51 protein-coding genes and 3 pseudogenes (2 of these 54 cut by a window edge) are annotated in these 56,794 nt (G+C 72.1%); 23 read left to right on the top strand and 31 right to left on the bottom strand.

Annotation, left to right across the window (positions count from 1 at the left end; genetic code table 11):
• Positions 1 to 635 carry the end of a sodium:solute symporter family protein gene (locus tag D458_RS0110885; protein WP_017586778.1) on the top strand. The gene continues 775 nt to the left of window position 1, outside the view, so 635 of the gene's 1,410 nt are visible here — the last part of the coding sequence; its start codon lies beyond the left edge, outside the window; the stop codon is at positions 633 to 635.
• 196 nt (positions 636 to 831) lie between these two features.
• Positions 832 to 1,410 carry a dihydrofolate reductase family protein gene (locus D458_RS0110880; protein WP_017586777.1) on the top strand — a complete coding sequence of 193 codons (579 nt, stop codon included), beginning with the start codon at positions 832 to 834 and terminating at the stop codon, positions 1,408 to 1,410.
• 110 nt (positions 1,411 to 1,520) lie between these two features.
• Here the strand turns inward: D458_RS0110880 and D458_RS0110875 are convergent, their stop codons facing one another.
• The 4 genes from D458_RS0110875 to D458_RS0110860 form a co-directional block, all read right to left on the bottom strand.
• Entirely contained in the window at positions 1,521 to 3,245 is a 1,725-nt protein-coding gene (locus tag D458_RS0110875) for an amidase (protein WP_017586776.1), read from the bottom strand.
• Entirely contained in the window at positions 3,242 to 4,318 is a 1,077-nt protein-coding gene (locus D458_RS0110870; protein WP_017586775.1) for an agmatine deiminase family protein, read from the bottom strand. Before D458_RS0110870 ends, D458_RS0110875 begins: the two co-directional genes overlap by 4 nt.
• 69 nt (positions 4,319 to 4,387) lie before the next feature.
• Positions 4,388 to 5,920 carry an APC family permease gene (locus tag D458_RS0110865; RefSeq protein WP_017586774.1) on the bottom strand — a complete coding sequence of 511 codons (1,533 nt, stop codon included), beginning with the start codon at positions 5,918 to 5,920 and terminating at the stop codon, positions 4,388 to 4,390.
• A 201-nt stretch (positions 5,921 to 6,121) separates the two neighbouring features.
• Positions 6,122 to 7,510, bottom strand: a complete 1,389-nt coding sequence (locus tag D458_RS0110860; RefSeq protein WP_017586773.1) for an FAD-dependent oxidoreductase — start codon at positions 7,508 to 7,510, stop codon at positions 6,122 to 6,124.
• Between the two features lie 217 nt (positions 7,511 to 7,727).
• On the opposite strand from D458_RS0110860, the gene D458_RS0110855 reads away from it, so the two are divergent.
• The gene (locus tag D458_RS0110855) at positions 7,728 to 8,384 is read left to right on the top strand and encodes a TetR/AcrR family transcriptional regulator (RefSeq protein WP_017586772.1); all 657 of its coding nucleotides are present in this window, start codon (positions 7,728 to 7,730) and stop codon (positions 8,382 to 8,384) included.
• Between the two features lie 13 nt (positions 8,385 to 8,397).
• On the opposite strand, the gene D458_RS0110850 is transcribed toward D458_RS0110855, so the two are convergent.
• A complete protein-coding gene (locus D458_RS0110850) occupies positions 8,398 to 9,831 on the bottom strand; it encodes a gamma-aminobutyraldehyde dehydrogenase (RefSeq protein ID WP_017586771.1) in 1,434 nt (477 codons plus the stop codon).
• Between the two features lie 121 nt (positions 9,832 to 9,952).
• Positions 9,953 to 10,414 (bottom strand): Lrp/AsnC family transcriptional regulator, encoded by a 462-nt coding sequence (locus tag D458_RS0110845; protein WP_017586770.1) that lies wholly within the window; start codon positions 10,412 to 10,414, stop codon positions 9,953 to 9,955.
• A gap of 126 nt (positions 10,415 to 10,540) precedes the next feature.
• Between D458_RS0110845 and D458_RS0110840 the strand changes: the two genes are divergently transcribed.
• Positions 10,541 to 11,434: a PhzF family phenazine biosynthesis protein gene (locus tag D458_RS0110840; protein ID WP_017586769.1), complete on the top strand. Its 894-nt coding sequence runs from the start codon at positions 10,541 to 10,543 to the stop codon at positions 11,432 to 11,434.
• A 129-nt stretch (positions 11,435 to 11,563) separates the two neighbouring features.
• Positions 11,564 to 13,393 (top strand): immunity 49 family protein, encoded by a 1,830-nt coding sequence (locus D458_RS0110835; RefSeq protein WP_017586768.1) that lies wholly within the window; start codon positions 11,564 to 11,566, stop codon positions 13,391 to 13,393.
• Between the two features lie 97 nt (positions 13,394 to 13,490).
• Here the strand turns inward: D458_RS0110835 and D458_RS0110830 are convergent, their stop codons facing one another.
• The 4 genes from D458_RS0110830 to D458_RS0110815 form a co-directional block, all read right to left on the bottom strand.
• Positions 13,491 to 14,990 carry an MDR family MFS transporter gene (locus tag D458_RS0110830; RefSeq protein WP_026119186.1) on the bottom strand — a complete coding sequence of 500 codons (1,500 nt, stop codon included), beginning with the start codon at positions 14,988 to 14,990 and terminating at the stop codon, positions 13,491 to 13,493.
• A 313-nt stretch (positions 14,991 to 15,303) separates the two neighbouring features.
• Positions 15,304 to 16,548, bottom strand: a complete 1,245-nt coding sequence (locus D458_RS0110825) for an MFS transporter (protein ID WP_017586766.1) — start codon at positions 16,546 to 16,548, stop codon at positions 15,304 to 15,306.
• A gap of 193 nt (positions 16,549 to 16,741) precedes the next feature.
• Positions 16,742 to 17,392: a maleylpyruvate isomerase family mycothiol-dependent enzyme gene (locus D458_RS0110820; RefSeq protein ID WP_017586765.1), complete on the bottom strand. Its 651-nt coding sequence runs from the start codon at positions 17,390 to 17,392 to the stop codon at positions 16,742 to 16,744.
• Positions 17,393 to 17,502: 110 nt separating this feature from the next.
• Positions 17,503 to 17,847: a cupin gene (locus D458_RS0110815; protein ID WP_017586764.1), complete on the bottom strand. Its 345-nt coding sequence runs from the start codon at positions 17,845 to 17,847 to the stop codon at positions 17,503 to 17,505.
• A 125-nt stretch (positions 17,848 to 17,972) separates the two neighbouring features.
• Between D458_RS0110815 and D458_RS35440 the strand changes: the two genes are divergently transcribed.
• Positions 17,973 to 18,752: a creatininase family protein gene (locus D458_RS35440; protein ID WP_083936280.1), complete on the top strand. Its 780-nt coding sequence runs from the start codon at positions 17,973 to 17,975 to the stop codon at positions 18,750 to 18,752.
• 15 nt (positions 18,753 to 18,767) lie between these two features.
• Here D458_RS35440 and D458_RS0110805 read toward each other — a convergent pair.
• The 10 genes and pseudogenes from D458_RS0110805 to D458_RS0110760 form a co-directional block, all read right to left on the bottom strand.
• Positions 18,768 to 19,628: pseudogene (locus tag D458_RS0110805) on the bottom strand (lysylphosphatidylglycerol synthase transmembrane domain-containing protein); the annotation flags it as partial.
• Positions 19,625 to 20,470 carry a class I SAM-dependent methyltransferase gene (locus D458_RS0110800; RefSeq protein WP_017586761.1) on the bottom strand — a complete coding sequence of 282 codons (846 nt, stop codon included), beginning with the start codon at positions 20,468 to 20,470 and terminating at the stop codon, positions 19,625 to 19,627. The gene D458_RS0110800 and the pseudogene D458_RS0110805, both read right to left, overlap by 4 nt.
• 163 nt (positions 20,471 to 20,633) lie before the next feature.
• Positions 20,634 to 21,428 carry an SAM-dependent methyltransferase gene (locus D458_RS0110795; RefSeq protein ID WP_017586760.1) on the bottom strand — a complete coding sequence of 265 codons (795 nt, stop codon included), beginning with the start codon at positions 21,426 to 21,428 and terminating at the stop codon, positions 20,634 to 20,636.
• A gap of 153 nt (positions 21,429 to 21,581) precedes the next feature.
• On the bottom strand, positions 21,582 to 23,195 hold the full coding sequence (locus D458_RS33340) for an MDR family MFS transporter (protein WP_017586759.1): 1,614 nt from the start codon (positions 23,193 to 23,195) through the stop codon (positions 21,582 to 21,584).
• A 219-nt stretch (positions 23,196 to 23,414) separates the two neighbouring features.
• Positions 23,415 to 24,596: a glycosyltransferase family 4 protein gene (locus D458_RS0110785; RefSeq protein ID WP_017586758.1), complete on the bottom strand. Its 1,182-nt coding sequence runs from the start codon at positions 24,594 to 24,596 to the stop codon at positions 23,415 to 23,417.
• Between the two features lie 19 nt (positions 24,597 to 24,615).
• Positions 24,616 to 25,014, bottom strand: coding sequence for a 6-pyruvoyl trahydropterin synthase family protein (locus D458_RS0110780; RefSeq protein ID WP_017586757.1), 399 nt, complete (start codon positions 25,012 to 25,014; stop codon positions 24,616 to 24,618).
• 34 nt (positions 25,015 to 25,048) lie between these two features.
• Complete coding sequence (locus D458_RS0110775; protein ID WP_017586756.1) at positions 25,049 to 26,026, bottom strand: zinc-dependent alcohol dehydrogenase; 978 nt, start codon at positions 26,024 to 26,026, stop codon at positions 25,049 to 25,051.
• A gap of 3 nt (positions 26,027 to 26,029) precedes the next feature.
• Positions 26,030 to 26,701: a CDP-alcohol phosphatidyltransferase family protein gene (locus D458_RS0110770; protein ID WP_051049645.1), complete on the bottom strand. Its 672-nt coding sequence runs from the start codon at positions 26,699 to 26,701 to the stop codon at positions 26,030 to 26,032.
• A gap of 208 nt (positions 26,702 to 26,909) precedes the next feature.
• Positions 26,910 to 27,533 (bottom strand): annotated as a pseudogene (locus D458_RS33335) (GTP cyclohydrolase II); the annotation flags it as partial.
• An 83-nt stretch (positions 27,534 to 27,616) separates the two neighbouring features.
• Positions 27,617 to 28,234, bottom strand: coding sequence for a hypothetical protein (locus D458_RS0110760; protein ID WP_026119183.1), 618 nt, complete (start codon positions 28,232 to 28,234; stop codon positions 27,617 to 27,619).
• Between the two features lie 57 nt (positions 28,235 to 28,291).
• Between D458_RS0110760 and D458_RS0110755 the strand changes: the two genes are divergently transcribed.
• Positions 28,292 to 28,597: a hypothetical protein gene (locus tag D458_RS0110755; RefSeq protein WP_017586752.1), complete on the top strand. Its 306-nt coding sequence runs from the start codon at positions 28,292 to 28,294 to the stop codon at positions 28,595 to 28,597.
• A 54-nt stretch (positions 28,598 to 28,651) separates the two neighbouring features.
• Positions 28,652 to 30,292 (top strand): DUF2207 domain-containing protein, encoded by a 1,641-nt coding sequence (locus D458_RS0110750; protein ID WP_017586751.1) that lies wholly within the window; start codon positions 28,652 to 28,654, stop codon positions 30,290 to 30,292.
• A gap of 57 nt (positions 30,293 to 30,349) precedes the next feature.
• Here the strand turns inward: D458_RS0110750 and D458_RS0110745 are convergent, their stop codons facing one another.
• A complete protein-coding gene (locus D458_RS0110745) occupies positions 30,350 to 31,315 on the bottom strand; it encodes an NAD-dependent epimerase/dehydratase family protein (protein WP_026119182.1) in 966 nt (321 codons plus the stop codon).
• A 69-nt stretch (positions 31,316 to 31,384) separates the two neighbouring features.
• Positions 31,385 to 32,794 (bottom strand): hypothetical protein, encoded by a 1,410-nt coding sequence (locus tag D458_RS0110740; protein WP_017586749.1) that lies wholly within the window; start codon positions 32,792 to 32,794, stop codon positions 31,385 to 31,387.
• A 136-nt stretch (positions 32,795 to 32,930) separates the two neighbouring features.
• Between D458_RS0110740 and D458_RS0110735 the strand changes: the two genes are divergently transcribed.
• From D458_RS0110735 to D458_RS38070, 9 genes and pseudogenes are all read left to right on the top strand, one after another.
• Complete coding sequence (locus tag D458_RS0110735) at positions 32,931 to 33,518, top strand: hypothetical protein (protein ID WP_017586748.1); 588 nt, start codon at positions 32,931 to 32,933, stop codon at positions 33,516 to 33,518.
• Positions 33,519 to 33,808: 290 nt separating this feature from the next.
• Positions 33,809 to 34,387: an RNA polymerase sigma factor gene (locus D458_RS0110730; RefSeq protein WP_017586747.1), complete on the top strand. Its 579-nt coding sequence runs from the start codon at positions 33,809 to 33,811 to the stop codon at positions 34,385 to 34,387.
• Between the two features lie 59 nt (positions 34,388 to 34,446).
• Positions 34,447 to 35,079 (top strand): SCO family protein, encoded by a 633-nt coding sequence (locus D458_RS0110725; RefSeq protein WP_017586746.1) that lies wholly within the window; start codon positions 34,447 to 34,449, stop codon positions 35,077 to 35,079.
• Entirely contained in the window at positions 35,076 to 36,326 is a 1,251-nt protein-coding gene (locus D458_RS0110720; RefSeq protein ID WP_040702306.1) for a Dyp-type peroxidase, read from the top strand. Before D458_RS0110725 ends, D458_RS0110720 begins: the two co-directional genes overlap by 4 nt.
• Positions 36,327 to 36,346: 20 nt before the next feature.
• Positions 36,347 to 36,949 carry a copper chaperone PCu(A)C gene (locus tag D458_RS0110715; protein ID WP_017586744.1) on the top strand — a complete coding sequence of 201 codons (603 nt, stop codon included), beginning with the start codon at positions 36,347 to 36,349 and terminating at the stop codon, positions 36,947 to 36,949.
• A gap of 251 nt (positions 36,950 to 37,200) precedes the next feature.
• Entirely contained in the window at positions 37,201 to 38,859 is a 1,659-nt protein-coding gene (locus D458_RS0110710; RefSeq protein ID WP_239647930.1) for a transposase, read from the top strand.
• A 6-nt stretch (positions 38,860 to 38,865) separates the two neighbouring features.
• Positions 38,866 to 39,057 (top strand): annotated as a pseudogene (locus D458_RS35435) (Dyp-type peroxidase); the annotation flags it as partial.
• A gap of 89 nt (positions 39,058 to 39,146) precedes the next feature.
• A complete protein-coding gene (locus D458_RS33330) occupies positions 39,147 to 39,524 on the top strand; it encodes a hypothetical protein (RefSeq protein WP_338036985.1) in 378 nt (125 codons plus the stop codon).
• Positions 39,467 to 39,625, top strand: coding sequence for a copper chaperone PCu(A)C (locus D458_RS38070; protein ID WP_017586742.1), 159 nt, complete (start codon positions 39,467 to 39,469; stop codon positions 39,623 to 39,625). Before D458_RS33330 ends, D458_RS38070 begins: the two co-directional genes overlap by 58 nt.
• Positions 39,626 to 39,717: 92 nt before the next feature.
• Here the strand turns inward: D458_RS38070 and D458_RS0110700 are convergent, their stop codons facing one another.
• From D458_RS0110700 to D458_RS0110685, 4 genes are all read right to left on the bottom strand, one after another.
• The gene (locus D458_RS0110700; RefSeq protein ID WP_017586741.1) at positions 39,718 to 41,082 is read right to left on the bottom strand and encodes a PepSY-associated TM helix domain-containing protein; all 1,365 of its coding nucleotides are present in this window, start codon (positions 41,080 to 41,082) and stop codon (positions 39,718 to 39,720) included.
• A 200-nt stretch (positions 41,083 to 41,282) separates the two neighbouring features.
• On the bottom strand, positions 41,283 to 41,459 hold the full coding sequence (locus D458_RS36335) for a hypothetical protein (protein ID WP_193374606.1): 177 nt from the start codon (positions 41,457 to 41,459) through the stop codon (positions 41,283 to 41,285).
• A gap of 164 nt (positions 41,460 to 41,623) precedes the next feature.
• Entirely contained in the window at positions 41,624 to 41,839 is a 216-nt protein-coding gene (locus D458_RS0110690; protein WP_017586739.1) for a helix-turn-helix domain-containing protein, read from the bottom strand.
• The gene (locus tag D458_RS0110685; protein ID WP_017586738.1) at positions 41,839 to 42,129 is read right to left on the bottom strand and encodes a hypothetical protein; all 291 of its coding nucleotides are present in this window, start codon (positions 42,127 to 42,129) and stop codon (positions 41,839 to 41,841) included. Before D458_RS0110685 ends, D458_RS0110690 begins: the two co-directional genes overlap by 1 nt.
• A gap of 100 nt (positions 42,130 to 42,229) precedes the next feature.
• Here D458_RS0110685 and D458_RS35430 point away from each other — a divergent pair, with 100 nt between their 5' ends.
• Together D458_RS35430 and D458_RS0110675 are read left to right on the top strand one after the other, a co-directional pair.
• On the top strand, positions 42,230 to 42,997 hold the full coding sequence (locus D458_RS35430; RefSeq protein ID WP_193374605.1) for a Scr1 family TA system antitoxin-like transcriptional regulator: 768 nt from the start codon (positions 42,230 to 42,232) through the stop codon (positions 42,995 to 42,997).
• Positions 42,990 to 43,169, top strand: a complete 180-nt coding sequence (locus tag D458_RS0110675) for a DUF397 domain-containing protein (protein ID WP_017586736.1) — start codon at positions 42,990 to 42,992, stop codon at positions 43,167 to 43,169. The genes D458_RS35430 and D458_RS0110675 overlap by 8 nt, the downstream gene beginning before the upstream one ends.
• 129 nt (positions 43,170 to 43,298) lie before the next feature.
• Here D458_RS0110675 and D458_RS0110670 read toward each other — a convergent pair whose 3' ends face one another.
• Positions 43,299 to 45,611, bottom strand: coding sequence for an ATP-binding cassette domain-containing protein (locus D458_RS0110670; protein WP_017586735.1), 2,313 nt, complete (start codon positions 45,609 to 45,611; stop codon positions 43,299 to 43,301).
• Positions 45,612 to 45,682: 71 nt separating this feature from the next.
• Between D458_RS0110670 and D458_RS0110665 the strand changes: the two genes are divergently transcribed.
• Positions 45,683 to 46,681: a helix-turn-helix transcriptional regulator gene (locus D458_RS0110665; RefSeq protein ID WP_017586734.1), complete on the top strand. Its 999-nt coding sequence runs from the start codon at positions 45,683 to 45,685 to the stop codon at positions 46,679 to 46,681.
• Between the two features lie 25 nt (positions 46,682 to 46,706).
• On the opposite strand, the gene D458_RS0110660 is transcribed toward D458_RS0110665, so the two are convergent.
• Positions 46,707 to 49,106: a penicillin acylase family protein gene (locus tag D458_RS0110660; protein WP_017586733.1), complete on the bottom strand. Its 2,400-nt coding sequence runs from the start codon at positions 49,104 to 49,106 to the stop codon at positions 46,707 to 46,709.
• A 418-nt stretch (positions 49,107 to 49,524) separates the two neighbouring features.
• On the opposite strand from D458_RS0110660, the gene D458_RS0110655 reads away from it, so the two are divergent.
• A complete protein-coding gene (locus tag D458_RS0110655; protein ID WP_017586732.1) occupies positions 49,525 to 50,271 on the top strand; it encodes a thioesterase II family protein in 747 nt (248 codons plus the stop codon).
• A 180-nt stretch (positions 50,272 to 50,451) separates the two neighbouring features.
• Here D458_RS0110655 and D458_RS0110650 read toward each other — a convergent pair whose 3' ends face one another.
• Both D458_RS0110650 and D458_RS0110640 read right to left on the bottom strand, forming a co-directional pair.
• Positions 50,452 to 52,281 (bottom strand): glycoside hydrolase family 13 protein, encoded by a 1,830-nt coding sequence (locus D458_RS0110650; protein ID WP_017586731.1) that lies wholly within the window; start codon positions 52,279 to 52,281, stop codon positions 50,452 to 50,454.
• Positions 52,282 to 53,182: 901 nt separating this feature from the next.
• Positions 53,183 to 54,169 carry a glycoside hydrolase family 6 protein gene (locus D458_RS0110640; protein WP_017586729.1) on the bottom strand — a complete coding sequence of 329 codons (987 nt, stop codon included), beginning with the start codon at positions 54,167 to 54,169 and terminating at the stop codon, positions 53,183 to 53,185.
• Positions 54,170 to 54,420: 251 nt separating this feature from the next.
• Here D458_RS0110640 and D458_RS0110635 point away from each other — a divergent pair, with 251 nt between their 5' ends.
• Positions 54,421 to 54,942 (top strand): GNAT family N-acetyltransferase, encoded by a 522-nt coding sequence (locus D458_RS0110635; RefSeq protein ID WP_017586728.1) that lies wholly within the window; start codon positions 54,421 to 54,423, stop codon positions 54,940 to 54,942.
• A 136-nt stretch (positions 54,943 to 55,078) separates the two neighbouring features.
• On the opposite strand, the gene D458_RS0110630 is transcribed toward D458_RS0110635, so the two are convergent.
• A complete protein-coding gene (locus tag D458_RS0110630) occupies positions 55,079 to 56,116 on the bottom strand; it encodes an aldo/keto reductase (protein WP_026119180.1) in 1,038 nt (345 codons plus the stop codon).
• Positions 56,117 to 56,204: 88 nt separating this feature from the next.
• On the opposite strand from D458_RS0110630, the gene D458_RS0110625 reads away from it, so the two are divergent.
• Positions 56,205 to 56,794: the 5' portion of a TetR/AcrR family transcriptional regulator gene (locus tag D458_RS0110625; RefSeq protein WP_017586726.1), read on the top strand. Its footprint extends 19 nt past the window's final position; only the first 590 of its 609 coding nucleotides appear in the window; it begins with the start codon at positions 56,205 to 56,207; its stop codon lies beyond the right edge, outside the window.

Raw genomic sequence — 56,794 nt, 5'->3', positions numbered from 1 at the left:
GCTCCACGCTGGGCATGCTCGTCGCCAGCTTCTTCGTGTTCGTCCCCGTGATCGTGCTGGCCACCTCGGCGTCCGTGCTCATGCCCGGCATCAACGGCGACGAGTCCGTCCTGCGCCTGGCCTCCGACGGCCACCTGCCCACGGTCATCGGCGGCCTGCTGCTGGCCGGGGCGGTCGCCTTCGTCATCACCACCGGCTCGTCCTTCATGCTCTCGGCCGCCTCCAACATCGCCTTCGACCTGTTCGCCAGGTTCGGCAAGGCCAGGGCGGGGGAGCGGGGCACCCTGGTGGTGCAGCGCCTGTCCGTCGTGGCCATCGCCCTCGTCGCGATCGCCCTGGGGCTGTACTTCCCGACCGTCCTCGACCTCCAGATGTACTCGTACACGATCTACGGCGCCGCCATCACCCCCGCCGTGCTGGCGGTCCTGTTCTGGAAGCGCGCCACCACGGCCGGGGCCGTCGCGGCCCTGGTCACCGGTACCGCGGTCACCATCGGCTGGGAGGTGGCCGGAGCGCCCGGCGGCTTCAACGGCGTGATCATGGCGCTGCCCGCGGCCGTGCTCGCGCTGGTCGTCGCCAGCCTGCTCACCAAGGCCCCGGACGCCCGCACCCTGGAGGCCGCGGGCGTGGACTGACCCGAGGCGCAGCGTCTCGGGGCACCGGCACCACACGTGCGGTCGCCGGTCCAGGCGCCGGCGTTCCCACCCCCGGGCCGTCTCGGCCCGGGGGCGGTGTTCGCAGGGCACGCCCCGCCGCCCGGCGGCGATGAGTTTCGCGGCGGTCCCGGGTCTGTGTCTTCACAGGGCATCGAGCCGACTCGAGGAGAGCACCATGACCGCCACGTACACCTACGACGTCTTCTCCAGCCTCGACGGTTACGGCACCAACAGCGGCAGCTGGGGCGGGTACTGGGGCAAGCAGGGGCCGCAGCTGCTCGACCACCGCCTCGCCGTGTACGGCGAGGAACAGCGGATGGTCTTCGGAGCCGACACGTACCGGGCGTTCGCGCGGATGCTGGCGTCGAGCACCGAGGGATCCGACGTGCGCGACCCGTGGGTCACCCGGATGCGGAGCCTGTCGGCGACCGTGGTGTCGACCACGCTGGAAGGGCCCCTGGACTGGCCGGACGCGACCCTCGAGAGCGGTGACGCCGTCGACGTCGTCGCCCGGCTCAAGGAGGAGTCCCGGGTGCCGCTGCGCTCGCACGGCAGTCTGTCGATGAACCGGGCCCTGATGGCCGCCGGCCTGGTCGACCGCGTCCAGGTGACGCTCTTCCCTGTCATCACAGGCCAGACCGGTCAGGACCCCGTCTTCCGGGGCGCGGCCGACTTCGACCTCGAGCTGCTCGAGAGCCGCACGCTCGACGGCGACATCCAGGAACTCACCTACCGGCCCACCCCGCACGTCTGAGGCCCCGGCCCCGCCTCCGGGCGCGACGAAGCCGCGCCGGGGGCTGGGCCCTCGGCGCGGCCGGTCCTCGTACCTGCGGCTTTCCGCCTGCTCCGGTTTCCCCGGTGCCCTCAGGCCAGGCGCGGGGTCCGGGGCGGTTCCTGGCGGCGGTCGCCGGTCGCCTCGAAGGCCGCGGCGATCCTCAGCAGGCGGGCGTCGTCGTAGGCGCGCCCGGCGAAGGTCAGGCCCACCGGCATGCCGGTGTCGGACATCGTGCCCATCGGCACCGTCACCGTGGGGATGCCCAGGTGGCGCCAGACCAGGTTGCCGTTGGCCACCCACACCCCGTTGCGCCAGGCGATGTCGGCGGACTCGGGGTTCACGTCGGCGTCGGCCGGGGCGACGTCGGCCACCGCGGGGAAGGCGATCGCGTCCAGACCTTGCTCGTCCAGCCAGTCCTCGAAGTCGGTCCGCCGGGTGCGCTCCAGGCCGCGGAGGCCCTCCTCCAGGTGCGGGATGTCGGTGAGGGACGAGATCCGCGTGCGGCGCACGAACTCCGGGTAGGCGGCGATGTCGTCGTCGAACCCGACGTAGCGGTCCGGCAGGGCCCGGGGATCGTGCGGGAAGATGCGGGCGCCGTCGACCTGCCCGAGGTCGTTCAGCCGGGGGTCGCCGTTGGCCCGCAGGAAGTCCTGCCAGGCCCAGGCGGACAGGTCCAGCAGTTCGCGGTCGAGGTACTCCTGGCTGACCAGTCCGCGGCTCTTGACGGTGGGGGCGCCGGGACGGTCGCCCTCGTAGTTGGTCACCACGGGCAGGTCGGTGTCCCGAACGCGGACGCCCGCGGCCTCCAGGTCGGCCCGGGCCGCGTCCCACAGCCGGAGCACGCTGGGCCGTGTGACCACCGGTTGCCCGGTGGGGCCGCCGATGCCGGGATTCCGGGAGGTCCCCGCCTCGGGGTCCTGCCCGGTGTAGAGGCGCGGGGCGCCGATCCTGAGCCCGTCCAGCGCCCGCCCTCCGGCGTCCGCGTCGGCCGCGCCCAGGTCGGTGAAGGACTCGGGGCGCACCTCGGAGGCGGCCGGGACCTCGATCCAGGGCTGGCAGCGCCAGAAGTCCCCGCGGGGTTCGGGGTCGTCGACGGCGATGACCTCCAGCAGCTCCAGCATGTCGGCCATGGTGCGGGTGTGCGGCACCACCACGTCCATGGTGGGCACCAGCGGCCAGTTGCCCCGGATGGAGATCGCACCCCAGGAGGGGGTGTAGGCGCACAGCGCGTTGTTGGAGGCGGGCGCGCGCCCGGAGGACCAGGTCTCCTCGGCCAGCCCGAAGGCGGCGAAGCTGGCGGCGGTGGCCGTCCCCGAGCCGTTGGAGGAGCCCGAGGCGAAGGCGGAGGTCAGGTAGTCCCCGTTGTAGGGGCTCTCGGCGCGCCCGTACACGCCGCGCTGCATGCCGCCGTTGGCCATGGGCGGCATGTTGGTCAGCCCGAGCAGCACCGCCCCGTTCTCCCGCAGCCGCTGCACCGTGAACGAGTCGCGCTGGGCGACCAGGTCCTCGAAGGCGGGCGAACCGGCGGCGACGGTCAGCCCGCGGGCCTGGTAGCTGTTCTTGGCTGTGTAGGGGATCCCGTCGAGCGGGCCCAGCAGCCGGCCGCGCGCCCGGCGCTCGTCGGAGGCACGGGCCTCCGCGAGGGCGTCGGGGTTGGCGACCACCAGGGCGTTCAGGGTGATCCCGGTGCGGTCGTAGGCCTCGATGCGTGCCGTGTAGCTGCGCACCAGGGCCTCGCTGGTCACACGCCCCTGCTCCAGGTCGGCGCGCAGCTGGGCGATCGGGGTCTCGACGACGTCGTAGGACTCGGTCACAGCGCTCCTCCTCGGACCCGCGGGGCGGGCTGTTGCTGGGTGATGCAGTGGATGCCGCCGCCGAACCGGAAGATGTCGCGGGCGTCGACCAGCTCGATCCGGCGGCCCGGGTAGGCCTCGGCCAGGATGCGCGCGGCGACCTCGTCCCGCGGGTCGTCGAAGGCGCACAGCACCACGACCCCGTTGGCGACGTAGTGGTTGATGTAGGACCAGTCGACGAACTCGCCGTCCTCGTCGGTGATCCCCTCGGGGGCCGGGACGTCGACGATGCGCAGCGGTGCGCCGTTCGCGTCCGTGGCGCCCTCCAGGACCCGGCGCAGGTCCCGGGTGATCTCGTGGTCCGGGTGACGGGGGTCGTCCTGGCGGTGCAGCAGCACGGTGCCCGCCTCGGTGAAGCTCGCCACGATGTCCACGTGCCCGCGGGTGCCGAACTCGTCGTAGTCGCGCCAGAGCCCCCGGGGCAGCCAGACGGCGTGGCGCGTGCCCAGCCTCGCGTGGATCTGCGCCTCGACGTCCTCCCTGCCCAGCTCCGGGTTGCGCCCCGGGTCCAGCTGGACGGTCTCGGTCAGCAGGACCGTGCCCGAGGCGTCGACGTGGAAGCCGCCGCCCTCGTTGACCAGGCTGCTCGGGATCCGGGTGACCCCGGCGAGCTCGGCCATCCGCTCGCCCACGAGCCGGTCGGAGTCCCAGGCGGCCCACTCCTGTGCGCCCCAGCCGTTGAAGACCCAGTCCACGCCCTGGACCCGGCCCTGGGGATCGTGGACGAAGGTCAGCCCGAAGTCGCGCATCCAGGCGTCGTCCAGGGGCACCACCGCGGTCTCCACCTGGGAGCCGAGCAGTGCCGAGGCCGCCTCGGCGTCCTCGGGCGCGACCGCGACGGTCACGGGTTCGTGGCGCGCGATCGTGTGCGCCACCGCCGTCCAGGCAGCGCGGGCACGGCCCAGGGACTCGCTTCCGGGCGGGCCGAAGGTGTCGTTGGCCGGGGGGAAGGCCATCCAGGTGCGTTCGTGCGGCGCCCACTCCGGCGGCATCACCGTGGTGGACAGCCCGTCGGCGGAACTGTGAGCGAACAATGTCAGTCCTTGTCGTGGAACGGGGGCGCTGGGGCCGGGGGCCCGGGCCGGAGCCCGGGCCGCGGCACGTCAGCTCTCCGTGGGGTACTCCGTGGTCTCGAACCGGCGCCGGAAGAACTCGGGGCCGCGCAGGTACTGCACGACCATGGCCGCGCCCCCGATGGCGAAGATGGCGACGCCCAGGAGGAAGACCAGACCGACCCCGCCGATCTGTGAACCGGAGCCGTAGGCCGGGTCCATGGAGTCCCAGGCGGTCTGGAAGAAGAAGACGAGCAGCAGGAGTCCACCGACCAAGGGTGCCACCAGTTTGGTGAACAGGCCGCGCGGGGACGTGGTGGCCTCGCGGCGGAAGTACCAGACACACGCGAGGGCGGTCACGCCGTAGTAGAAGCAGACCATCATGCCCAGCGTGGTGATGGTGTCCCACAGGACGTTCTCGGAGACCACCCGCATGACCGCGTAGAAGACCGAGGCGATGACCACCGCCACGACGGTGGCGTAACCGGGGGTCTTGTGCACCGGGCTGATCCGGGCGTACTTCGGGGAGAGCGCGCCGTAGTGGCCCATCGCGAGCATCGTGCGGGCGGGCGAGATCATCGTGGACTGCAGCGAGGAGGCCGAGGAGGACAGCACGGCCAGGGACATCAGGACCGCGAAGGGACCCATGACCGGCCCGGCGAGCGCCGCGAAGATGTTCTCCTGGATGGCGGTGTTGCCCAGTCCGAACTCACCGTCGGAGGCGCCGGCGAAGGAGAGCGTGGCCACCGACACGGCGAGGTAGAGCGCGACGACCACCAGGATGGTGGCGATGGCGGCCTTGCCGGGGGTGGTCGTGGTGCCGCGGCTCTCCTCGTTCATCGTCACGACCACGTCCCAGCCCCAGTAGATGAAGACCGACAGGGCCACACCGGCGGCGAAGGCGGAGAAGGACTCGACGCCGAACGGGTTGAACCACTCCAGCCGCACGGGGGTGGCGTCGAAGGCCGAACCGGAGCTGACGTGGACGAACGCGGCGATCGAGAACCACGCCAGGACCACGATCTGGAAGGTGACCAGGATGTACTGGAAGGTCTTGGTGGCCTCCAGGCCCCGGTAGGAGATCCAGGCCGCGGCGGCCATGAAGGCCAGGCAGGTCAGGATGTTGAGCGGGACGTTGCGGGTCAGGGCGGCGATCTGCTCCTGCCCGGTGAGCTGCGCGATCGCCAGGTAGAAGAAGTCGACGGCGATCCCCGCGAGGTTGGACAGCACCAGGATGGTCGCGGCCAGCAGGCACCAGCTGGCCATCCAGCCGATCCAGGGGCCGAACGCGCGGGAGGCCCAGGTGAAGGTGGTCCCGGAGTCGGGCATCGCCTTGTTGAGCTGGCGGTAGCCGATCGCCACCAGCAGCATCGGGACGAAGCCGACCAGCAGGATCGCGGGCAGGTGCTCGCCGACCGCGGAGGCCGTCGGGCCCAGGGCACCCGAGAGGGTGTAGGCCGGGGCGATGGTGGAGACGCCGATGACCAGGCCTCCCAGGAGCCCGATGGCTCCCTTGCTGAGGCCCTTCCAGTTGTCGGGGGTGTCGGTGCCGGCCGCTGGTGGCCGTCCGGTGGTGTGGGTCATGGGTAGTCCCTGTGGTCGCCGGGGGTGGGTGTCGGCGCCGGGGGACCGGCGCCGCGGGAACCGGTGAGCGCGGAGCACACGCTCACCAGGGGCGGGGTTCGTGCGTCGGGGCACGGACCCCTGGGGGGAGTCCGTGCCCCGCGGCACGGCCCCCGAGGGGCGGTGGGTGTTCGCCGGACGTGCGCCGAACACCCACCCGGGTCACGCGGAGGGCGCCGCGAGGATCTCCTCGGCCGCGCGCCGCCCCTGGCGCAGGGCGCCGTCCACGTGCTGGTAGCCCTCGGCCGCCAGGTCGGAGCAGGCCCAGCCGATGGGTCCCACCGGTGTGCGCTGGTCGGCGCCGTAGCGGTGCAGGCCGCCGAGGTCGTAGCTGGCCGCGTAGGCGCCGCGGGTCCACTCCTCGGAGGCGAAGTCCGACTCGAAGTACACGGCGGGTTCCAGGGCCTCGTCGCCGAGGTAGTTCGCCAGGGAGCGCAGGATCGCGCCGCGGCGTTCCCCGGCCGGCCTGCGCAGGAGGTCGTCGGCGATCTCGTCGGAGACGAAGGCGACCAGGGTTCCGCGCGTGTCCCCGTGGTTGGTGTTGTCGTAGACCTCCTGGCACAGCTCCTTGGAGCCGAAGCCGGTGCCGGACAGGCCCTTGTCCCGCCAGAACGGGCGGTCGTAGACCGCGTGGACCTTGATGACCAGGCCCATCGAGGTGTGCTGGTGCATCTGCTGCTGCAGCCACGGCAGCGAGGGCTCGAAGGAGATGCGCGAGTAGAGCGTGGGCGGCACGGCCACGATCACCTTGGCGGCCCGCACGGTCACGCGCTCGGAGAGGACGAGGACCTCGTCGTCGTCCCAGCGGACGCTCCGGACCGGGCTCTCGAGGAAGACCGTGCCCTCGGTCAGGGCGGCGGCCATGGTCTGCGAGACCGACTGCATGCCGCCGACCACGCGGCGGTCGAGGATGAAGTTCTCGTCCACGAGGTTGGAGAAGGACCCGGCCGAGGCGGCCATGAGTACGGCCTGCAGCACCGAGAACGCGTGGGAGGGCTTGGTCAGCATGCCTCCGGCCATGAAGATGGCGATGTTCTCGCGGGCGGCCTCGTCGTCGGTCTCGCGGCGCAGCCACTCGGTGAACGGGAGGGTGTCCAGCTCACGGGCGCGCGGGTGGTCCCAGGGGCGCTCGACACCGATCTCGGCGACGAGCTTGTCCAGAGCCGTGATCACGCGCTCCATCTCGGCCTCGGTCCGCTCCCCGGCGGGGAACATGTCCCCGGTGTACTCGTGTCGGGTGCCGTCCGCCGCGAGGTAGACGTTGGCGCCGTCGCGGTGGCGCGGGAAGGTGCTCATGCCCAGTTCGTCGAGGAGGCCGAGCAGCTCGGTCTGGTCGGGCGAGACCCACTGGCCGCCGACCTCCAGGAAGGCGCCGTCGATCTCGCGGGACCAGGTGCGGCCGCCCACGCGGTCGCGGGCCTCCAGGACCGCGACGGTCCGGCCCGCGGCCTGGAGGGTGCGGGCGGCCATCAGGCCGGCCGGGCCGGCGCCCACGATCACGACATCGCGGTCGATGACCTCGTCGCTGCCGATGACGTGTGTGCCACTCATGGGTGTGCTCCTTCGAACATCAAAATGAACTTCATTCATTAACGGGTACGGCGCCCCCGATGTCAAGTAGCTCACTTTTTCCCGGGGTGACGGACGGGCTGGTCAGCGGGCTCCAAGGCCCACCACCGCGCCGATCCGGCGTGTGCGCGCCGCTTCTAGACTGGAGGGGAGATCGCGTCGATGCCCCCACCACGTGAACAACAGGAAGTAGGCGTCAGTGAGCCAGCAAGCCCGTAGCGGACGAGGCCGGGGCCGCCCCTCCTCACCGGTCCTGTCCCGCGAACGCGTCAGCCAGGCCGCGATCCGGATCGTGACGGTGCAGGGCTACCGCCACCTGACCATGGCCTCACTGGCGCGCGAGCTCGGTGTGGCCGCCTCGGCGCTGTACAACCACGTCTCCTCCAAACGCGACGTGCTGGTACTGATCCAGGACCGCATCAACGAACAGATCGACTGCTCCGCGTTCGGCACCGAGCCCTGGGACCGGGCGCTGCGGCAGTGGGCGGGCTCCTACCGCCAGTGCTTCATGGAGCACACCGCGCTCATCCCGGTCATGGCTGTGCTGCCCGTGGCTGACTCCCCCCAGACGCTGCGCATGTACGAACGGGTCACCCTCGCGCTGCGTGACGCCGGGATCGTCGGCGCGGACGCCGTGGACATCATCGTCGGGATCGAGGCGCTGGTCTTCGGCGCCGCCTACGACGCCTCCGCCCCGACCGACATCTTCGAACCCGGAGGCCTCGAAGACCTGGCCCCGACCTTCACCCGGTTCGCCGCGCAGCGCGCGGCGGACCCCCGGGCAGCCGCCGACCGGGCCTTCGAGCTCGCACTCGACGCCCTGATCAGCGGTCTGCGCCAGAGGTACACCGGCTGAGGCCCGCGGCGGGTCAGGCCTCCAGTGCGTGCATGACGTGCTTGACCCGGGTGTACTCCTCCACCGAGTACAGCGACAGGTCCTTGCCGTAACCCGAGGACTTGAAGCCGCCGTGGGGCATCTCCGCGGTGAGCAGCACGTGCGTGTTCACCCAGACGCAGCCGAAGTCCAGGTCTCGGGTCAGGCGCATGGCGGCGCCGTGGTCGGAGGTCCAGACGCTGGAGGCCAGCGCGTAGTCCACGTCGTTGGCCAGCCTGACGGCCTCCTCCTCCGAGGCGAAGGTCTGCACGGTCAGGATCGGCCCGAAGGTCTCGTCCTGGACCAGCTCGTCGTCCTGGCGGACGCCCGTGATCACCGTCGGCTCCACGAAGTAGCCGTCGGAGCCCTCGACCGCCTTGCCGCCGGTGACCACCGTGGCGTGCTCGGGCAGCCGGGCGAGCTTGTCGGTGACCGTCGCGAAGTGCCGGGCGTTGTTCAGCGGGCCGTAGGCGTTCCTGGACTCGTCGGCGTCGCCGGTGCGGGTCTGGCGGGCCGCCTCCGCCAGCAGCTCCACGAACTGGTCGTGCGCGCTCTCCTCGACCAGGACCCGGGTGACGGCGGTGCAGTCCTGGCCGGCGTTGAACGTACCGAACTCCACCAGGGCCTTGGCGGTCGCGGGCAGGTCGGCGTCGGCGAACACCACGGCCGGGGCCTTGCCGCCGAGCTCCAGGTGGCCGCGCTTGAGCCCCTTGGCGGCCGAGGCGGCGACCTGCTGGCCCGCGCGCACCGAGCCGGTGATCGACACCATGGCCGGTTCGGGGTGCTCGACCATCAGCGAGCCGGTGCCGGCGTCGCCCAGGACCACGTTGAACACGCCCGCCGGGAAGATCTCCCCGATCAGCCGGGCCAGGACCAGCGTGGACTCCGGGGTGGTGTCGGAGGGCTTGAGCACGATGCAGTTGCCCGCGGCGAGGGCGGGGCCGATCTTCCACACCGCCATGAGCAGCGGGTAGTTCCACGGCGTCACCTGCGCCACGACACCGACCGGCTCACGGCGGATGTAGGAGGTGTGGCCCTCCATGTACTCCATGGCCGCACGGCCCTCCAGCGTGCGGGCGGCGCCGGCGAAGAAGCGCAGGTGGTCCACGCCCATGCCGATCTCCTCCTGGGAGATGAGCCAGCGCGGCTGTCCGGTGTTGCGGTGCTGGGCCTCGACGATCTCGTCGGTGTGCTTCTCGACCGCGTCAGCCAGTTTCAGCAGGAGCCGCTGCCGCTCGCCCGGGGTGACGTGCTTCCAGGAGGCGAAGGCGTCACGCGCCGCGGTGAACGCGGAGTCGACGTCGACCCGGTCGGAGACGGGCGACACCGCGACGGTGCGCCCATCCGAGGGGTCGACGACGTCGATGGTCCCCTGTCCGTGAGCGTCGACGAACCCACCGTTGACGAAGTTCTGGAGGCGGCTGCCCATGAGGTCTCCTCGGCACAGATTAAATGATCAACATTCATTTTAGGGGTGCGCGGAGTGAGCGGCAACACACAGGTGGGTCGAGGGGGTCACTCCGGCGGAGGAGCGGGGGACGCGGCCGGCGTCACCGCGTCGCGGGGGAGGGGCGGTCGGCCACGACTTCGTAGACGAGGTCGGTGGTGATGGAGCCGATCCGGGCGAGGTCGCTGGTGATCCGTTCGAGATCGGCCATGTCGGTGGCGAGGATCTCGAAGTGGTAGCAGGACTCCCCGGTGACACGCAGGCACCGCACGATCTGGGGATGGCGGCCGAGGACGTCGGCGACTCTGTCGTAGAGCGCCCCGTGGACCTTCATCCGCACGACCGCGTGCAGGGTGTATCCGAGGGCCGCGGCCGAGACCCGGGCGGTGTGGCCGGTGATGACGCCGCGCTCCTCGAGGGAGCGGAGCCGGGACCGGGTCGCGGACGTTCCGAGGTGGATCGCCTTTCCGAGCTCGGCGAGTGAGGCGCGGGAGTCGCGCTGCACCGCCTCGATCAGCAGGCGGTCGGTCTCGTCCAGGGGGGTGGTGGTTCGGGTGTCGGTCATGTGCGCAGTCTGCCGCAGATTTTGCGGCGTACGGCCGCCACAAGCGTTCCGGCGCCCTTCTCGTGTCCCAGCCGGGTTGCCTAGCGTTGAGTCAGGAGCCGGACAGCAAGAGAGGCAGCAGCTGACATGAGTACACAGGTACCGTTCGCCCTCGTGGACGTCTTCGCCAGTGAACCGCTGACCGGGAATCCGCTCGCGCTGATTCCCGACGCCGACGGGATCGGTGAGCAGCGGATGCGGGCGATCGCACGCGAGTTCAACCAGTCGGAGACCACCTTCCTGGTCGCGCCGACCCTTCCGGGCGCGCACCGGCGGCTGCGGTCCTTCACCCCCGCCGGGGCCGAGGTCCTCGGGGCCGGGCACAACGCGATGGGCGCCTGGATCTGGCTGGCCGACACCGGGCGGCTCCCGGTCGGCCAGGAGGCCTTCGCCCAGCAGATCGGCCAGCAGGTGCTGCCGGTGCGGGTGACCAGGCAGCCCGGACAGCGGGCCGTGGTCTCGATGGACCAGTCCCCGCCGGCCTTCGGGCGCACCGTGGCCGACCGGCAGGCGCTCGCGGGAGCGCTGGGCCTCGGCGAAGGCGACCTCGTGGCGGAAGCACCCGCGCAGGTCGTGTCCACCGGCGCCGGCCACCTGCTGGTCCCTGTCACCGACCGGGCGGCCGTGGACAGGGTCGCCCCCGAGCCCGCCCGGCTGCTGCGGGTGCTCCGGGAGGTCGGCGGAGAGGGATGCTACGTCTACAGCCGCGACCCGGTCGACGCGGCCGGGGGCTCGGTCGTGTACACGCGGTTCTTCAACCCCACGGTCGGGATCGTGGAGGACCCGGCCACCGGCACGGCCGCCGGCCCGCTCGTGGCCGCCCTCACCGAGGCGGGTCAGATCCCCGACGGCGTCGACGCGATCGTGGAGCAGGGCCACGCGCTCGGACGGCCGAGCAGGCTCCGGGTCACCGTGCGGGGTCAGCTGGTGCGACTGAGCGGTTCGGGGCTCGTCGTCGCCGACGGTGTCCTCCACCTCTGAGGGGCGAACGCACGGACGATCACGGCGCCCCACAGCGTCGGGGAGGCCGTCTGTCCCTCCGGCCGGGTTGTGCCAGACTCGGCTGCGCACCGGGGTGCACGGCCCCGGACAGGACGGGAAGAGGGTTCGGTGACCGCGCGGATCGAACGGCACAGGGTGAGCGGGAAGGCTCTGGAGGAAGCCACCGAGGACTTCTACGACGAGGTCAGCATCCGGGTCCGGGGTGAGCAGAACAGCGGGCGGGACGGGTTCGGCTGGCAGATGATCTCCCGGGACCTGCTGGACTACGCCGGCGCGCGATCGGTCGACGTGCCGGAGACCGACGCCGACATCTGCGCCGCCGTGTACTCGGCCGCGGAGGCCCGGATCGGCGCGCTCAAACTCGACGGTGCGCCCACCTCCGCGGAGTTCTCGGTGCACCTCACCTACACCGGTACCGGTGTCTTCTACCGGGACCACGACGAGGTGTCGGAGGAGTCCCGCGAGCAGCGCGGGGTGAGCCTCTCGGACTGGGCCCAGACGCTCTACCTGTGCGTCGTCGCCGACCTGCACGCCGACAACAAGGGCGCCCTCATCGGGTTCGCGGCGGACTTCGACGAGAGCCGGGTGCTGCACCGCGCCCTCGCCTACTACTGCTTCCCCGAGGTGGGCGCCGAGCGGGAACAGCTCGTGCGTTACGTGGAATCCGCGCTCGGACCCTTCTTCGACTCCCTCGGCAAGGACAGCGGGGAGAGGCACCCGGATCTGGGGTCGGTCAGCCCGGACCTGCTCTTCCTGCACGCCCTGCTCGCCCGGAACGAGGAGGTGTTCTGGACGCTCATGTCCGAACGCCTGGCGTGGTTCCGGGACAACAGTGGAGACGGGACCCCGCGAACCCTGCTGCCGGTGCCCGAGCTCGCCTTCGCGGCGCTGGCGGTACGGGTCGAGGGCTGGAAGATGCCCTTCGAGTCCGCCTACCTGCCCAGGCGGCTGGTCGAGGGACGCCTCCACGGCAGCGCCCGGGTCGGGGCGTACGGGGCCGACAAGGACGCCGAGGCCCTGCGGGCACTGGCCGACGGGCCCCTGGTGGTCGAGCGCCCGACCGGGACCTTCGCCGCGGATCGTGACATCGAGCAGACGTACCGCTACGAGGACGAGGATCTCGAGGAGCTCGCTCGGGCCGAAAGCGCCGTCAGGCGCTCGGCGAGCCTGTTGCAGAGCCGCGCCTGGAGCGCGCTCCTCGGCTTCCGTGTCAACTCGGTGGCCGACCCGGACGCCGATCACCCCCGCCAGCTCGCCGCTCTCACCCATGCCTCGCAGTACACCGCGGCGGTCTTCGCCGGTGTCGGCGTGGAGCCGGGGGAGACGGTCGACGTGACCTTCGGAGCGAGCACGGTGTCCCTGAGCCGGGTGGAGCCCTCCTCCAAGGTCTCCGAGGGCGCGCGCAGGACCGCGATCGAGTACGCCCTGCTCTCGGGTTCACGGGAACGGCTGGACACCCTGGTCGCCTACCCTCACGACGCCTTCCTGCGCAAGGACGAAGGCCGGGGCTTCGCGGTCTTCCCCCTCTACGACACCGCCTTCCTGACCTACCTGAAGGCTGAGCGTGCGCGCGGCTGGCGGCGTCGGGCCGAGGGCGAGACCCGTCCCACCTACGGGGCGGTGCGCGCGGCGGTCGACGACGCGGTCGCCGCGCTCGCCCACTACAGCATGCCCGGCTACCCGGCACCGCCGGTGGTCCTGCTCTCCCAGCTGGTGGCGGGGGACCGGGAGGGGTTCGAACTGGCCCTGGCCGACACCTTGGAGAGGTACCGGGACGCGCACAGCATCGGTGATCGGGCCGGGGACTCCGACAGCCTGATCGACCCGCACAGCCTCGCTCTGGCCTGCCTGGCCCGGGCCCAGGGCTGGCAGGTCCGGGTGGAGAGCGGCTACCTGCCCCGGGGCGTGCTGGACCGGGCGGCCGCGATGTTCGGCTGACCGGTCCCGTCCGGGTGGGACCGGTGCGGGCCCGGGTACACGAAAGGGGGCGGTGACCGGTTCTTCCGGCCTCCGCCCCCGTTTCGTCAGCTGATCCCTAGTGGACGGCGGGGACGGTCTCCCCGTCCGTGTCCACGGTGTCCCGGCCGGGCTCGGACCTGCGGACCAGGAAGGTCGCGAAGAAGGCCAGGGTGGCGATGACCGCGCCCAGGACGAACGCTGCGTGGATACCGTCGGCCTCGGCGGCGACGGCCTCCATGCCCTCCCCCATCCGGCTGGCGGCGACCGCGGACATGATCGCGATGAACGTCGCGGTGCCCGCGGCGCCCGCCACCTGCTGCACGGTGCCGACCACGGCACTGCCGTAGGAGTACAGCGAGGGCTTCAGGGAGCCCAGCGCACCGGTGAGCAGCGGCGTGAACATGAAGCCAAGACCGACGCTGAGCGCCATGTGCGCGGCGACCACGTAACCGATCTGGGTGTCGGTGCCGAAGAACGTCATGCCCCACATCACCAGGGTGACCACGGCCGCGCCGGGGGTGACCAGCGGGCGGGGGCCGAAGCGGTCGTACAGGCGGCCGACGATCGGGGCCAGCAGACCCATCACGAGACCGCCGGGCAGCAGGGTGAGACCGGTGACGAGCGTGTCGAAACCGAGGACGTTCTGCATGTAGATCGGCAGCAGGATGATCGTGCCGAACAGCGCCATGAAGGTGACCACGACCAGGGCGATCGAGATCGAGAACTGCCGGGACCGGAACACCCGCAGGTCGAGCAGGGCCCGTTCCTCGCGCTGGAGCCGGATCTGGCGCCACACGAACAGCACGAGCGCCACGGCGCCCACGGCGATCGCCACCGCCGGCGGGATGACCGCGTCGGGGTCGGCCGCCTTGCCCAGGCTGGAGAAGCCGTAGACCAGGCCGCCGAAGGCGAGTGCCGACACGATGACCGAGAGCACGTCGATACGGGCGGCGCGGGGTTCGGTGATGTTGCGGATGAAGACCGCGCCCAGGGCCAGGCCCAGGAGGGCGATCGGCAGCACGAGGCCGAACAGCCAGCGCCAGTCCAGCGAGTTCAGGATGACGCCGGAGATGGTCGGGCCCACAGCGGGCGCCACGGCCATGACGATGGAGATGTTGCCCATCACGCGGCCGCGCCGGTCGGACGGGACCATGTTCAGCACGGTCGTCATGAGCAGCGGCATCATGATCGCGGTGCCGCCGGCCTGCACGATCCGCCCGAGCAGCAGGACGGTGAAGTTGGGCGCCAGGAAGCAGATCAGGGTGCCGATGCTGAACAGGGTCATCGCGGTGATGAACACCTGGCGCAGGTGGAACCTCTGCAGCAGGAAACCGGTCACGGGGATGATCACGGCCATCACGAGCATGAAGGCCGAGGTCAGCCACTGCCCGGTGGAGACCGGGATGCCGAGGTCGCGGTTGAGTGCGGGCAGTGCCACACCCATGATCGTCTCGTTGAGGATGACGACGAAGGCCGAGACCAGGAGGAGCGGGATGACGAGACGGGCCGCGCGCTGGTTCGCGGCCTCCGCCTGTGCGGCCTCGTCGGTGGGTGTCACGTCGGGTTGCCTGGTCACGTACTTCCTTGCGCGCTCGATGGTGGTCTGGTCAGGGGGATGCGGCGGGGGTGGGCGGGACGCCGGAAGAGTGTCCGGTTCTGTGCCCACCGGTCCGTCAACTCCGCTGCTCACGGCAGTATTCCGGCCCGGGGAGGGATCTGGGAAGTGATTTTTCTCCGTGGATGTCCCTCCCGTTCAGGTTAGATGACGGGACGTCCCGTCTCGCCCGTTTTTGCGCACTCTGCAAGCATTGAAAGTGTCTCAGCCTGTGCCCTTCCCCACGTTCCATGGGTGTCTCCCGGAAGGGCCCCGGGTCCGGCCCGGCGGCAGCCTAGGGTGCGGTGCGCGGGTTCGTTGGGGAAAAGGCGTTCGACCGTGCCCGGATGCGGGCCACGAACCACACCGCGGCGGCCGAGGCCAGCAGACAGTAGGCGCTCAGGGCCGCGATCTGGGCCGGATAGGCCACTCCGGCGTCGATCAGAACTCCGGCGCCGCCCGGACCCGCGGCGGAGGCCAGGACGAGGACCGCCACGATGGTGGACCGGATGGCCCCCAGGTGCCCGACGCCGTACACCTCGGGCCACACCGCCCCGAACAAGCTCAGGGACAGACCGTTCGTGACCCCGTACAACAGCATGAACACCAGGACGCTCCACGCCCCCTCCGCCACGGCCAGCACGAACAGCCCTGCTCCGAGCGGGAGCAGGTAGACCGGCACGAGCCGGAGCGCGGTGACCCGGTCGATCAGGAAACCGCCCAGCACGTTGAACACCACCGTCGTCACCGCGTACACGGTGAAGGCCGTGGCGAACAGCGAGGGAGCCCAACCGCGCAGTTCGGTCAGATGCGCCTGGTGGAAGAACACGGTGTTGCCGACCAGGGCCGGGGCGGCCACGGCGGCGAGCAGTAGGTAGAAGTAGGGGTCGCGCAGCGTCTGGGACCGTGTCCAGTCGCGCGCCGTGGGCGCGGGCTGGTCACCGGCCCGGCCGGTTGGGGTGCGCTCCCGTCTGAGGAGGACGGACATGGGCCACGCCAGCAGGACGAGCAGGACGGCCACCAGCCACCAGACCTGAGTCCACCCCGCGACGGCCAGGACCGCGACCACCGCGAGCGGCAGCAGCGCCTCCCCGGTGTTCAGCCCCAGTGCGGCCAGCGAGGTGGCGCGCCCGCGTTCCCGGTCGAACCACCGCCCGGTGAGGGTGAAGGAGGTGTGCGTCATCATGCCCTGCCCGAACAGGCGCAGGAGGAACAGGGCCAGGAAGAGCACCCACACGTGGGAGGCGAAGCCCATCAGAGCCGCCCCCAGCGCCAGCACGCCCATGAGCGCCGGGACGAGTCGCCCCGCCCGATGCCGGTCCACCAACCTGCCCAGCTGGGTCATCACCAGCGCACCGGTCAGAGTGGCGGCCATGAACAGCGAGCCGAACTGGCCGTGGGTGAGGCCGAGGGAGCCGCGGATGTCGGAGGAGAACAGGGAGACGAAGAAGGTCTGGCCGAACGACGAGAACAGGAAGAGGGCGAAGCCCCCCAGCAGCCACCGCTTGTTGGCGCCGAGGAAGGACAGGTAACCGCGCATGTGGGGCCGGGAATCCGATCGTCGGGGGCCACCCTCCAGAGCGGACCGGAGCCCATGATGCCAGTTCGTCAATGGCTGATCACGCTCGGTCCCCGACCTCCGAGGTTCAGAATCCCAGCTCCCTCAGCCAGGCGGGCAGGAAGTGCGGCGGTTCGGCCTCCTCGAAGAGCTGGGGGCCGAACCGACCAGGCGCTCACCCCGCCAGGCGACGGCGCAGCTCGGGCAGGCCCGCCCCGCTCAGCCGGTCCAGGTAGGCGGGGCGGCCCGCCATGACCATGACCAGGGCGAGCAGGGGGCCCTCCACCACGGGCAGAGCGGGGGCGTTCGTGCTGAAGTCGGCGTCGGTGGCGCGCAGGTGCAGGCCCTCGACCTGTGTCTTGCTGTTGACCGCGAAGTCGCGGGAGGCGAAGAACCGGGCGACCCCGATCAGCGCCTCGGGAGCGGGCACGCGCTCGATGCCCAGCGGGTGGCGGATGTCCTGACCGTGCACGACCAACTCGCCGAGCCAGGCCGCGAGGTCGTTCGAGGGCAGTCGTACCGGTTCACCGTGCTCGGTGCCCAGGGCGGCGAACCTGGCCAGGGTCTGCGCGGGTTCGGGCCGGGCGAACCGTTCGATCTGTCTGCGGTTGTGCACCGAGGGGCGCAGACCGGCGCGCAGGATGGAGGAGATCCACCCGAGCTTGCCGATCGTCATGGCCGAGCCCAGGTGCGCGGTCACGTCGTGGACGGTCCACTCTCCGCAGAGCGAGGCCCGTTCCCACTGCCGGTCGGTCAGGTCCTGCAGGTCGGCCACCAGCACGGCGTGTTCGGCGGCGATCAGTCCGCGAGTATCGGAGGTCTCCATGCCTCGACCCTAAGGATCCGCTGTGACAGTTCGCGGCAGGCTCCGCCCGCAGCGCGGCCCTTCTTCGAAGTGGAGATCTATCCCGTAAAGGTGTCAAACCGGTTCATTCCTCAGTGCGCGGGGACGGACACACAGGCGAGTTCGGTGTCCTCCTCCGCCGTCAGCTCGCCGGGGGAGTGCTCCGGAACGTGCAGGAGGTCGCCCGGGCCCGCGGTGACGGCGCCTGCGGGGGTACGCAGGGTCAGGGACCCGCTGACGACCACCCACACCTCCGAGTACGGCGCCGGCAGGGGCGCCGACGCGCCCTTGTCGAACCTGGCGTAGTACGCGCTCAGCGGGCCTCCTTCCGACTTCTCGACCACCGGGCCGAGCCGAATCCCCTGGTCGCCCATCCCCTGCCAGTGCTCGATCCGCGCGGGGGAGAAGTGACGGACTCTTCCTTCGTGCTGCGCCATGGCTTTCCTCTCTCCGGGCCTCACCCGTAGTGAAGTACCTCAACCAGCCTTGAGGTCAAGGGATCGGGCGCCCGAAACCGGAGGGGGCTCTGTCCCCCGAAGGGGCGGCAGGGGAGGATGTCCCCATGGACTTCTCCGATCCCCTACCGAACACCACCAGTGAGGACGAGGGCGCGAACGCCGCCCGCATCGCCCTGCTGCCGGTGGGCAGTCTTGAACAGCACGGCCCCCACCTGCCGCTGACCACGGACACCGTCGTCGCCTCGGTCCTGGCCCAGAGCCTCGCCGACGCCCATCCCGGACTGCGGGTCCTGCCCCCGGTCGCCTTCGGCTGCTCCCACGAGCACGAGGCCTGGCCCGGCACGGTCAGCGTCTCGGCGCCCACCCTGTACGCGATGGTCTCCGACATCGCCGAGTCCCTGCGCAGGGCGGGCACCCCGAAACTGGTGGTGGTCAACGGGCACGGCGGCAACCACGTCCTGGCCAACCTGGTCCAGGAGTCCCGCGGTGACATGGCGCTCTTCCCCGGTCCGCACGACTGGGAGGCCGCCCGCACGGCGGCGCGGATGAGCACCACCAACGAACGCGACATGCACGCCGGGGAACTGGAGACCTCGGTGCTGCTGCACGCGCGCCCCGACCTGGTCCGCCCCGGCTACGAGGAGGCCGACCACCTCGCCGACCGGCGCGACCACATGCTCACCTCCGGTCTGGCCCGCTACACCCGGTCCGGGGTCGTGGGCCAGCCCTCACGCGCGACGGCCACCGAGGGGCGGGACCTCCTGGCCCACCTGGTCAAGGCCTTCGCCGGGTACCTGAAGGTGCTCGACCCGAAGCAGCCGCCACAGCAGCACCAGCCCGCCGGGAAGGGCCGCGACCAGGGCCAGAAGCCCGTACGCCACTGACACCGTCACGCCCAGTCCCGAACCCAGCCCGGCAGCGCCGAAGGCCAGCGCCGTCACCGCCTCACGCGGACCCCAGCCGCCCACGTTGGCCGGGACGCTCATCGCGACCAGCGCCAGCACCAGCAGCGGCAGCAGCGTGAACAGGGGGGTGGTCGCCCCGGCCGCCCGGGCCGCCACCAGGAACAGGGCCACGTGTCCGGCCAGCGCGGCCATCGACAGCAGCAGCACACCCGGGCCGGTCGCCACCGTGAACAGACCGGCCCGGGTGTCCGCCACCGTCACGGAAAGCACCCGCCACCAGCGTGACCCGCGCCGCCGTCCGACCACCCAGCCGATCGCGACCACCAGCGCCGCCAGGGCGAAGACCGCCACGGAGGCGGCCACCGCGAGCAGTCCCGGGCCCAACAGGGCGGCGGGCAGGGTGAACAGCAGCACCGCGCAGGTCCCGGCGAGCACCGCCTGCCCGGCCATCCGCTCCAACACCACGGCGCGCACACCCCGGGGCAGGTCACCGGCGTAACGCCCGTGGCTCACCGCCCGGTGCACGTCCCCGAGCACCCCGGCGGGCAGCACCGCGTTCAGGAAGACCGCGCGGTAGTAGTCGCCCACCGCGCGCACCCACGGCAGACACAGCCCCACCCCGCGCGCCACCAGCACCCAGCGGGACGCGCACAGCACGGTCGTGGCCAGACCGATGCCCAGCGCCGCCGCCACCGAGGCGCTGTCGACCGCTCCGAACGCGTCGGTGAACGCTTCCAGCGGGTACCACCACAGCACCCCGGCCAGCAGCCCCGCCCCGAGCAGCGGCCGCACGACCCCCGGGCGCCGCCACCACGGACGGGGCCCTTCCCAGCGGGTCGCCCCGGCGTGCCTCATGGGTGGTCCGCGCCCCCTTCCGGCAGCACCAGCAGGTCGGTGTGGTGCACGACCACGCCCAGCTCGCCGCGTTCGCACTCACCGAGCCGACGCTCCAGGTAGCCGCCCGCGGCTGCCTCCGGGTCCTGTTCCAGGGCGGCGCCGACCCAGCCCCGCAGCCAGGCGAGGGTCAGGGGTACGCGCTCCGGGCACAACCGCCAGGGGCTCTCGAAGGTCAGCACCCGGTAGCCCAGTTCCCCGAACACCGCACCGGCCGCCCCGACCGCGTCCGGCCCCAGCCGGCCGCCGCGCCGCTGGTGCCGGTTGAAGGCCTCCGTCAGCGCCGGGTCGTCCGGGTCGCTCGGGAAGAACTCCACCCGGCCCACCACCGACAGCGTGAACAGCGCGGCGCAGCCCGCTCCGGCCGCGGCCCGGGCCACCGCGGTGAGTTCGTCGGGGGTGAGCAGGTCCAACAGGGCGGAACCGGTGACCAGGTCGACCCCGGCCAGGTCCTCCCCGGTGATCGAACCCAGGTCCCGCAGGCACATCCGCGCTCCCACGGGGGAGCCGTCCGCCGAGGTCAGGGGCATGTGCGCCCCGGCCAGGGACAGCAGTCCGGGGTCGACGTCGTACAGGAGCCACTTCTGGGCCCCGGACAGTTTCGGTGCCAGCCAGCGCCCCTGCGATCCGGTGCCGCACCCCAGGTCGGCGACACGGACCGGCCGGGCGCCCGGTCCGGCGCCCCGCCCGGCCAGGTGGACCCGGAGGGGGTCCAGCGGGGCGGTCGCACGGGCGTCGGCGTCGGCCTCCTCGCGCAGGGCCAACCAGTCCGGTTCGAAGGCCGGCAGCGGGTTCTCGGACACAGGGCTCAACGGGACTCCTCCCGGTGGAGTACGGCGGTCGGCGGACGGCCGTCTCCTCCCAGAGTGCCAGCTCCGCCGGGGCCGGGAGGTCCGAACCCGGAAGCTTTTGCCCGGGTCTGTCACCGTGGGGCCGGTGCGCCAGCCCCACGGGCGTGGTGCGGAGTCAGACCTTCTTGGCCAGGCCCGCGTACTGGGGGAGGTCCCGGACCGTCTCGGCGGGGCCGGGGCGCCAGCGGAACACGGAGACGGTGCCGGGCTCGACCAGTTCGAGGCCGTCGAAGAACCGGTCGAACTCCTCCACGGTGCGCATGTGGTAGGGCTGGGCGACGTTCTCGGCCCAGATCCGCATGCCTTCGGCGGCGCGTTCGGCGTCGTCCACCTCCATGTGGGCGAGGACCCCGTCGCACACCGCGACGAAGCTGCCCGGGGCCAGTGCCTCCGTGTAGACGCGCACCAGGCGCAGGGCCTCGTCCAGCTCGAAGTGGCCCATCGTGCCCATCAGGGTCAGGGCGACCGGCTGGTCGAGGTCGAGGGTCCGGGCGGCGGCCTCGAGGACCTTGTGGACGTCGCGCAGGTCCGCGTCCACGAACCGGGCCGGAGCGGTGCCGGTGTCGGCCAGCAGGGTACGGGCGTGGGCCACGACGAGGGGGTCGTTGTCGACGTAGACCACTCGGGCGCCGGGGTCGATGGCCTGGGCCACCTCGTGGGTGTTGTCGGCGGTGGGCAGCCCGGCGCCGACAACGAGGAACTGGGTGACGCCTTCTCGCTGGATCAGGTGGGTGACGGCTCGGCGCAGGAACAGCCGGTCGCCCCGGGCGATTTCGGCGACCTGGGGGAACAGGTCCCTGACACGGTCGCCCACCTCGCGGTCGACCGGGTAGTTGTCCGTACCGCCGAGCCAGTAGTTCCACACGCGCGAGGTGTGGGCGACGGTGGTGTCGACGGGGGTGTCCGTCATGGGGCCTCTTCCGGGTGGGGGCAGCACCCGAAGTCTGCTGGGCGGCACTCGTGGAAGCAAGCGGAAATCCCGTTCCCGTAAGGCTTCTGGCACGACGGAACCCCACCGGCGCGGCTCGGTGGGGTTCCGGGGGAGGTGGGGCGGCGGTGGGCCCTAGGAGGGCAGGGGAGTCTCGTGCCTGCCGGTCCCGCCGTTCTCCTCGGGGTTCCGGGGAGCTACGGGACCGCTGCCCGTCTCGGTTCTGACCGGCTCGCTGTCCGCTCGGCTCGTGGCGGGCTCGGCCGGCTTCATGTCGACGGTGTCGCGCAGCTGGACCCTGGGCAGGAAGAGCACCACGATCAGGCCGACCACGGCGATGCCGGTGGCGACCAGGAAGATGTCACCGGTGGACGAGCCGTAGGCGCTCTCGACGATCTCGCGCAGGAACGGCGGCATGCCCGCCAGGTCCAGGGTGCTGCCGTCGGATTCACCGGCGGGGATCGGCACGCCGGAGGCGGCCACACCCTCGGTGATGTCGGTGCTCACCCGGTTGGCCAGGATCGCGCCGAGCACGGACACCCCGATGGTGCCGCCCAGGGAGCGGAAGAACGTGATCGCTCCGCTGGCCGCGCCGAGTTCGCGCTTGGGCACCGAGTTCTGTACGACCAGTACCAGGTTCTGCATGGACATACCGACGCCGACGCCGACGCCGAGCATGCCCAGGGACACCACGAGCAGTGAGGTGGACTCGTCGATGGTGGACAGCAGCAGGAAGCCGAGGGTGAGGAACACCAGGCCGGTGACGACGTAGGCCTTGACCTTGCCCGAGCGGGAGATCAGCCAGCCCGAGACGGTCGAGGCGGCCATCATGCCGAGCATGAGCGGGGTGGTCATCAGGCCGGCGGCGGTCGGTGAGTAGCCGCGGGCCAGTTGGAAGTACTGGCCGAGGAAGACCGCTCCGCCGAACATCGCCATGCCGACCGCGACGCTGGCGACGATCGCGATCACGGGCTCGCGGCGCAGCACCAGGTGCAGGGGGATGACCGGTTCGGACACCCGGTTCTCCACCCACACGGCCAGGGTCAGCAGTACGAGGCTGCCGAGGACCATGGCGCCGGTCTGCCAGGAGATCCAGTCGAAGGTGCCGCCGACGAAGGTCACCCACAGCAGCAGGGTGCTGACTCCGGCCGCGATGAGGGCGGCGCCGAGGTAGTCGACGTGCACGTCGGTGCGGCGCTCCTCCTCCAGGTGCAGGGTGCGGGTGAGTACGACCAGGGCGACCAGCATGAACGGTACGCCGACGAAGAAGCACCAGCGCCAGCCGAGCCAGGAGATGTCGGTGAGGGCCCCGCCGATCAGCGGGCCGCCGACGGTGGCCACGGCCATGATGGCGCCGATGATCCCGTTGAAGCGACCGCGTTCCTTGGGGCTGACCAGGGCCGCGATGGTCGCCTGGACCAGGACCTGGGAGGCGCCCATGCCGAGTCCCTGCAGCGCGCGGAAGGCGATGAGCTGCTCGGTGTTCTGCGCGAACCCGCTCAGCAGCGAGGCCACGATGAACAGGACGATGGAGATCTGGAGCAGTCGCTTCTTCGGGAAGAGGTCGGCGAGTTTGCCCCAGACGGGGGTGGAGGCCGTGGACGCCAGCAGCGTCGAGGTCACCACCCAGGTGTACTGGGACTGGGTTCCCTGGAGTGAACCGAGGATCTGGGGCAGCGCGACCGAAACGATCGTGCCGCTGAGCATCGTCACGCCGAGGACGATCAGTAGCCCGCTCAGGGTGCGCATGATCGGTGTACGTGCGGTGCCCTGGGACTGAGTAGTGCTCAAGGCTGGCCTCTGGAGAGAGTGAGTCTGGAGAGTAGGCGCAGGTGGAGGAGGCCTGCAGGTGAGGCAAAAATGCAGAGTAAGAATTTTTGCACTCTATGCACGATATCACCGGGGGTGGGGCGGTGACGAGGAACCCCGGGATGAACACCGCCACACTTCGCACACCGGCGGGTGGTCCTACAGTCCGAGCACCCGCGCCATCGTCCGGGCCGCGACCTGCCACCCGGAGAGCTCGCCGCGGCGCAGCCGGGCCGCTCCGCGCAGTTCCTCCCGCAGGGCGGGATCGGTCAGCCAGCTCCTCAGCGCCCGCTCCAGCCCGACGGCGTCCTCCGCCGGCACCAGCAGCCCGGGCACCCGCCCGTCCGAAGCGCGCCCCAGCGCCTCGGGGACCCCGCCCACCTCGGTGGCCACCACCGGGAGGCCCCGGGCGAGGGCCTCGGTGACGACCATCCCGTAGGTCTCCGCGCGCGAGGCCAGCACCAGCAGGTCCGCGGAGTCGTAGACCCGGGCCAGTTCCGCGCCGACCACCGGTCCGGTGAACCGCACCCGGTCCCCGAGCCCCGGATGCGGGGGAGGGGTGCCCGGCCCCGCGCACACGCACGTCCAAGGCAGGTCCCGCAGCTCGGAGAGGGCGCGAAGGAGCAGGTCGTGGCCCTTGCGGGGGGTCAGCGAGGCCACACACACGAGCCGGGGGGCGTCGTCCCCGGCACCCGTCGGGGCCCCGCCCGGGGGCGGGCCGGCCGCGCTGGTGCCCCCGGCGCCCACAGCGCCGCCCGAGGCGCCCGCACCTGCCACGGCCTCGAACCCGCTCCCGCGGGCCGTCGGGGTCGGGTCCACCCCCGGCCGCACGACCGCCACTCCCGAGTCGGCTTCCGACCGCACGGCCTCCGTCCTCGCTGCCGCACCGGCCACGCCCGGGTCCGCTGCCGCACCGGTCAGGCCGTGGTGTTCTGCCAGCCGCCGCGCGGCCCACTCACTGGTGGCCACCACCGTCACACCGCCCCGCAGGACCGCCCGCTCCCGGGCGTCCAGGTCGCGTGCCGTGTCCGGTGCCAGCCCGGTCTCGTCGGCCAGCGGCAGGTGCACCAGCACCGCCAGCCGCAGCCGCCGCGCGTGCGGGAGCACCGCCTCGGGCACCCCGCACGCCACCAGACCGTCCACCAGCACACGTGAGCCGTCGGGTGCCCCGGCCAGCACGGCGGAGAGTTCATTGGCCGAGTTCCGGTCCGGGCGCGGCCAGGACCCGGCTACCGTCACGGTCCGTACCGGTAGGCCCAGATCGGTCAGCGCCGCGGCGATCCGCCGGTCGTAGGTGTGCCCCCCGCTGGGCGAGGTCGCCTCGGGGACGACGAACAGCAACAGCGCCCGCCCCCTTCCGCTAAAGGCCCCGCTCGTAGGACGCCCAGGCCACGTGGGACTCGTGGAGCGTCACCGTGATCGAGGCCAGCCCCTCGGCGTGCGGACCCAGGGCCCCGGCCGCGACCCGCTCCGCCAGCCGGTCCGCGACGACCTTCGCGAGGAACTCGGTGGAGGTGTTCACACCCGCGAACTCGGGCACCTCGTCCAGGTTGCGGTAGTTGAGCTCCGCCACCACCGCCCCCAGCTCACGGGTGGCCGCACCGATGTCCACCACGATGTTGTCGGGGTCCAGTTCCGGGCGGCGCAGGGTCGCGTCCACCACGAACGTGGCCCCGTGCAGGGCCTGGGCGGGGCCGAAGACCTCGCCCCGGAAACTGTGCGCGACCATCAGGTGGTCCCGGACGGTGACACTGAACAAGAGGGCTCCCGGAGGTGTCGGGGTCGGACGGTGGTCAGGTGCTGTAGGTGATGCGGTGGCACAGGGCGGGCAGGGCGCCGTCGGCCAGCCGGGGCAGGACCGACGGCAGCTCCTCGAAGTCGCTCTCGCCGGTGAGCAGGGCGTCGAAGGCCGGGTCGTCGAGCAGGCGCAGCGCCAGCTGGAGGCGTTCGGCGTGGTTGTACCGGGAACGCCGGGCCGGTGAGATCATGCCGACCTGGCTGGCCCGTACGGCCAGCCGGTGCGAGTGGAAGTCCTCGCCCAGCGGCAGGATCACCTGCCGGTCCCCGTACCAGCTCAGCTCCACGACCTCGCCCTCGGCGTGCAGCAGCCGCAGCGAACGGATCAGTCCCGCCTCGGTCGCGCTGGTGTGGAAGACCAGGTCGCGGTCGCCCTCGGCCTCCTCGGGCAGGGCGAAACCCACTCCCAGCCGTTCGGCGGTCTGCGCGCGGGCGGGGTCGACGTCCACCAGCTGCACGCGCGCGCCCGGCACCCGGGACAGCAGGCGCGCCACGCAGCAGCCCACCATGCCCGCACCGACCACCGCCACCCGGTCGCCGACCAGCGGTGCGGCGTCCCACAGGGCGTTGACCGCGGTCTCCACCGTGCCCGCCAGCACCGCCCGTGCCGCCGGGACGCCGTCGGGCACGACCGACACCGCGGAGGCGGGCACCACGAACCGGGTCTGGTGCGGGTAGAGGGTGAACACCGTCCGCCCCACCAGTGCCGGGGGTCCCTCCTCGACCACCCCCACGTTCAGGTAGCCGTACTTGAGGGGGCCGGGGAAGTCGCCCTCCTGGAAGGGCGCCCGCATCACCCCGTACTGGTTGGGCGGCACGCCGCCGCCGAACACCAGGGTCTCCGTGCCCCGGCTGATCCCCGAGTGCAGGCTGCGCACCAGTACCTCGTCGGGGCCCGGGTCGGGCAGGTCCGCCTCCCGGATCTCGCCCTCGCCGGGGGAGCGCACCCAGAACGCCCGTGCCGTCCGTCCCATGCTTCACCTCTTCTTCCTGGCGGCGCCGGTCCCGGGGGAGCGCGCCCGCCACAGTCCCACGACGTCACGTCCGAACGACCACACCAGGGCGGCCAGCGCCCCCGCGACCGCCGTCGCGGCCACCGGCGTGGGGAGTACCCCCGCAGCGGCCACCGTCAACACGATCCCCTGCGCGGCCGCCACCGCCTTGCGGGCCGGGCTCGGCGGCAACGGCCCCCGCAGCCACGGTGCCGCCCACGCGGCCGCCCCGAACAGGTACCGCATCGCCCCGATCACCAGCACCCAGGGTCCCAGGGCCCCGGACACGTACACGCTCAGCACCAGGATGAGGAAGGCGTCGGCCTCCATGTCGAAGCGTGCCCCGAAGTCCGACTCCGTGCGGGTGCCGCGGGCCACCAGGCCGTCCACCCAGTCCAGGGCCAGGGCGAGCGAGGCCACCGCCACCAGGGGCCAGGCCGGTCCGCCGTCGGCCACCAGTGCCGTGACCACGCCGATCAGGCCGACCCGGAACAGGGTCACCAGGTCCGCCGGGCCCAGCGGCCAGCGTCCGTACCGGCGGATCGCCGTCACCAGCAGCACCGCCACCACCAGGACGTACACCGTTCCCGCCGCCTGGCCCCAGGGGCCCGGCAGCGGGAACGGGGAAGGGGTCGGCCAGGAGGCGGGTTCAGTCACACGTCCGCCCCGGGCCGCCGGGTTCGGTGATGTGGTTCCGCGGGCCGGGCACCCCCTGCGGGCCCGGGACGTCCTGCGGGTCAGGGCCGCCGTCGGCGTCGCCGTCGCCATCGGCGCCGGAGCCGTCCGTCGTCCGGGAACCGCCCCCGGGTGGGGGAGCGCCGACGGGCCCGGGGGATCCCTGCGGTCGGTGCGTCGACCTGGAGGCGGGGGCGCCGTTCAGATGCGGCAGGTCGTGGCCCAGCCGGTCGCGTTTGGCGGTCAGGTAACGCGTGTTGTCCGCGTGCGCGGCCACCAGCAGCGGTATCCGCGCCGCCACCTTCAGCCCGTTCTCCTCCAGCGCCCGCACCTTGTCCGGGTTGTTGGACAGCAACCGCACCGAACGCGTCCCCAGGTACCGCAGCACCCGCGCGGCCGGCCCGTAGTCGCGCACGTCCACCGGCAGCCCCAGCGCCGTCGCCGAGTCCACGGTGTCCAGACCCTGCTCGTCCTGGAGCAGCTGGGTGCGCACCTTGTCCACGAGCCCGATCCCGCGCCCCTCGTGGCCGCGCAGGTACACCAGCACGCCCCGGCCCTCGGTCAGGACGGCGTCCAGTGCGGCGTCGAGCTGGTCGCCGCACTCGCAGCGCAGCGCTCCGAACACGTCGCCGGTCACGCACTCGGAGTGCACCCGGACCAGGACCTCCTCGCCGTCTCCGAGATCGCCCAGGACCAGGGCCAGGTGCTCCTGGCCGTCGACCGGGTCCCGGAAGGCCACACAGCGGAACCGGCCCCTGCGCACCACGAGGTCGGACTCGGCCACCGCGGCGTCGTCCAGAGTGAGTTCTGACATCTGTTCCCCTTCGCCGTCCCTCCGTGACCGGAGAGGACACGTCCAGGCGCCTGCCCAACGCACCGTTCGCCTGCGCAGCACCCCTATTCGGGCAGGTCGACCCGGATCTCCCCGCCCAGTGCGAAGCCGCCCTCCAGCTTCAGGGAGTCGCCGCTCCAGAAGCGGCCCGGGTCGTAGTAACCGGGTCGTCTGCCCCGGGGCAGCAGCCCCATCTCCTCGTAGGTCAACGCCATGACCTCCGCGCAGTAGGCGGTCTCCAGCCGGCGTTCGCGCTCCCTGCGCCGGAACGGCATCCGGCCCAGTGCCCACCGCCCGGCCAGCTGTGCGGTGGAGGGGAACGGGGTGCCGTTCAACCGCGCCACCGTCCGCAGGGCGGCGTCCTCCATCTCCCGGTCGGCCAGCGGGTCCAGCTGGCGCAGCCACCCCTTCTGCCCGTACCGGCGCCCCCACACCAGGACGGCGTCGCGCAGGTCGTGCAGCTGGACTCCGCGCTGGTGGGTGCCGGTCCACATGTCCACCAGGGAGCGGCCCAGCTCGGCGTGCCACATCAGGGGAGGGAGGTCCTCGACCACGATGGCCATGCCGACGTGGTTGACCGGGCTGTTGGTGGTGAGCTGGATGGCCCGGTCGGGCACACTCGTGCCACGGAACACCCACACATCACCGGTTCGGGTCAGATTCACCGCTTCGTCAAGGTCCATGCTCGTGTCTGCCACAGCCACTAGCCTAGAAGCATGAAGTGGTGGAAAGCCTTGGGAGTGGCCGCTTTCGTGGGTGTGGCGGCCACCGGAGTGGCGGTCGCGCGGGCCGAACGGCAGCGCCGTGCCTACACCCCTGAGCAGGTCAGGGAGCGTCTTCACGCGCGGGTCGCCGAGGTCGCCCGGGCGGAGAACGGGCTGGCCGCGGACGGGGATCCGGTGGAGGAGGGGGCCGGAGGTGAACCCTCGCGCGGCCTGGTGCGCAGGGTGCGCGCGGGGTTGTCGAGGGTCGGCGCGCTGCCGCCGGTGGCCACAATCGGCCGTCTGCTGCGGCGGGCTCGCGGGGCCGACGCGGCGGAACGCTGACATGTGCGCTTCGTGAGCATCCCCGGCGTCCCCTCGTTCCCCTGAGGTTCCCCCTTGTCCCACGTCCCCCGCGCCCTGCTGCTGGTCCTGCTCGTCCTGGTCCTGAGCTCCTGCGCCCCGCCGGGGCCCGGGGACCGTATCACCGGGTACGACACCCTGGCCCGGGTCCGTGCCGACGGCAGCGTGGACGTCACCGAGACGATCACCTACGACTTCGGCCGCCGGCCCGGTGCGGGCCTGCTGCGCGAGATCCCGCTGAGCGAACGCTCCGGGTTCCTGCGCCACCGCACCTGGGAGATCGCCGACGTCGGGGTCTCCAGCCCCTCCGGCGCCCCCGCCGACATCGAGAAGCAGGACGAGTGGCGCCGCCTGCTCACCCTGGAGATCGGTGACACCCGCGCCCCGGTCACGGGGGAGCAGACCTACGAGCTCTCCTACACCGTCCACGGAGCCCTCACCGACGAGGGCCATGGCCCCCAGCTGCACTGGGACTTCGTCGGCGCGGACTGGGTGGTGCCGGTCAGCGACGTGACCGTCCGAGTGGAGGCGCCCGCCGTGGTCGACGCGGAGTGCTTCTTCGAGGAGAGCGGGCAGGACGAGGACAGCGACCGGGAGAGCTGGGACGTCCCCTGCGAACAGGTCGGCCACGACGGCGCCGGCGCCGACTTCGGTCAGGAGCGGCTGGGGTCGCGGACCCCGCTCAGCGGTGTGGTGTACCTGGAGGCGGGGTCGGTCGAGGTCGCCGAGGCCGAGCACGTCCTGGCGCCGATGCCGCGCTGGCTCACCGTGGTCGGGGTGCTCTCCCTGATCGTCGCCGGTACCGCCGCGTTCTTCGTGGGCACGTACGGGTTCCGGTGGCGGAAGAGGCGCCGTGCCCGCATCCGCGAGGGGTTCGCGAAGGGGGTGCCCGACCTTCCGCCCGCCGTGGCCGGGTTCCTGTTGCACGACAACCGGCTGCGGGCCGGACACACCCTCGCGCTCATGGTCGCCCTCGAGGAGAAGGGGCACCTGTCCTCGGTGCCCAAGCCGGGCGGCCAGGACAAGGACTGGCTGTTCGTGGAGCAGCGCTCCGAGGTCGCGCTCACCCCGGCCGAGCGCGCCCTGCGGCGGGGGATGTTCGGTCTCAACAGCGAGATCGACCTGACGTGGATGGGCCGTCTCATGAGCCGGACCCGGGTGCGCGGGGTCGAGCACGCCCTGCTCCGCGAGGCCGGGCAGCGCGGTCTGGTCGTCCGGCCCTGGATCTGGTACCCGATGCTGGCCCTGTTCACGGCGGCCCTGTTCGCCGCGCTGTGCACGGCCCTGATCGTGAACGCGATCACCCCGCTGGAACTCACCGGTCTGGAGGCCTTCAGCGCCGCCCTGGTCCCCGTCGTGGCGGTGTCCCTGCTCCTGCCTTCCCAGCGCACCCCCTACGGCGACCACGTCCGGGCCCAGCTGGCCAGGAAGCGCAAGAAGCCCGCGGGGCTCGATCCGGTCACCGGGATCGCCCTGGGCCTGCCGGACGAGACGGTCGCGATCCTCGACGAGAAGGTGCCCCGCCTGCGCCCCTACCTGCGTGACCGCCGCTACCGGCGCCGGTGGAACAGCACGGTCGACAGCCGTATCCGCCGCTCCAGGCAGAGAAGCGGGGGTGGCGGCGGTGGCCGTGTCGCGGGCCGGGGCGGCGGCGGAGGCGGCGGGGGCCGCCGCTGACGGGGGCAGCGAAGGGGCGGTGCCCCGGGACGGGCGTGGCCGACGGGTCGGCCCTGGTCAGCGGCCCTGGACGTAGGAGAGCAGGGTGCGTTCGATCTCGGCGGAGGGGCCCACGCCCAACGGCGGCTCGCCCCGTTCGCGGTCCCAGGCCAGCACGTCAGCGGCGGTGGTGATCAGCGGGGTCGAGGGCAGGCCGGCCGCCCGGGCCCTGCCGAAGTCGCGCTGGAAGGACTGCTCCCACACCCGGTCGGGTCGCACCAGCGGGAACGCGGCCATGATCGCCTCCGGCGGGACCAGCACCGGTTCGATCTCGCTTCCGGCCGCCCGCGCGCAGGTGCGGAGCATCTCGAGCAGGGTGAGGGGTTCGGCGGGGCCCATGGCGTTGAACTCGCCCTCGCGGTCGTCCTCGAGGAGCCGCACCACGAGCCGGGCCAGGTCGCGGGCGTCCAGGAGCTGTACCGGCTGGCCGGGGTCGCCGGGCAGGACGACCTTTCCGCCCTGCGCGGCCCGGCGCACCCAGTAGGTGAACTGGTTGACGTTGTCGTGGGGGCCGGCGAGCATCCCGGGCCGCACGATCGTGGCGCGCCTGCCGTAGCGGGAGGTCAGTTCCTGTTCGCAGGCGACCTTCAGGGGGCCGTAGGTGTCGCGGCCGATCGCCTCGGTGGTCCACTCGGGGGCCCGCAGCGGAGCGGACTCGTCCGCCCAGAGACCGGCCCCGGGCGCGTAGGCGGCGTTGCTGGAGATGAACAGGTACCGCCCCACCCGATCCCCGAGGGTGTCGGAGGCCTGGCGTACGTGCCGGGGAACGAAGCCGCTGACGTCGACGACCGCGTCCCAGGCGCCCTCGTCCAGGGCGGAGTAGTCGCCCTCCTCCCGGTCGCCCAGGAGGAGTTTCGTACGGGGGAAGAGGTCCCGCCCGGTCCGGCCCCGGTTGAAGAGCGTGACCTCGTGCCCCTCCCGCAACGCGTCGTCAACAATCGCCCGACCGACGAACGAGGTACCGCCCAACACGAGAATCCGCATGAGGACTGACTTTAGCGTGAGCCCCTGCCGTCGGCGGCCAGCGGCGCTCGGCCAACGGGCCCGGGGCGGTCAGAGCGGTTTGGTGAGGTGGCCGGCCTGCTCCAGGAGGGAGATGTGGTCGGTGCCCAGGTCCTCGAGGAAGGCGATCACGTCGCGGTGCGGGACCCGGTGGAGCGGGGCGCTGGTGCGCAGCAGGCCGACACGGGACAGGCCCTCGCCGCCGCCCAGGCGGGACGAGGGGGTGGCGGGCGGATCGACCCGGTACAGGCGCCAGGCGCTTCCCCTGGGTGCGGAGGCCAGCAGCAGCTTGGGTCGGTTCCACACGATGAGCGCCCACCCCTTGGGGCCCTCGGCGTGCACGTGGACGGTGTCGACGTGCTTCTCGAGCAGCTCGGCGACCTGGGCGGCGACCGGGACCGGGTTGGTGAAGCTGCCGTGCACGCGGTGGACGCCCGCGTCGTACTCCAGGGTCCAGCCGGAGGCCTCCAGTTCGGCGGCCACCCGGGTCAGGTAGCCGTCCTCCTCGGGGGAGGCCGTGAGGTCTTCGGTGGCGGGTTCGGGTGAAACGGTGGTGGGGAAGATCAGGCCCAGCTCCAGGCTTGTGCGCGCGGTGGCGGTACGGGTGAGTGCGGTCAGGTCGGCACCGCAGGTGAGTGCGCAGTGCCGGTCGTGGGCGGTCCACTCGATCAGACCGCCGTGTTGCGGGAAACCCTCGGCGACAGGGCGGGCGGTGGCCTCCACCCCGGCCGCGGCCAGGGATCGGGAGGCTTCGTCACGGTCCTCCGCCGACCATGAACCCGGCACTCCCAGGGTCACACGGGCGGGAGAGAGCCGCTCCGTCAGGGCGGTCAGTGCCTGCGGGTCGTAGCCGCGCAGGGGTGCGTGCAGGGTGAGTTCGGCCACCGGTCCCTCGGGCAGGCGGGTGAGCAGCGGTGCGTCCAGGTTGTGCACCACGCGCGCCTCGGTCTCCACCGGGGCGGTCAGCAGCAGGTCCTCCAGGCGGTCGGCGGTTCCGGCCAGCCGTTCGGACAGGGCGGCGGCCAGTGCGTCGGGCAGGGTGAGGGCGGCCGAGCAGCCCCGGAGCCACACCCCGAGTTCGGCCAGCGCCCACGGGACCCCGTCGGGGCCGCCGCGCAGGACGGTCCAGGAACGGTTCTCGGCACCGGGCGCACCGGAGCCGAAGGCGGCCGCCACGTGTTCGTCGCCCACCAGCAGAGCCAGTTCGGGGAGCACGTCGGGCGCGGTCCGCTCGACCAGGGCGTACATGCGGTCCGGGCGCTGGACAGCGGCGGGTTCGGCCCCTTCGGCGGCGGCGCCGAGCACCGTGACCGTCGCACCGAGCCCACGGGCGGAGGGGACCACGCCCTCCTCCAGGGCGGAAAGATCGATTTCCGTACCGACCAGCACGAACTCGCGGAGCGGGGCCCCGTCGGTACGGGAGGTCCACTCGTGCAACAGGGCGAGCGGGGAGACGGACACAGGCGACCTCTGTTCTCACACTGGGGACGAATCGAGCATAGTCGAGACCGCCGCGTCAACCCCGCGCGGACCCGTCCCCGACGGAGCCCGACCCCTGTGGCGCGGGTGCGGGGACAGGTGCGACGATGTGGGGGCCATGACCGAGAGCGAGCAGTGCCGACCCCTGCGCGCCGGGGTGTTCACCCTGGTGTGCGCGAGCCTGTCCGCCATCGGTCACGCCGTGAGCTCGGGGCACGACGTGCCCGTCGTCGGCCTCCTGCTGGGTACGGCTGTGGTCTTCGCCATGGCGTGGGCGGCGTCGAGCCGTCGGCAGAGCTACTGGATGCTCGCCGCGTGGATGCTCTGGGGGCAGCTCGCCCTGCACGTGACCTTCGCCTACACCCAGGACGCGGGTTCGGGGCACCTGGGGCTGGGACACGCCGGTCAGACCGGGACGGTGCTGGTCCAGGAGCCCGTGCCGGCCTGGGCGATGATCGCCGTGCACCTGGCGATGGCGCTGGTCAGCGCGTGGTGGCTGCACCTGGGTGAGAAAGCCCTCTTCGCGTTCCTGCGGTTCATGGCGCTCTCGCTGATCCCGTTGCTCCTGGTGGTCGGGGCGGTCCCGAGCGTTCGGGAGGCGACCGCCGTCAGGTTCGCCGCCACCGACGAACGCTCCCGGTCGCGTCCGCCCTATCTGCGCCACTCCCGGGTCCTGCGGGGACCGCCGTTCGTGCCGGCCGCCTGAGCGGAGTCCCGTGATCCGAGGGTCCTGAAGCGGGGGCGCGTCCCCTGCCTCCCTCTTTCCCGCTGTCTCCTCAGGCCGCCCTCCGGCGTTCCCGTGGCGTCCCCTTGGGCGCCACCTGCCCAGAACACCCCGTGGTCCCCGGCTTCCTGGCTTTCCGGCCCTCCGGTCCGGGCGGGCACTGTGCCGTTTTCCTTCGGTGCCGCCCCGGCCTGAGCCGTGGCCTGTCCTGAGACGGCCTGCCAGGTCCCGGCCGGGCGACCGCGCGGGCGGTGACAGAAAGCACGACTCACATGACCTGCAGCGACGGGCGGGCGGTCGCCCGCACCCCTGAACACCACCGGCCCGACCTGGCCCGGCTGGCCCTGCGCGCCGCAGCCGGCGTGCCCGGCGCGATGGACGCCCTGTTCACCCTCACCCGGGCCGACGTGGCCCGCTACATCGCGCGCCGGGTCGATCCCGCCTGGGTCGAGGACCTCACGCAGGAGACCTTCCACCGGGCCGTGCGCGGGCTGCCGGGCTACGCGGGGCGGGCCCCGGTCCGGGCCTGGCTGCTGTCCGTGGCCCGGCACACCGTCGCCGACCGCTACCGCAGCCGGGAGCGCGCGCCCCGCACGGAACCGGTCCACGACTGGGAGCGGGCGCTCGGCCCCGGAGCGGCCGAACCGGGGCGCTTCGACGAGTACCTCGCCCTGGTCTCCCTGCTGGAGAACCTCCCCGAGGACCGGCGCACGGCCTTCGTCCTCACCCAGGTCCAGCGGGTGCCCTACGCCGAGGCCGCCGAGCTCACCGGCGTTCCGATCGGCACCGTCCGCTCCCGGGTGGCCCGAGGCCGCCGTGACCTGGCCCGGCTGCTGCGGGAGGCGGCGTGATCCGCCTCTCCCCGAACCACCGAGACCACCGAGACCACCGTCCCGCGAGGAGCCACCCCATGAGAACCCAGCGCCCGAACCCGCGCCGGAACCGTACCCTCACCGCCGCCGCTGCCGTCGGCGCCGTCCTGCTCGGCGCCACCGCCTGCGGCGGCCCCGGTCTCTCCGAGGCCGAGCACTACCTCGACCTCTCGGACCAGCCGATGGCCGCCTCCGGGATCGAACTGGCCACCGTCGACGGTGAGCCCTGGGGTTTCACCGACGTCGCCGACGACCGCCTCACCCTGCTGTTCTTCGGCTACACGAGCTGCCCGGACGTGTGCCCCATGACGATGGCCGAGATCGACCTGGCCCTGGAGCAGGCCGGGGACGACGCGGACGGGTTCGACGTGGTGATGGTGAGCAGCGACCCCGTACGCGACACCGACCAGCAGCTGCGTTCCTGGCTGGACCGGTTCGACCCCGGCTTCCAGGGGGTGCGCGGCGACGTGGACGACACCGTCCGGGCGGCCCGGGACTACGGCGTCCCGATCGAGGCGCCCGAGGAGACCGAGGGTGAGTACCTGGTCTCCCACGGCGGCAGGATCCTGGTCCTGACGCCCGGGGGTGAAGCGGCGGGCATGTTCGCCGAAGGTGTCCAGGCCGACCAGATCGCGCCGCTGCTGCCGGTGCTGCTCGCGGAGCTGCTGTGAACGCTCATGAAGCAAGGGTGTCCCGCAGAGGGCTGCTCACCGGACTGGGCGCGGCCGGGATCGCGGGGGTCGCGGGAGCGGCGGGCCTGGCCACCGGTCGTCTGGTCGAACGCGACAGCCCGGCACAGGGGGATCCGGCCCGGGAGCTGAGCCTGGGCAGGGCCGCCCCCGAGGAGGGGCGACCGCCCGCGCTGCTGACCCCGACCCCCGCCCATGTCCACATGGTGGCGGTGGACCTGCGGGCCGAACGGCCCGAGCAGGTTTCGGAACAGGCCCGCACGGTGCTACGGCTGTGGGGCGAACAAACACGGGAACTGCACGAACACGGGCTGGCCGAGATCGCCGAGGGAGCGCCCACCCAAGGGCTGCACCCTGCTTCGCTGGGGATCACCCTCGGCCTGGGCGCTTCGCTGCTGGAGCGCGCCGGGTTGGCCGAGCGCCGCCCCGAACCGCTGGCGGACCTGCCCGAGTTCGCCTCCGACGACCTCGACCCCGCCCTGTGCGGGGGAGACCTGATGCTGCACGTGGGCGCGGAGGACCCGCTCGTGGTCAGCGCCGCGGTGGAACACCTGCTGGGCCTGGTCCGCGAGCACGCCCTCGTGCGCTGGTCGCTGCCCGGGTTCCAGCGGGCCGCGGCCACGGCCACCGACCCCGCGGCCACCCCGCGCAACCTCATGGGGCAGATCGACGGGACGGTGAACCCGGACCCGGCCCAGGCGCAGTTCGGCCCGCAGGTCCTGGCCGCGCACCCCGACGGCGCCGCGTCCTGGATGGACGGCGGAACGTACGTGGTGGTGCGCCGCATCCGCATGCTCCTCGATGACTGGTTCGACCTCGACCCCCGCCAGCGCGAGCAGGTGGTGGGGCGCCGGTTGTCCGACGGAGCGCCGCTGGGCGGTGACCGGGAGGACGCCCTGCCGGACCTGGCGGCCCGGGGCGACGACGGGGAACCGGTCATCGCGGTGAACGCGCACATCCGGCTGGCCAGCCCGGAACGCACCCTGGGCGCGCGCATGCTCCGGCGGGGGGCCAGCTACGACCTGGGTTGGTCGGGCGGGCGCCGTGAGGCCGGGCTGCTGTTCACCGCCTGGCAGGCCGACCCGCGGACCGGTTTCATCGCCGTCCAGCGCGAACTCGACGAGGGCGGGGACGCGCTCAACACCTACATCCGCCACGAGGGCAGCGCCGTGTTCGCGGTGCCACCGGTGCGCGAGAACCAACCCCACCCCGCCCACGACCTCTGGTAACCGACGTGAAGGAAACGACCATGACCACAACCATGCGGACCCTGAACATGACAATCCAGGACATGCCAACCCGGGCCAGAACCCTGTTCGCGCCGCGACTGCCCCTGGTGTCGGCGCTGGCCCTGACACTGCTCGCCACCTCTTGTTCCTCGGAGCCCGCGGTCCCTGAACCCGTGGCGGCCGCAGCCGACCGGGGCAGCACCCAGAGCGGGGCGCTGCTCATCGAGGACGCCTGGATGCCGGAGCCCGCGAACCCGGAGGTGGGGGTGGTCTACCTGGCGGTCACCAACACCGCCGCCACCGCCGACGCCGTCACCGGTGTGCACACCAGCGCTTCCCCCGACGCCGACCTGTGCAACACCGAGACCACCGAGTCCGGGGCCGGGGCGATGCGCGTCGTCGACGAGATCCCGGTTCCGGTCGGCGGGACCACGACCTTCGTCGACGGCGGCTACCACGTGATGGTCAACGACATCCCTGAACCGCTCGCGGCCGGGGACTCCGTCACGGTGACCCTGGCCTTCGCCAGCGGGAGCGAGGCGGAGGTGGAGGTCCCCGTCCAGGAGATGACCGGGCCCGCCCCCGACCACAGCGGACACGATGACCACGACGCTCACCACTGACACGCTCGGGTGTGCGAGAGAGAGCTCCTTCGGTTTCGCGCGCGGGGTTCTTATCTGTTCACGGACGTGGTCATACGAACGTGCATGAGTGAGTACCCCGTCCCGTTCCCGCTGGTGACTGGTGACGGAATATCCCGACCAGCACCAAGCGGCTCCACCTCGCTCGGAGAAGTTTCCCGGTTTTCCCCACACACGCCCCCGGACGCGGCTAGCGTTACCTTCGAACACACAAACGAGCCACAGGGGTGGGGGTGAGCGAACCGGTGGTACAGACCAAGAAGCAGGCCCCGCGGCCGATCGCGGACCCCTATGTGGCTCCGGGGCCGTCCGGTGTGGCCGTGCGCACCCGCCTCAAAGGCCTCACCCGACGCGACGAGGAGGTGCTGCGGCTGGTCGGCGCCCATCTGGGCTCGCTGGCCTCGACCGATCTCAAAGCCCGGTGTGCGGATGGGTCGGATCACGGTCGGCACACCTGGTCGGCGCGTAAACGGCAGCTGACGCCGGAGTCGTCGTCGCGGTGGGCGGGGGCGATCACCAAGGCCACCCATGATCAGTGGGCGCTGGCCCGCCGTAGCCAGGTGGCGCACCTGCACACCCTGGAAACCGGCATTACCACGCTCCGCCACCGGTTGTCGTTGCCTCTGGGGGAGAAAGGCACCAAGCGTTCTCCGGGTGGCTACCGTTCCAGGCGGGAGTGGCATGCCAAGTCCCGCCGTCTGGCTGCTCTGGAGGAGCGGCTCGCCGCGGTGCGCTCGGATTTCGAGGCCGGTCGGCTGCGTGTGGTGCGCGGCGGCAAACACCTGGCCCGCAACCGCCACCACCTGGATGCCGCTGGGCTCACCGAGGCCCAGTGGCGTCAGCGGTGGGAGGCCCAGCGGTCATTTCTTCAGGCTGACGGGGAGTCGGGGAAGCGGTGCGGGAACGAGACCATCCGCGTCACGCCTCAGGGGGAGGTGTCGATCAGACTCCCCGCGCCGTTGGCAGGGTGGGCGAACGCGCCGCACAGCCGGTACGTGCTCGCGGGCACGGCGGTTTTCGCGCACTGGGGGCAGGAATGGGCCGACCGGGTGGAGGCGGATCGGGCGGTGGCCTACCGCGTCCACTGGGACGTGGAGCGGGGGCGTTGGTATGTGACCGCCTCCTGGCAGATCCCCGCTGCCCCGGCGATCCCGCTCCAGGCTGCGCTCGCCGAGGGTGTGGTGGGTGTGGATATGAACGCTGACCATCTGGCCGCCTGGCACTTGGATGCCCACGGCAACCCGATCGGGGATCCGCGCCGCTTCTCTTATGACCTGTCCGGTACGGCGACCCATCGTGATGCCCAGATCCGGCACGCCCTCTCCCAGCTGTTGTGCTGGGCCCAGGCGTGTGAGGCCAAGGCGATCGCGGTGGAGGATCTGGACTTTTCTGATGCCAAGAGTCGGGAGAGGCACGGCCGCAAGAAGCGGTTCCGTCAGCTGATCTCGGGGATGCCCACTGCCAAGCTCCGTGCCCGGCTGGTCAGCATGGCTGATGCGACCGGGATCGCGATCATCGCGGTGGATCCGGCCTACACCAGCACGTGGGGCGCCCAGCACTGGCAACGACCCACCACCAGCAAGAAACGTAAGACTTCCCGGCACGATGCGGCGAGCATCGCGATCGGGCGGCGCGCTCAGGGGTATCCGATCCGGCGTCGGACGGCACCGCCCCGCACCCACCGGAGCGATGGGTGCGGGCCTCGGACCGTCCAGACCGAACCGGCGACCCGTGGGCGTGAGGGACCCCGCCACCCCGACTCGGAGCGTGCACCTGATGCGCGTGCCCGGGCCAAGGGAACGAGAAAGCGGGGGACCAGCGCACCCAAGACCGTTCGGGGTGCACGCGGTATCGGGGAGTGGCAACAGCTGTCACTCCTGGACACCGCCTAGGAACGGTTCAACTACGACCTCGGCTGGTCAGGCGGGCGCCGAGAGGCCGGGCTGCTGTTCACCGCCTGGCAGGCCAACCCGCGGACCGGTTTCATCGCCGTCCAGCGCGAACTCGACGAGGGTGGGGACGCGCTCAACACCTACATCCGCCACGAGGGCAGCGCCGTGTTCGCGGTGCTGCCGGTGCGCGAGAACTGACCCCATCCCGCCCGCTACCTCTGGTAATCGGCGTGAGGGACACGACCATGACCACGACCATGCGGACCCCGAATAGGACAGTCCAGGACATGCCAACCCGGGCCAGGACCCTGTTCGCGCCGAGACTGCCCCTGGTGTCTGCGCTGGCACTGGCGCTGCTCACCACCTCCTGCACCTCGGATCCTGCTGCTCCCGAACCCGTGGCGGCTGCGGCGGACCGGGGCAGCACCCAGAGCGAGGCGCTGCTCATCGAGGACGCCTGGATGCCTGAATTCGCCAACCCGGAGGTAGGGGTGGTCTACCTGGCCGTCACCACCGCCACCGCTGACGCCGTCACCGGGGTGCACACCAGTGCCTCACCCGACGCCGACCTGTGCAACACCGAGACCACCGATTCCGGAGCCGGGCGATGCGCGTCGTCAACGACATCCCCGAACCGCTGGAGGTCGGAGACACCGTCACGGTGACCCTGGCCTTCACCAGCGGGAGCGAGGCGGAGGTGGAGGTCCCCGTCCAGGAGATGACCGGCCCCGCCCCCGACCACAGCGGACACGACGACCACCACTGACGGATCAACGGAACGCGAACCGGGGCTCCCGCACACCGGTGACGCGGTGCGGGGAGCCCCGGGTTCTACAGGTGAGAGGCCTCGTGTCGTGGTCAGCGGTGGGCAGGCTCCCGTTCGGGGGTTTCGGTCGGTTGCGCCGATCGCACGACGGACCTGCGGGACCGCCAGCTGATCAGGGCGTCGATCAGCAGGAAGGCGAGCAGCGAGACGCCCAGAACAGGCAGCGCCCAGGCCAGGGCGGCGCAGGTCGCAACCACCGCCGCCTTCAGCGGCCAGGACAGGGCCAGGAGGGAACCCCTGGGGTAGGGGCGCCCCACGCCCCAGGCCTCGGCGCGGGTGGGCCTGCGCTGCCACCACATCCGGTAGCCCAGGACGATCACCCAGATCAGCCCGCCGCAGAGCACGGTGAGCAGGATCTGGTTGGGCACCCCGAACAGCAGCCCCATGTGGCCGTCGATGCCCCAGCGGCTCAGTTTGGCCATCAGGGGGTGGTCCTCGAACCGGATCACCTCGGTGACCTCGGCGGTGTCCTGGGCGATGGCGGCCGAATCCGCCTGGGTGGGCCAGGAGCGTTCGAGTTGGGAGACGACGTAGGGGGAGAAGTGGTCCGCGGGCAGGTTGACGATGACCCGGCCGTCCAGCCCGGCCTCACGGGCACCGGCCAGGACGGCGTCGATCCCCGCGTCCACCCCCGGGCTGGCGGCGGGGGTTTCGGTGGCCACCGCCGGAGTGGTCCAGGACATCTGTTGGCGCAGGTCGGTGATGTTGGCCCCGGCGTACTTGGACCAGGTCAGGCCGGTGGCGGACAGGAACAGCAGCCCCAGCAGGAGCCACACTCCGGTCGCGGCGTGCAGTGACACGGTGCGCCCTCGCCCCGGCGAGCTTCCGGAGCCGGGCAGGAGCAGTCCGCGCGCCCGCCGGGACCTGGCCCGGGCCACCCACAGGGCGAAGCCGCCCAGGGCCACCACACCCAGCCAGCTGGCCGCGAGTTCGCTGTACAGGCGCCCGAAGTCACCCAGGTGTATTTCCCGGTGGAGCAGGTCGATCCAGGTCCGTACCGGCAGGGCGCCGCTGGTCCCGTAGCTCTCGGACACCCCCAGCACCTCGCCCCGGTGGGGGTCGACGAACACCGTCGTCTGCGTGCTCGAATGCGGATCCGAGTCGGCGCCGGGCAGGGCTAGGTGCACCCAGGTGGAGTCCTCGGGGGTGGTGGCCGGACGTACCGAGTCCGCCTGGGCGCCGGGGATCTCGGCTTCGGCGACACGCACCTGTTCGGTCAGGGGCAGCGACTGTTCGGCGGCCGGGACGCGCAGCAGGTCCTCGTACAGGGCCTGCTCCACCTGTGGGGTCCACACGTAGAGCAGCCCGGAGACCGCGGCCATCAGGACGAAGGGCGCCACGAGCACGCCCGCGTAGAAGTGCAGCCGCAGGATCAGCGGTCTGAGCTGGGCCCACACCCCGGGCCGCCGTGGGGTGCGCTCTCGTTCCGCCTTGGCCGCGGGTTCGGGTACGGAGGTGGTCGTCGCTGCCGGATCTGGGGAAGCGGGTGCCGGAGCCATGGGTCTCCTCATGCCGGGGGCATCGTGGTCGCCACTGACGTCGTCCGGTAGGCCCCGGGAGTTCCCGGCGAGGGAGGATTTCTCCGCAGGGGGCGGGGTCAGCCGGGGGAGTCCCGCAGACCGAGCATCAGGGGACCGTGTTCGACCAGCACCAGGCCGACCATGGCCACCGGCACCATCTCCGAACCCAGATCGCCCGCGCTCCGGCCGCCCATGAGCAGGCGAAAACCCCGGTTGCCCAGGGTTCGGGGCACAAGGGCAGCCAGACGTGACAACTCGGGGCCTCTTCGATGGTTCAGGCAGACAGTGGGGGCGGGTCGCGCCGCGCCCAGCAGTCTCGTGCAGGTGCCGCTGCCCACGCAGGGGGTTTTCGGGCGGACGTCGAACGGGGCGCGCCTCGGGTGAGGTCGCGCCCCGTTCAGGGGGGATGTGTGCTGCCTCAGGTCTCGGAGTCGCGCTCCTCCATGAAGTCGAAGACGTCCCCGGCGTTGAAGTAGCGCCACCCCCGCCTGTTCTTCAGGGCGCGGAGCCTACCGGTGGTTTCGAGGCGTTTCACCGTGGTGGTGCCGATCTCCAGGACGAGGGCGACCTGCCCGGTGGTCAGGTAGAACTCGCGGCCGGTGTCCAGGAGCTCTTTGCGGGTGCAGAGGATCATCAGCGGTCCTTCATGCAGATGCCCGCGTACTGCCCGATGATCTGGTCCACGGCCTCGGCCGCCCGGTGACGATCCACGAACTCGCGTTCTCCCGCAGGCGACCACCAGCAAAACCAGCGCTCGTTGCAGAAGACGTCGACCCGCTGGCGCAAATAGGGGTCGTTGACGATCAGGGTTTCGCCCTCCCGGTAGGTCAGGAGCTGGCGGGCCTTGAACGCCTGCTCAAGGGCGAGGAGCGGTTGGGTTGAGGAGGCGGTGGTCTGCGTCTGGAAGTGTCCATGTGCGTCCATGACCCCAGCGTCGGCGGAACGGCCAGGTCACGCTAGGTGACGTGAATCTTTCCGTCAGGACACTCCCCACGTGTGTTATTCCCGTGTGATTCTGTGTCATGTGAATGACTTCCAAAGGGAGCTGCGTCGCCTCCGTACGCAACGCGGTCTAACTCAAGCGCAGACCGCAGCAATTGTCGGCTACGTTCCTTCTGCTGCTTCGAACTGGGAAAACGGTCGAACAACGCCGGATGAGGAGACTGTTCGCAAGCTGGACGAATTCTTCGAGGCGCGTGGCGGCTTGCTGGGATTGTTGAAAGTTGTGAGAGAGACAGCAGGCGCGCCCTCATGGTTGCGTGATGATGACCAGCTCTCACGACAGGCTGTGACGATCGAGGTCGTCACGCCCGTGTTGGTCCCCGCTATCCTGGAATCGCCGCTGTACGCGCGTTACGCGCTCGCTGAAGGGCGGCCTTCGGACTCCATGCAGGTGATCGACGAACTCGTGAAGGTCCGCTGTTCCCAGCTGTCCAAGCTGAATCCGGGGCTCAGGATCTTTGCGACATTTCCTGAAATGGGGCTTATTGGGGTTCCTGTTGCGGCGAGGAAGCAACAGGCCTTGCATCTCCTGGAGCTGGTGTCGTCGGACCGGGTGCGAGTCAACATGGTTCCCGCAGGCAGCATCCTCGCGGGAGTCACTTCACCGTTCCAGATTTACAAGCTTCAGGATGGTGCAAGGGTGGCGACTTCGGAGCACACGAACGGCACTATCGTGGTCAATGAAGCCCGTGGTGTTCAGCGGTTGCAAGACCTCGCGCGCACCGCTCTTGGTAGTGCTCTCCCCGCAGACGACACCCTTCGCAGATTGAAGGAGATCAGTGATGAGTAACGAGTGGCACAAGTCGAGCTACTCCCAGAACGGGGGACAGTGCGTCGAGGTGCGTGAGCACAGCGGCGGGGCTGACGTGCGTGACACGGTCAACAGGAGCGGTGCCGTGTTGTCGTTCCCCTCTGCGGAGTGGCGGGCGCTGCTGACGGCTGAATCCCGAGCGGCCCGCTGACCACACCCCTCAGGTGATGGGCCCTCACTCCGACGGAGCGGGGGCCTCCTTCGCTGTCTTGCGGCCGGGCAGCCGACCGGGCCCCGAAAAGCCGCGCGAGTGCGCTTTACGGTCCCATCCCGGCCCGGGCTACCCGGCCAGGTGGGCGCGTAGGGCGTCAGCGGTCGCGCCGACGCCCGAATCCGCCAACTCGGCGGGGGTCCCCTCGAAGACCACCCGGCCGCCCTCTGGTCCCGCCCCCGGGCCCAGGTCCACCACGTGGTCGGCGGCGGCCACCACGTCCATCCGGTGTTCGACCACCACCACCGTGGCCCCCTCGTCCACCATCCGGTCGAACAGGGCGACCAGCCCGGCCACGTCACCCCCGTGCAGGCCGGTCGTGGGCTCGTCCAGTACGTACAGCCGCGCGGCCGCGGCCAGTTCCCGGGCCAGTCGGAGCCGTTGGCGCTCCCCGCCCGACAGCGTGTCCAGCGACTGCCCCAGCCGGAGGTAGCCCAGCCCGACCCGCTCCATCCGCTCCAGCGCCCCGGCGACCACCGGCTCCCCGGCCGGCCCTTCGAAGAGCCCCCGCGACTGTGCGGCGGTCAGTGCCAGTACCTCGGCGACGGTGCGCCCGTTCAACGGGTACGACAGCGCCCGGGCGTTGAAGCGCAGTCCCCGGCAGTCCTCGCACACCGTCTCGACGTCGTCGAGGAAGGCGAGGTCGGTGACGATCACCCCGCGCCCCCGGCAGGTCGGGCAGGCCCCCTTGGAGTTGGCGCTGAACCAGCCGGGCGAGATCCCGTGCGCCCGGGCGAACAGCCCCCGCAGCGCGTCCTGCGCCCCCAGGTAGGTCACCGGCGTGGACCGGGGGCCGCCGCGCAGCGCCCCCTGGGTGAGGACCACCGCGTCCGGCCGCACCCGGGGCAGCTCACCGTGCACGAGCGAGCTCTTGCCCGAACCCGCCACCCCGGTGACCGCCGTCAGCACGCCGGTGGGAAGGTCCGCGTCCACCCCGAGCAGGTTGTGCAGGCGGGCCCCGCGGATCTCCACGCGCCCGGTCGGGGTGCGGGTACGGGCCTTCACCGTGCGGGGGCGGCGCAGGTAGCGGCCGGTGGGGGTGTCGGCCGCCCGCAGCCCCTCGACCGACCCCTCGTACACCACCCGGCCGCCTTCGTCCCCCGCGCCGGGCCCCAGGTCCACCACGTGGTCGGCGACCGCGATCACGTCGGGGTCGTGCTCCACCACCAGCACCGTGTTGCCCTTGTCGCGCAGGCGACGCAGCAGCCCGGTGAGCCGGTGCACGTCGGCGGGGTGCAGCCCGGCGCTGGGTTCGTCGAGCACGTAGGTCAGCCCGGTCAGCGACCCGCCCAGGTGCCGTACCAGCCGCACCCGCTGGGCTTCACCGCCGGAGAGCGTGCCCGAGGCCCGGTCCAGGCTGAGGTAGCCCAAACCCACCTGTTCGAGTCCGCGCAGGCGCTCCAGCAGCGCGGCGGTCACCGGGGCCACGCGCGGGTCCGTGACCTCGGCCACCACCGGGCCGAGTTCGGACACGGTGAGCGCGCACAGGTCGGCGATGTCGTACGGACCGATCCGGCAGGCCAGCGCCGCCGGGTTCAGCCGCCGGCCGCGGCACGCGGGGCAGGGGCCGCGCCGGACCACCCGTTCCAGCTCGTCGCGGTCGCGCTGGTTGAGCTTGGCCGCGTCCAGCAGACTGCGGGTGATGCGGGGGACGACCCCCTCGAACACCCCGCTGACCGGGAACTCGGGGTCGGGGTCGGTGGGCCGCAGGCCCTCGGCGTACAGCAGCAGGTCGCGTTCCTCGGCGGTGTAGCGGCCCACCGGCACGGTGCGGTCGAACAGCCCGGCGTGCACGTAGCGCTTCCACCGCCACGAACCCGGTGCGAAGGTGCGCAGCCGGATCGCGCCCTCGTCCAGGGACAGGGCGGGGTCCAGCAGCGCGTCGGCGTCGACGCGCCGCACGTTGCCGAGGCCCTCGCATTCGGGGCACATGCCGCTGGGGTCGTTGAAGGAGAAGGCGGGGGAGTAGCCCGCCCAGGGCTCGCCGATCCGGGAGAACAGCAGCCGCAGCAGCGGTGCGAGGTCGGTGGCGGTGCCCACGGTCGAGCGGGCGTTGCCGCTGAACCGCCGCTGGTCCACGGCGACGGTCACGGTCAGGTTCTCCAGCCGGTCCGCGTCGGGCACGCCCAGGTGGGCCATCCGGCTGCGGGTGAAGCTGTCGTGCGCCTCGTTGAGCTGGCGCTGGGACTCGGCGGCGATGGTGCCGTACACCAGGGAGGACTTGCCCGAGCCCGACACCCCGGTGAACACGGTGAGCCGTTCCCGGGGCAGGGTCAGGTCCACCCCGCGCAGGTTGTTCTCCCGGGCGCCGACCACGGTGATGCCCCGGTCCCGGGAGGTCGTGGCGGGTGCGGTGGTCGTGGCAGCTGTCGTGGTGGTCATGGCGGCAACGCTAGGAGGGATTGTGGTCAGAATCCGGCCACAACTGGACGGGAACCGGGAAGAATGAAGGAATGGCCGACACCAGTCAGCGGATGCTCCGCCTGCTCTCACTCCTGCAGAACGGGCGGGCGTGGTCCGGTGCGGAGCTGACCCAGGCGCTGGGCACCAGCCCGCGGTCCATGCGCCGCGACATCGACCGCCTGCGCGAGCTCGGCTACCCGGTGGAGAGCCTGCGCGGCCCCGGCGGCCACTACCGGCTGGTGGCGGGCAACGCGGTGCCGCCGCTGATGTTCGAGGACGACGAGGTGGTCCCCGTGGTCCTGGGGCTGCGGATGGTCGCGGGCGGGCTCAGCGGGGTCCAGGGGGCCGAGGACGGTGCCGAGCGGGCCCTCGGCAAGATCGAACGGGTGCTGCCCTCCCGGCTCTCGCGCCGCGCCGGCACCCTGGCCGCGGCGGTGGACCCGGGCCGGCGGGTCTGGCCCGGCGCCCCGGCGCACGTGCTCACCGAGCTGGGTGAGGCGGTCGCCGCCGGACAGTGGGTGCGGATGACCCACCGGGGCCGCGACGGCCGGGAGCGCCGCCGCAGGGTGGACCCCTACCGGCTGCTCCTGCTGGGACGGCGCTGGTACCTGTTCGCCTGGGACCGGGACCGCGAGGACTGGCGCTCCTTCCGTCTGGACCGGATCACCGGCCTCACCCCGACCCGGGCCGCGTTCACCCCCAGGGAGCTCCCCGACGAGGACCTGGCCGCGTATCTGGAGCGCGGGTTCGGCGCGGGGGAGGAACGCCACACCGTCACGGTGCTCTTCCACGCCCCGGCGGCCGAGGTGGCCGCCCGTATCACCCGGGTGGACGGCTCGCTGGAGGCGGTCGGACCGGACAGGTCCCGGTACACCGCCCGCGTGGACTCCTACGAGTGGATCGCGATCGTGCTGGCCCTGACCGGCCCCGACTTCACGGTGGAGGCCCCCGAGGAGCTCAAGGGGTACGTGGCCGAACTCTCCGCCCGGCTGGGGCGTGCGGTCGCCCCCGCCGGCCGGCCGGACTCCGCCGGTCCGGGCGGGGCGTAGGGGCGGCCGACCCCGGTGCGAACCCTCAGCCGGTCCGCGCGGTGGTGCGGGGAAGCAGGCGCAGCGTGGTCTCGCGGTGGCGGTCAACGGCCTCGCGTGAGTAGAGGAGCGGGAAGTAGCGGCCCCGGGACCACAGGCCGGTGAGGTCGTCGTGGTGCGGGCTGCGGGGGTCCCCGGACTGGCCGGGGGCGTTGACCGCCACGGACCCGTCCCAGTCTCCGACGTCGACCACGATCCGGAAGGACGCGCCGTGGTACTGGCGGCCGGAGCCGTCGTAGGCGGTCAGGTCGACGGTGTCCGCGCTGCCGGGGCGGGCGACACGCCGCCCCTCGGCCCAGGCCGGAGGGGTCCCGGCTCGGGCGAGCGGGTGGTCGAGCCGGGCGAAGTGGTGCTCGCCCCAGTGCCAGGCGGCACCGGGCGGGCCGTGCCGTTCCACCAGGTCCAGGTAGGCCAGGCCCAGCGTGCGCGCCACCAGGGACCGGCCCTCCTCGCTCAGGACCGCCTCCGCCAGCAGGCGCAGACCCGTGCGCGGATCGCCCGCCACGTTCTCGTCGGGGGAGACCGCGCGCACCGCCTCCCCGACCCGTTCCGGGCCGACCAGCGGCAGCAGGCGGTCGTGTAGCAGGGCCGGGCGCAGGCGGCGGCGGAACCAGTGCTCGAACAGCGTGGGCTGGGGCAGGTCGACCGCCATCGTCCCGTCCCACGGGCGGCTGCTCCGGCCGCGCAGGAGTTCGAGGGCCTCGGCGGCCCCCGGGGCGGTGTCCGGCAACTGGTCCAGCACCGCGAGTGCGGCGCGCGCGGCCGGGCTGACGTGGTCGTTCTGCAGGCGGCAGGCGTCCTGAACCGTCCAGTCGGTGCGCGCCGACAGTTCCTCCGCGATGCGTTCGTAGCGCAGCGGCGCCGCCCAGTCCCTGGTCACGGTGAACGGTTTCCATCCGGGCGCGCGGCCGGTGTTGTGTTCGTTGGCGGAGGCGAACCACCCCTGTTCGGGCCGGTGCACCGCGGGCAGTTCCCCACCGGAGTGGAAGCCCGCCCACTCGTGGCTGCCGTCCCCGGGCACGGGCAGGGTGCCGTCCCAGTTCGGCCGGACCGGTACCCGGCCCGCGGCGATCCAGCCGAACCCCTCGGCGTCGGCGTACACCTGGTTCTCGCCGGGGGCGCCCCACACCCGCATGGCGTCGCGGAACCCGCGGCTGTCGCGGGCCCGCATGTACTGGACACTGCCCAGGTAGGGGGCCATCCCGGGGCCCAGCCAGGCAGCGCGCACCGCGAAGGCGGCGCGGCGTCGACGGTCGGTGTGCACGAGCGGTCCGTGCACGGTGAAGTCCAGCTTCACCTCCTGGTCGGGGCCGCCCCGGACGGGCACGTGTTCGGTGACCGTGTCCACGGCCCGCCAGCCGCCGCGGTAGCGGTACCGCCCGGGGTCGTCGGGGTGGAGTTCGTAGACGTACAGGTCCTCCTGGTCGACGGGGAAGACGGTCAGGCCGAAGGCGACACGGCCGTTGTGCCCGATGGAGATCCCCGGCAGCGCGGGTTCGCCCGCCCCGATCACGTCGAACTCCGGGCAGCTCAGGTGGCTGATGTAGCGCAGGGCGGGACTGCCGATCGCGCGGTGGGGGTCGTTGGCCAGGATCGGGCGTCCGGTGGCGGTGCGTTCGGCACCGATCACCCAGTTGTTGCTGCCGTCGGGTTCGAGCGGGGCCGGGCGCTCTCCGGCGCCGGGCCGGTCCCCGGTTCCGGACGGGTGCGCCGGCTCGGACGGAGCCCCGGTTCCGGGCGGCGTCCCGATCCCGGTCAGGTCCACGGGGGAGCAGGCCAGCCGGTACACGTCCAGGACCCCGGGATGGAACACGTCCAGGTCCAGGCCCTCGGGCACGTCCAGGGGGCCTTCGGGTTCACGGACCGCGCGCAGGTCCTCGGCCTCGGGCCCCAGGTCGCGCAGGGTGATGGCGCGGGCCAGTTCCTTCTCCGCGTTGGCGTAGAGGCCGTGGGAGCGGATGCGGGCCAGGTCCTCGGGTGCCCAGCGGCTCGGGGTGAAGCCGAGGGCGTCGAACTCGGGGCCGAGCAGGGCGGGTTCGAGTTCGGTGAGTCCGACGTAGGTGTTGATCCCGGCGGTGAAGCGTTCGGCCACCTCGCGCACCCCCTCTCCGTAGGCGGCCCACTCGGCGTCCATGTCGCCCCGGTAGAGGAAGAGCCGGGCCGCGCGGTCCTGTTCCAGGTAGCGCTGCCCGAGTACTTCGGAGAGCAGCCCCAGCCCGCGCCGCCGCCACAGGTCGAGCTGGAAGAGCCGGTCCCGGGCGGCGGTGAAGCCCTGCGCGACGAACGCGTCGTCGGCGCTGTGCGCGCGTACGTGCGGCACACCCCAGCGGTCGTACACCACCTCGACCGGGGCGCGGAGCCCGTCGACGACGTGGGTGTGTTCCATGGGGACCTCGCAGCGGTGGGGCGGGTGGGGTGAAAGGGGTGGGGGCCGGGACGGACGTGGGAGCGTGGAGCGGGCGCGGGCCCGCCGGGGCGGGCACCTCCCCGGACCCCCTGAACAGGTCCGGACCACAGCACACGGCCGCTCTGTGGCCACCTGCACGGGGACGCCCTGTGGACAACTGGTACCCGTGTCGCCGGGGGTGAGGGTGGTGCACATGATTCGTACCCTTCGCCGACCTTTGTCACCGTGGAGGGGAGGCCGTTTCCGGTCAGGGCCTCGGGGCGGCGGAACGGAGGAGGCGGGTGGGCTGTGGCGGTGCTCACGCGGGGGAGTCGAGCGAGTCCGACGAGTTGCCCAAGGCTTATTACCGGCTGGTAGGTTCTCGTTGTTACCCGACGGTAGAAAGACGAGGAGATCCGTGCACGAGGGCGCCCTGACCCGGCTCAGACCCGTTCCCGACAGCCGTTTCCGGCTCTTCGTCCTTCACCACGCGGGCGGCTCCCACCTCGGGTACCGGGGCTGGGTGCGGCACTTCCCCGCGGACTGGGAGGTCTGCCTCCTGGACGCCCCCGGCCGCGCCCGCAGCGTCGCCGAGGAGCCCGTCCGCGACGCCGGGGCCCTGGCCGAGCGCATGCACGAGGTGATTCGCCCTGAGCTCGACCGACCCTTCGGCCTCTTCGGCCACAGCATGGGCGCACTGGTCGCCTACGAGCTCACCCGCCGCCTGACCGATCACGGGAATCCGCCGGTCTGGCTGGGCGCCTCCGCCTGGAGCCCCGAACGCGGGCCCGAGCGCGCCGAACCCCGCCACCTGGTCTCCGCCGAGCGCCTGCGCGAGGCCATCGTCCGCATGGGAGGCACCTCCAGGCACGCGCTGGAGGATCCCGACCTGTGGTCCTACGTCGAGCCGCTGATGCGCGCCGACCTGGAACTGGTCGACACCTGGAGCCCCGACCCCCAGGCCCCGCCGCTCCGGGTCCCGCTGTCGGTCTTCGGCGGCTCCGAGGACCGGGGCATGACCCCCGAACGCCTCGCGGGCTGGGCCCGCCACGTCGAGGGCGGCTTCGCCCACCACACCCTGCCCGGTGACCACTTCTACTTCACCGGCCGCACCGCCGACGTGGTCTCCCGCATCGTCAAGGACGTCGAGCCCCTCCTCGGCTGACCCGTCCGCGCCGCCTCCGACCGCCACCCGGGCTCCTGTCGGTCCCGAGCGCCCGCGGCCGGTCCCGAGCGCCCGCAGCCGGTCCCGAGCGCCCGCGGCCGGTCCCGAGCGCCCGCGGCCGGTACGTGCGGGGCGCCGGGACGGGCCGGGCCCGTCGGAGTGCCCGGCCCGTCCTTCCTCTCAGGCCGCGGCGCGGGTCCCGACCGCCACCGCGTAGCCCGGGCCCTCGGCGGACAGGGTCACCTTGCCGTCGAGCTGGACCCGCACCCCGCCGTCGCTGTCCACGACCTCCAGGCCGACCGCGTCCAGCTCGCCCGGGGAGGCCATCCGCTCCCCGTGCGGGCCGTCGGTCAGGTGCACCAGGACCACCTGCTCGCCCAGGGTCCGCAGGAACGTCATGTGGTGCTCGCCCGCGTCCAGCCAGCGCAGCCCGCCGCTCTGGAGGGCGGGCAGGTCCCGGTGCAGGGCGAGCAGGCGGCGGTGCGAGTCCAGCACCCGACGGTCCCAGTCCCCGGGGCGGTGCCAGGGCATCGTGCGCCGCGAATTCTCCCCGTCACGGCCCTCCAGCCCGATCTCGTCCCCGGCGAACACGAACGGCACCCCCGGCAGCGTGGCCTGCGCGGCCACACCCACCGCCTGGAGCACCGGGTCGGCCACCACGGTGCGAAAACGCGCGGAGTCGTGGGTGCTCAGCGCGTTCACGCTGTGCGTACGCACCCGCCAGGGCAGCCCCGCGTTGGTGGCCCGCATCGCCCGCACGGCCTCGGCCGCACCGCTGCGGGGCAGTGGCGCCGACGTGTGCGTGGCCGCGTACCGCACCCCTTCCGGGCCGGTGTTCAGCCAGGCCCACACCGGCCGGGTGAACCCGGCGTAGTTCATCACGCCGTGCCAGCCGTCGTGGCGGGTGTCGGGCCCGGCGTCGTAGAAGTGCTCGGCCAGCAGCCACGCCTGCGGGGCCGCCTCGCGCATCCTGGCGGCGATCTCGCCGGAGACCTCGTGGTTGACGTCCTGGGCGCCCAGGCGGCCGGTCATGTTGGCCACGTCGATCCGCCAGCCGTCCAGGCCCTCCTCGCCGCCCAGACGGTCCACCAGCACCGAGTCGTCGGCGCCGTACACGCGCTCGCGCAGCGCGGCGGAGGAGTAGTCGAGCTTGGGCAGCGAACGCACGCCCAGCCAGCTCACGTAGTCGTCGGGGTGCTCGTCGAAGTAGTAGTACCCCGCCTCCTCCGAGGCCGGGTCGGCCTGGGCGGCCAGAAACCACTCGTGCTCGGCGCCGGTGTGGTTGGTGGTCAGGTCGCCCATCACCTTCATGCCGCGCGCGTGCGCCTCCCGGGTCAGGGCGCGCAGGGCCGCGTCGCCGCCGAGCAGGGGGTCCACCTCGGTGAAGCTGGAGGCGTCGTAGCGGTGGGTGGAGCGGGCCGGGAAGAACGGGGTCAGGTACACCACCTCCGCGCCGAGGCCGGCCAGGTGGTCCAGGTGGCGGCGCACGCCCTCCAGGGTGCCGCCGTAGTACTCCGCGGGCGCGTCCGGGCCGAACCCGGCGGGCTCGTCGTCCCAGGCGCGGGGGACCGCCCAGTCGGGGTGCTCGGAGAGCGGTTCGACGGAGTCGTCGTCGCGGGCGAACCGGTCCGGGAAGATCTGGTAGACGGTGGTCCCGGGCACCCAGGAGGGCGGGGCAGGGGCGTTGACCAGTCGGAAGTTGCCGTCGTCGGTGACCTCGTGGTCGTGTGCGCCGGCCTGGTCGAGCCAGGTGTAGCGGCGCTCGCGCACGATCGCGAACCGGTAGGAGGTCACCACGGGCTGGAGGGGGATCTCCACGGTGAACCAGCTGACCCCGTCCTCGGTGCGTTCCAGCTCGCCCTCGACCAGGCCCGCCTCGCCGTCCTCCACCACGTTCGCGTACACCGCGTCCGCGCCACCCGGGACCCGCACCCGCAGGTGCGCCCGGGTCCCGTCGAGGGTCACGTAATCGGACGACCCGTCGTGGTGGGGGTCGTGACTGAACAGCATGCAGGGAGCTCCTCGTGCCGGAAGTAAGGGCAAGTCACATGATGGCAAGAAAAAGACGCGGATGGGAAAGTATTTTCGCTGTCTCCTTGCGGAGTTCGAGGATATGGGTGGTTGACCCTGCAAGAGGGCGCGGAAGGCCCGCATGCTTCGCCAGTGCAGTGCAGTGCAGTGCAGTGCAGTGCAGTGCAGTGCCGTCGCTCGCCCAGACACGGCCTTCCGGCACCTCGGCTCACGAGATCCTGGAGGAAACGGGACCGGGTGCGATGCCGGTGTGTTTCTGACATCCGGCATGAGAGGAGGATCCGCCGCCCCCGGCGCCTACGAGGAGACCGGACCCTGGGTGTGGCGGGAGGTCGGGGGCAGCGGACCATCGCCGTGCGCGTGGCCGGCGACCGGGTCCGGGAGATCGGCTTCGCCTCGGCCTGCGTGGTGGGCGCGTCGTCGCCTGGACCGTGATCGTCCTGACCGTCACCGGGCTCCAGGACGTGTCACCGGTGGTGATCCGGACGGTCCAGGCGGCGCAGGCGCTGGCGGTCCTCGGTGTCCTTCCGGCGGCGTTCTCCCTGTTCTAGGTCCTGCGCCAGCGCACGGGGCGGGGGCGCTCCCTCGGAGCGGGGCTCGTCCTGGCGGCCCTGCTCGGGGTGGCCTGGTTCGCTCTCACCTTCGGGCTGCTCCTGCCGAGCGCCTCCTACTGGTCGCTCCGGAAGGCGCGTCCGGCCGGACGCGCCCGGGGCGGTGCCGGGAGGCGGGGCCGGAAAGGAAGGGGCGTCGGCCCCCGTTCGTGCGGCGGGGGCCGACACCCCTCCAGGCAGTGGCGCCCCTGCGGGCCGGTGCTGTTCGGCGTCGCCCGAACAGGGCCGCGACGGGAACCGGCCGTCGCGCGCCACCGGCCGGGGCCGGGTCAGCCCCCGGCGTTCTCGGCCAGCTCGTGGGCGATGTCCGGGATGAACGATCCGGCCGGACCCGCGCAGCCGTCGGCCTCACCGGGCAGCTTCACCCACAGGAAGGCGTCGACGAGCGGGTTGCCGGTGTCGGAGGTGGTGGGGGTGCCCAGGGCGCGGCCGGGCGGGTCGCACCACTCGCTGTCGTCGGCGGGGCCGTTGCCGTTGCGGCTGGTGTCCACCACGGCGGTCAGGTCCAGGCCGCTGGCCGCGATGATCTCCTCGGCGTAGGCGACCTCGTCGGCGGTGGTGCGGTAGTTGGAGGTGTTGGTCGCGATCCCGTGGGCGCTCTCGCCCGCGTTCACTCCGTGCAGCAGTTCGGCCACCTTCTCCGGGGAGTGCCAGTCCGAGTGCCCGACGTCCAGGTACACGCGGGCCTGGTCCGACCCCTCGATCAGGGCCTGCCCCGCGTAGGCCAGCGAGTCCATGACCTCGGCCGGGGGCTGGCCCTCGCAGCTGCCCATCAGGGAGAGCGCGTCCGGCTCCACCACGACGGCGGCGGGGCGGCCGTCGAGACCGGCGGCGAAGCCGTCGATCCAGGCCCGGTAGGACGCGTGGTCGGGGGCGCCGCCGCCGCTGTGGTTGCCGCAGTCCCGGCCTGGGACGTTGTAGACCACCATGACGGGCACGGTGCCGTCGGCCTCGGCGGCGCCGACCAGGGCGTCCACCTCGGATCGGATGCTGTCGGGGTTGTGCGTCGTGAACCAGGTGGCCTGGGCGACTCCGGCGATGCGCTCGCCGATCAGTGCGGCGCGGGGGTCGTCGGGGTTGTCGGCGACCCAGGCCGCGGCCGCGGTGTCCGGGTTGACGTAGTACTCGGCTGCCCGGGGCGCGTCGGCGGCCTCCTCGGAGTGGGACACCGCTTCCACGGTGGTCGCGCATGCCGAGGCGAGGAGGCCCAGGGCCAGCGCGGTCGCTGCGCCCAGTACGGGCCGGTGCGGTTTCATGGACGACTCCTTGAGCTGTGAGCGGGAGAGCGTGGGGGTGGTCGTGCCGGATCGGGAACGCCAGGCGGTGCGCCGATGGACTTGGGAGCGCTCCCAGAACCACTCACCCTAAAAGATCGCCTCCGTTCTGTGAAGGGGTGCGAACGGAGGGTTTCTGTGTCCGGCGAGACGGGAGGGCCTGCGGGGGAGGGAGTTCAGACTCTTGTGCCACCCCCCTGTCCCGGTGGTTGGTCCCGGGTTACCGTTGTGGTATGAGCCTTGAGCTGCCAACCGAACGACTCCTGATCAGGGAGTGGGAGCTGGGCGATGCCGACGCGGCCCTGCAGATCTACGGGGCCGAGGAGGTCGCGCACTGGCTGACGCCGGAGTGGCAACCGGTGACCGACATCAGCGCGATGCGCTCGGTGCTACACGCCTGGATCGAGGCGGGACCGAACCTGATCCCACCCGCCGGGCGATGGGCGATCGTCCGTGAGGAAGACGGACAACTGGTGGGAGGGCTGTCGCTGAAGCTGCTGCCGCCCTTCGAGGAGGACTTCGAACTGACCTGGGCGCTGCGTCCGGACGTGTGGGGGCAGGGCTACGCCACCGAGGCGAGCAAGGCCATCATCGGCTGGGCGTTCAAGCAGGGGATCGAGGAGGTGTTCGCGGTCGCACGCCCCCGCAACGAGCGGGCGATCGCCGTCGCACGCAGGCTCGGGATGGAGTGGGTCGGCGAGACCGAGAAGTACTACGACATGCGCTTGCAGGTGTTCCGCCTGCGTCCCAGCTGAACCGGGATCCAACGGCGTCCCGGCGCGACCGGGACCCGGCGGCCGCCACGACGGCCGCACAGCTTGACGGCCCCACGCACGCGGTCCGCCGGAGGAGGCTCCGGCGGACCGCGTGCGTGTCCGGGCGCCCGTCCGCTCAGGCGAACATCGGCGGGTCCAGGCGGGCGAACCCCTCCTGGCGGCGGTACGGGTAGTAGGGGTAGGGCGCCTCGCGGCGGCTCACCGCGTCCAGCCGGGCCACCTGCTCGGCGTCCAGCTCCCAGCCCACCGCGCCCAGGTTCTCGACCAACTGCTCCTCGGTACGGGCCCCGATGATCACCGAGGCCACCGTGGGCCGCCGCAGCAGCCAGTTGATTGCGACCTGGGGCACGGTCCTGCCGGTCTCCGCGGCCAGCTCGAACAGCACGTCCACCACGTCGAAGAGCAGGTCCTCGGCGACCGGCGGGCCGAAGCCGGAGGTGCGGTGCAGGCGGCTGCGCTCGGGCAGCGGAACACCGCGGCGCACCCGGCCGGTGAGCCGACCCCAGCCGAGCGGGCTCCACACCAGGGCGCCCACCCCCTGGTCGCGGCCCAGTGGCATGAGCTCCCACTCGTAGTCGCGTCCCACCAGCGAGTAGTACACCTGGTGCGCCACGTGCCGGGGCAGATGCAGCCGATCCGCGGAGGCCAAGGACTTCATCAACTGCCAGCCGGAGAAGTTGGACGCGCCCACGTAGCGCACCTTGCCGTCGCGCACCAGCGTGTCCAGCGCGGACAGGGTCTCCTCCACCGGGGTCGAGGCGTCGAAGGCGTGGAGCTGGAGCAGGTCGATTCGGTCGGTGCCTAGGCGGCGCAGGGCGTCCTCGGTGGTGCGGATCAGCCGTGAGCGCGAGGTCCCCGCGTCCTGGGGCCCCTCGCCCATGGGCAGGCCGACCTTGGTGGAGATCAGGACCCGGTCGCGGCGGCCCTGCACGGCCTGTCCGAGCACCTCCTCGGCGGCGCCGTCGGAGTAGACGTCGGCACTGTCGAAGAGGGTCACTCCCGCGTCCAGGCTCAGGTCCACGAGGCGGCGTGCCTGTTCGGTGCCGGTGGTCCCCCACTCGCCGAACAAGGGACCGCTGCCCCCGAAGGTGCCGGTGCCCAGGCTCAGTTCCGGCACGAGCAGGCCACTAGCGCCCAGATTGCGGTAACGCATGACGTCCCCCTGTTAATGGTACAAATATCCCGTTAGTACAGCGCGTACGCTAGCACGGAAGGACCGTTGACGGAATGGGAGTCCCTTCATGGTGCTGGTCGGGGAACCCGGTGGTACGCGGCCGGGTGGTCGGACCGCGCGAGTGCGCGCCGCCGTGCTGTCCGCCGCGGGCGACGCGCTCGCCGAGAGCGGTATGGGCGGCCTGGACCTGACCGACGTCGCACGCAGGGCCGGGGTCGGCCGGACCACCGTCTACCGCCGCTGGGGGTCGGTGCCCGCGCTCGTGGCGGACCTGCTCCAGGACATGGCCGAGCAGTCGCAGCCGCGGGTCGAGACCGGATCGCTGCTCAAGGACCTGCTCGCCAACGCCCGCCTGGTCCGCGACACCCTGGCCCACCCGCGCCAGGGGCCCCTGTTCAAGGCGATCATCGCCGCGGCCACCTGCGACGAACGCACCGCCCGGGCCCTGAACCGCTTCTACGAGGTGCGCATCAGCGAGTGGGTGCCCTGCGTGGAGCAGGCGGTGGAACGGGGTGAGCTCCCCGAGGGCACCGACGCCCGCGAGGTCGTCCGCGCGGTCTCCGCGCCCCTGTACTACCGCTTGCTGGCCAGCGGGGACCCCCTGGACGAGGCCGTCGCCGAACGCAGCGCGCGGGCGGCCGTCGTGGCCGCCCGCGC

This window comes from Nocardiopsis ganjiahuensis DSM 45031, assembly GCF_000341085.1.
GTDB classification, from domain to species: domain Bacteria; phylum Actinomycetota; class Actinomycetes; order Streptosporangiales; family Streptosporangiaceae; genus Nocardiopsis; species Nocardiopsis ganjiahuensis.
Note: the sequence above shows the minus strand (reverse complement) of the source record. Positions and strands in the feature narration are given on the sequence as shown.

Bases quoted from the DNA above. Each gene is read 5' to 3' on its own strand.
- D458_RS0110880 (WP_017586777.1), top strand. From the start codon at position 832: ATGACCGCCACGTACACCTACGACGTCTTCTCCAGCCTCGACGGTTAC.
- D458_RS0110865 (WP_017586774.1), bottom strand. From the start codon at position 5,920: ATGACCCACACCACCGGACGGCCACCAGCGGCCGGCACCGACACCCCC.
- D458_RS0110860 (WP_017586773.1), bottom strand. From the start codon at position 7,510: ATGAGTGGCACACACGTCATCGGCAGCGACGAGGTCATCGACCGCGAT.
- D458_RS0110850 (WP_017586771.1), bottom strand. From the start codon at position 9,831: ATGGGCAGCCGCCTCCAGAACTTCGTCAACGGTGGGTTCGTCGACGCT.
- D458_RS0110845 (WP_017586770.1), bottom strand. From the start codon at position 10,414: ATGACCGACACCCGAACCACCACCCCCCTGGACGAGACCGACCGCCTG.
- D458_RS0110840 (WP_017586769.1), top strand. From the start codon at position 10,541: ATGAGTACACAGGTACCGTTCGCCCTCGTGGACGTCTTCGCCAGTGAA.
- D458_RS0110825 (WP_017586766.1), bottom strand. From the start codon at position 16,548: ATGCGCGGTTACCTGTCCTTCCTCGGCGCCAACAAGCGGTGGCTGCTG.
- D458_RS0110820 (WP_017586765.1), bottom strand. From the start codon at position 17,392: ATGGAGACCTCCGATACTCGCGGACTGATCGCCGCCGAACACGCCGTG.
- D458_RS0110815 (WP_017586764.1), bottom strand. From the start codon at position 17,847: ATGGCGCAGCACGAAGGAAGAGTCCGTCACTTCTCCCCCGCGCGGATC.
- D458_RS35440 (WP_083936280.1), top strand. From the start codon at position 17,973: ATGGACTTCTCCGATCCCCTACCGAACACCACCAGTGAGGACGAGGGC.
- D458_RS0110795 (WP_017586760.1), bottom strand. From the start codon at position 21,428: ATGACGGACACCCCCGTCGACACCACCGTCGCCCACACCTCGCGCGTG.
- D458_RS33340 (WP_017586759.1), bottom strand. From the start codon at position 23,195: ATGCGCACCCTGAGCGGGCTACTGATCGTCCTCGGCGTGACGATGCTC.
- D458_RS0110775 (WP_017586756.1), bottom strand. From the start codon at position 26,026: ATGGGACGGACGGCACGGGCGTTCTGGGTGCGCTCCCCCGGCGAGGGC.
- D458_RS0110760 (WP_026119183.1), bottom strand. From the start codon at position 28,234: ATGGACCTTGACGAAGCGGTGAATCTGACCCGAACCGGTGATGTGTGG.
- D458_RS0110745 (WP_026119182.1), bottom strand. From the start codon at position 31,315: ATGCGGATTCTCGTGTTGGGCGGTACCTCGTTCGTCGGTCGGGCGATT.
- D458_RS0110735 (WP_017586748.1), top strand. From the start codon at position 32,931: ATGACCGAGAGCGAGCAGTGCCGACCCCTGCGCGCCGGGGTGTTCACC.
- D458_RS0110730 (WP_017586747.1), top strand. From the start codon at position 33,809: ATGACCTGCAGCGACGGGCGGGCGGTCGCCCGCACCCCTGAACACCAC.
- D458_RS0110725 (WP_017586746.1), top strand. From the start codon at position 34,447: ATGAGAACCCAGCGCCCGAACCCGCGCCGGAACCGTACCCTCACCGCC.
- D458_RS0110715 (WP_017586744.1), top strand. From the start codon at position 36,347: ATGACCACAACCATGCGGACCCTGAACATGACAATCCAGGACATGCCA.
- D458_RS33330 (WP_338036985.1), top strand. From the start codon at position 39,147: ATGCCAACCCGGGCCAGGACCCTGTTCGCGCCGAGACTGCCCCTGGTG.
- D458_RS38070 (WP_017586742.1), top strand. From the start codon at position 39,467: ATGCGCGTCGTCAACGACATCCCCGAACCGCTGGAGGTCGGAGACACC.
- D458_RS0110690 (WP_017586739.1), bottom strand. From the start codon at position 41,839: ATGATCCTCTGCACCCGCAAAGAGCTCCTGGACACCGGCCGCGAGTTC.
- D458_RS0110685 (WP_017586738.1), bottom strand. From the start codon at position 42,129: ATGGACGCACATGGACACTTCCAGACGCAGACCACCGCCTCCTCAACC.
- D458_RS0110675 (WP_017586736.1), top strand. From the start codon at position 42,990: ATGAGTAACGAGTGGCACAAGTCGAGCTACTCCCAGAACGGGGGACAG.
- D458_RS0110670 (WP_017586735.1), bottom strand. From the start codon at position 45,611: ATGACCACCACGACAGCTGCCACGACCACCGCACCCGCCACGACCTCC.
- D458_RS0110665 (WP_017586734.1), top strand. From the start codon at position 45,683: ATGGCCGACACCAGTCAGCGGATGCTCCGCCTGCTCTCACTCCTGCAG.
- D458_RS0110660 (WP_017586733.1), bottom strand. From the start codon at position 49,106: ATGGAACACACCCACGTCGTCGACGGGCTCCGCGCCCCGGTCGAGGTG.
- D458_RS0110650 (WP_017586731.1), bottom strand. From the start codon at position 52,281: ATGCTGTTCAGTCACGACCCCCACCACGACGGGTCGTCCGATTACGTG.
- D458_RS0110640 (WP_017586729.1), bottom strand. From the start codon at position 54,169: ATGAAACCGCACCGGCCCGTACTGGGCGCAGCGACCGCGCTGGCCCTG.
- D458_RS0110635 (WP_017586728.1), top strand. From the start codon at position 54,421: ATGAGCCTTGAGCTGCCAACCGAACGACTCCTGATCAGGGAGTGGGAG.
- D458_RS0110630 (WP_026119180.1), bottom strand. From the start codon at position 56,116: ATGCGTTACCGCAATCTGGGCGCTAGTGGCCTGCTCGTGCCGGAACTG.